Raw genomic sequence first — 56,005 nt, forward strand, 5'->3', positions numbered from 1 at the left:
CAGCGCGACGCCGTGCTGCCTGAATGGCTGCACCACTACAACTGGCACCGACCCCACATGGGGATCGGCAGCCAACCGCCTATTTCCAGAATCCCGCTGAACAACGTGGTGGGTTTACACAACTAACAGTCGACTCTACCAACGTCCTCTCCAACTGGTGTTCCTAAGGCGTTCCCCGGTCCAGCTGCCGGTATCCGATCGCTTCAGCCAGATGCGCCGTCTGGATCACCTCGCAACCCGCCAGATCGGCAATCGTGCGCGCCACCCGCAGAATGCGGTGCATGGCGCGTGCGGATAGCTGCAGTCGCTCGATAGCCTGCTCCAACAAGTCTTGATCGGCCTCGCTCAGCTTGGTGCAGGCACGCAGCGCTGCCGGCGGCAGATGCGCATTGAGCCCTCCACGCGCCTGTTGTCGGGCATGGGCGGCCTCCACCCGCTCACGCACCGGTGCGCTGGGCTCACCGAGCGGCGTGCTCTCCCGCAGCTCAACCGCGTCCATTCGCGTTACGCCGATATGCAGATCGATGCGGTCCAGCAACGGCCCTGACACACGTGCGCGGTAGCGTTTGATGCGCTCATCACTGCACAGGCAGCGGTTGCTGCGGTCACCGGCCCAGCCGCACGGGCAGGGATTCATGGCCGCCACCAGCTGGAAGCGCGCGGGGTACTGCACACTGCGCGACGCGCGGGCGATGCGGATGTGGCCGGATTCCAGCGGCTCGCGCAGGGTTTCCAGCGCGCTGCGGTTCCACTCTGGAAGCTCGTCGAGGAAAAGGACGCCATGATGAGCCAGCGAGATTTCGCCGGGGCAGGGTGGGTTGCCGCCACCGACCAGCGCCGCCGCACTGGCACTGTGGTGCGGTGCCCGGAATGGGCGCTGCCGCCATCGTCTTGGGTCCAATCCTTCGCCACTGACCGAAGCAATCGCAGCCAGCTGCAATGCTTCGGCCTCCTCGGTATCCGGCAACAGGCTGGGCAGCCGCGAGGCCAACAGCGTCTTGCCGCAGCCAGGGCTACCGATCAACAGCAGATGGTGACCACCTGCTGCGGCCACTTCCAGCGCGCGCCGTGCATGCGCTTGACCGCGCACGTCGGCCAGATCGGGCAGTGGCAACGGTGTCGTGTCTGCGCGCTCCACGGATGGCAGCAGGCGCGGATTGCCCAGCCCGGCACAGCATTCCAGCAACGTACGCGCCACGCGCACATCCGCATGCTCGGCCAGTGCGGCCTCCGCAGCATTCCCGGGCGGTACCACCAGGATGCGCCCCGATTCGGCCGCCGCGATTGCGGCGGGCAGCGCGCCCGCCACTGGCCGCAGCTCACCGGTCAGGCCAAGCTCGCCCAGGAATTCGTACTGCAGCAGCGATTGTGGATCGACCTGGCCGCTGGCCGCCAGAATGCCCAATGCGATGGCCAGGTCGTAACGCCCGCCCTCCTTGGGCAGATCGGCAGGCGCGAGATTCAACGTGATGCGTCGCTGCGGGAAGTCGAAGCGCGCGCAGAGCAGGGCGGCACGGACGCGCTCGCGCGATTCGCGCACACTGGTTTCGGCCAAGCCCACGATCTGAGTGACAGGCAGGCCGCCAGAGAGATGCACTTCCACCCGCACCAGCGGGGCATCAACCCCGGCGCGGGCGCGACTGTGGACCAGCGCCAGGCTCATGTGTGGTTTCCTGCAGAGGGACGTTTGATGGTGCGACAGGCGTTCTGCGGGGCACCATCGGAAATTGCCGGTGAAACGGCTAGGATTTCGGCCAGACAATCAACGGTGCGCTTCACCAGAAGAACGCCGTTACCCTTGGTTTCTCAAACTTCAATTGCTACAGGTGTACGAGCTCGATCCTGTCACTTATCCATCCCTCCTTTAAGCAACCAGGCCTCCAAGGTAAATTTCCTCATGAAGGTAAAGTATCGTTTTACCTTTGGCTGGACAGCCGGGCGAGCGCTAGAGCTCGAGCAGTTCGGCGCCACTGTTGATCCCCCGTCTGATTTCAATGGCGATTGCATCATTGGTGTCGTTCATTCGGTAGAAGGGGCTCCGGAATGGGCAGGTATTTCTTCGCTGATCAGGGGATGGGGCGGCTCTTCCCTTGTGACGACGGAGTTCTCTGTCGCTGAGATTGCCGCTGCTGATTACTGTGAGCTGCTGGTTACTCATGCAAATGGGTATCCTCAGCCAGAGGATGACTTTGGCTTCCTGGCGCAGAGTTATGACACTTCCAGGTACTGTGATGAGTGCGGAGCCGGGGCTGCACAAATTGCGCCTTTCCGTGTTAGGAAGTCATTGAAGTGGGGGCGTAATGCCTTCCTGAAACTGTTCTGGGTTGAAGATGCGATCTTCATGCATAGGGATGTCTGGCAAGCACACCTTGCTCCGCTCCGCATTGAAACGTGGCCGGTTGAGGATACGAAGGGGCATGTTCTTGATCACATCGTGCAGCTGCGTGCTGACACGAGCGTGGCATTGCGGATGGAGGAGAATGTGGGAGTTCGCTGTCCGAAATGCGGGCAGGTTCGCTACATGGGCCCAGAGAGAGCATTCCTCCCGGCGCCAGTGGAGGCTCCAGACCTTCCCATCTTCCGAAGCGAGCAGTTCCTTGGAGCAGGTCACCAGTCCTCCAATGCCATTCTCATCAGGCAGGATGTGGTCGCGGCGATTCTGTCCGCCAAGCTGAGGGGAGCCAAGCTATGGCCTTGTGCTACGCCAGAATAGGCTATGGGCATTGTGAAGCGCCTCGGAGTTCCCCCAGGCTCCAACACTTGAGAGGATCAAGTGCTGGGAGCGCCGATGGAGTACTTCCCGCAGGCGCGGAGCGAGCGATATGCATGCGACGGTCCTCAGGTTCTGAGTAGCGCGGCGATCTGTAATTCAATTCCCAAACAGACACCTCTGCTTATCCGGCATCGACCCATCGAAGCGCTTCAACCGCGCCTCAATCCATGATGGCCCCGCACTGTCCACCAGCACCCGTCCCTCACTCTGCTGGACGAACAGCCAACGCTCGAAGCTGATACGCAGACGCTCGATATCCGGCGCCCGCTGCAGGGCATCGGCAGGCATGCGGATCAGCACGCGCGAGGGCGCGTTCTCCACGTCCAGCACCAGGACGCCCTTGCAGCGGATCTCGAAGGACGTCACCCCGGTATAGCGCGTGTGCAGTTCAAAGCCTTCCTTGGCCTTCGCGGTCACGAAGCCGAGCGCATCACTGTGCAGCAGGCGGTAATCGGCCGGTTGCAGCTTCTGGTAGGCCCACACCTGATCGCCCGCAGGCTCGGGCCATCCCACCCACACCGCTCCCATGATCGAGGCACACACCGCCGCAGCGGCAAGGCCATGCTTCTTCATTCGTCACCCCGCACAAAAGCAGAACGTCACGCCCACAAGCGCGTCCTCAGTCCTGTGGCCGCACCCGCTCGTGGATGAAGGCGGTAAGTGCCAGATCGGCCATCACCAACCCCTCCATCACCCGGTCGCCCACGTACTGCTCTGGATCGCCGTTCTGACGCGTGCGCTCGGCCGCCAGCAGGATCTCCTGCACGATGCGTTGGCCGGTCAGCGCGCAGTCGGCGTCAGACAACTGCATCTGCCGGCTGTGCAGGTGATGTCGCTCGGGCCACGGCTGACCGTCGGCCGCGGCGCCAGCACCGATAGCGTGCAGGATGGCGATGAGGCTGTTGGGGGCCAGGGCCTGCTTGGCCGAGGGTGTTTCCAGGATGGGGCGCGGGGGAGGGGAGTGCGGCGTGGTCATGGCTGGCTCCGTGCAAGCAGGCAGAAGCCGCCACCGATAAAGGTGGCGGACGGGGCGTGGCTCGAAAACCGGTTGCTAGACAAAGCCGGCGGGTACAAGACCCCCACGCCCCGCCCGCCATAGCCGGCAGACGGATTGCCAGCCGGCACCACGCGGGGTGATGCCGGCTGGCAAGCGCAAACTTACGTCTAGCAATCCGGGTTTTCGAGTCCCGACCACCGATACACGGTGGCGAAGTAACGATTACCTGCTGTTGTGCGGAATGCCAACGGGTAGGGGCCAATGCCGCCAAAACCCGAGACGCTTTCGGCATTGTCGCATAGCGTGGAAAGCGGCGAGAGCCTTGGTGTTTCAGGCGGAACGGCACTTCTGGAACAGAGTCATCAGAACCTTCCGCCAGAGATGCAAGGCGCGGCAAATGCGACAGCACTCGCCCATCGGGCATGCGTGATCGCTCATGCAACCGAACCGCTGCGACACCGGCTGGATGGTTTAAATGACTTCCTGCCTATTGAACCTGCCGAGTGCCGCGCGCAATCTGACTACCGCTGTAGTCATTCAAGGCCGTCCTGCCCGCAGCAGCAAGGTTCTGCAGCGTTCGACTGGATTCCCCCCACTGGCGCAGGCCCAAACAAGGACCACTGTACGTGTCACGCCGCAGCCGACTTCTCCTCTCCGCGGGTCTGGTCCCGCTTCCGTGGTTCCTGTTCTGGACCAGCGTTGCCGCCGTGTTCGCGCCGGGCTACAACCCGCTTGCGCAGCACGCCAGCGAACTGCTGCAGGCGCCAACGCTTGCAAGCATCTGCGGCAGGATCGCCGCCATCGGCTCCGGTGTGGGCTTCGTGGCGTTCTCCATCGGGGTATGGCGGGAGTCCGGCCGCCGCATTGCCGTGGGCGCGATCTGCTGGATGATCTTTGGCATCTCCATGCTGACGAACGGGCTCTGGCCCATGGGCCATCCGATGCATGGCTTCTACACCATCGGTATCGCCAACATCATTGCACCGACAATGTCGCACATCGAGTTGAGCGCGTGGTCTGCCAACCGAAGGGCGTACGCCGTGACCGCCGTGGTGAGCGTCGCGGGGATCGTCTATCTCTGGTTGAACGTGGTGGGCGCGGACCCGGAGGGGTTCAGGGGACTGACACAGCGCGTGTTCTCGTCGATCAACTCGCTGTGGCCGTTCCTGGTTGCGCTGTATCTGGTGCGCAGGGGTTCAAGCACGCTGCAGACGCGGCCGGCGCTTTGATGGAAAGACATGCAGGCAGATGGACGACTGTTAAGCGTGCGGAGTTGAGAAGATGATGAGGATTTTTCGCCGCCAGCTGATCTATGTTCAAGTGCATCAGGACCATTTCGTTGCCTGCGTGGTCGCTGGTGACAAGTCCATTCGCCGTGAGTGCAACGCACTTGGCAATCGTGCCGGGCCGGTCAGGAACTTCTCGATTCTCCAGGGCCATATCGAGGCGATGATCTGGTGGAGATGTTCAAGTAGGGGCCGGCCAACTGTTCATTCGAACTCAAGCAGATTCGCCGCTCGACCGCATTCTTGCATCGTGAGCGTCGGGTCCCTGCTGAGAGCAGACACGCTGGTGATCGAAGCGAGATTCATGTCCAGTTTCCGTCCCGTTGGGACCTGAAACCCGAACAGCTGAGCACGCTCATCTCAAGCGTGGCTGCTCTCCTCAGCCACGAGTAGTACCCACTCGATAGGTGCACCTGGGATATCCCGCGTCCGTACAGTTCAGGGCTGGACGGCGCTGGATTCAGTGATGCTTGTGGGGCGCGCCATGGTGTCGAAGGCATTCACCCTCCAACTGCTTTTCACCCCATCCTGAAGTGTCGAACGCTCGCGCAGGGGATTGATCCTGGACAGATACCAGCCCCTGCCTGCTGCTGGCATGATGCTGATTCCAGCATACAACGGGAACTGGCCTGGATCGCCGAACTCGTAGCTGGTGGTCTGCACACTGCCGGGGCGTTCGACGCGCAGGGGATACCCTTCCGAATGATCTGCCTTGTTGCTGAAAACGTGTCGCACCGTCGCGCCAGAGGGCTCCACAACCACGACCTGCTTCTCCATTGGCGAATTCGGTTTGCAGGTCATCGGGTCGTTGGCAGCCAGACCACTTACGTAACAACCATTGTCTGGACCATAGTTGTAGGTCCATTCGTAGGGTGCTGGCAGTCCTGGGCCGCTGACCACTTTCTTGGTGAGGGACCAGGCGTAGTAGCGGGCTGGGAAGGTCTCCATTGTCTCCCGTATCAACGCCGTATTGGGCTGGGCGCTGCAACTGTAGTATCCATACGAGCGCCCATGCAGCGTTGGCGTGATCGTGAAGGTGGCAACCGCTCCACTGGGGTGCTGCATTGAAGCGACTGAGCTGTAAGTTGGAACGCCCGGATTGTTGCAGAATGCACGCAACGCCGGCACGTTTCCTGCTGCCTCGAACGACATGGTCAAGCCAGGTGTGAAGGACCAATAAGAGTTGTCAGGCAGGGTTACCGTCGTCAGTACGCCTGCGGGGTAGTCATAGGTCCAGGTTCTCCCGGCAGCACGGACCTGGGAAATGCGCGTGCCGTTGTAGGAGAACTCGACAGATCTTCCGTCGGTGGAGGAAATACGGCGCAGCTGGCCGCTCGGTGCGTCCCACTCATAATTGAGGGCGTTTCCAAAACGGTCGCGGGCGGTCACCGGGAAAAGGCGATGGTCGGCGCGCTGCAGTACGTAGCGCGTTGGCGTCAAGTTGCTGTTTCCGCCAGGCTGTGGGCCGTACGTCACGATTGGAAGCTCGAACCGCTTCACCATGAAGGCAAACTGGTAGGTGATACCTGCCGGGGTTAGTACCTCGAATCCTTCCTCGGCACCGCCCTTGATCGCGATGCAGCGGATGGCCGCGCCCGACTTTGTGGTCAGCGGGTACGTACCGCCGTTGCCTGGGCGAAGCCGGGCGTTCTCCTGGACTTTCAGGATCTCCTCTTCGCCTACACCTGGCAGGTAAAGGAATGTGCCATGCCAGAAATCCTCGGGCATCACCTGGCGCTCGGGTCTCGGCCGCGATGGTGACTCCCCCTGGACGATCTCAACAGCGGGCCAGGCATACTTGGAGCAACGATTGAGGTTGCGGCCGTCAAGTCCGGAGTTCCATCCGCCCTGCTCGCTGAAAACACCGTGTACGGAGGGAATGGCCAGGTCCCAGTCTGAGAAGAAGCGCGTACCGCCCTGCGATCCCACAGTCAGCTTCCGGCTCACTTCGATGTCCAGGCCGGGGCCTCCCGGCAGTACCAGGTCTGTCTGCAGGAACTCCAGTGAGCCCGTATACAGGCCCAGCTTGTCGCCGAAAGCGTCTTCGGCGGAAAGCGATTGCACCGTTGAACTCGCGCGCAGCCGCGCGGGATAGTCATCGGCCACGGAGAGCTGGTTGCCTGCACTGGCCTCCAATGCGAGCCCCAGCGATAAGATCACCGTCAGCCACCTGGCAGTTTCCCTTGTATGTTCCATCCGTTGCTCTCCTGCCACTGTGTACGGGGGTGATTTCAACACGTGACCTGGCGTCAGCGGCTGATTGAGACCGGTTTCCCGAAAACATCCCGGGCAATGGTCGTAATGGTTCCATCCGCCTTGCGTATTTTTACGGGGGCTTCGTAGTTGGGCTCTGCAAACATCTGGTACCACGTGCGGGTCTGAAGACCTCCTGGTTGTGTCACCAGGGTGAACGCTCCAGAAGAATCGGCCCCATAGGCCGTGGTGGTGATCAGCAGGCCCTGCTCGCTGTCCTGGCTGGACGCCGTCAACCGACCAAGCGCGTCGTACTCGCTCCACACGCCCGTGCTCGGGTTGGCAGCAGCTGAAGGGTAGGAGGCAAATACTTTACGGCCCTGGCTGTCATAAGCGAAGCGGGTGTACTTCTGGCTTTCGGCCACACGTGCAGCGTCGTACTGCCAAACGGTAAGCGGACGCCACAGGGCGTCATAGTAGGTCACAGTGACTGCATTGCCGGTGGCTTCAGTCTGCCGCCAATGGCCTGCTGCAATGCCATGCTCTTCGCCGCTAACGGACTCGAAGATCCGGGTTGTCGGAGTCCAGTTGACCGTATCGCCAGCCGGAGGCGTGACCCGGTTGATTCGGCCCATGCTGTCGTAGCCGTAGGTGGTGATGCTGCCGTTCTCGTCGGTAATCTGGGTGATCCAGCCCTGGTCGCTGACTGCGGCGATCTGGGTGGTACCGTCGGGGCGTGTGATCGACTGCGGTATGCCGCGCTTCCAGCTTCCGTAGCGCGTGGTATTGCCGGCACCGTCGACGCTGCTGGCCAGCGTGCCGTCACCGTTGTAGGAAAGCCTGGTCTTGAGGATGCCAAACTCGCTGCGCGTTGCTGGAAGGGCCGTGCCGGTGTCGTAGGTGGTCGACTCGGTGACGACGCCATTGATGGTGCGCGTGGCAACCTGGCCCAGTACCCATGCACTGGTGCTGTCGTAATAGGTGATCTGCTCGGTGCGCGAGTACTGCTGAGCCACTGCCGGCCCGGTGATGCATGCCAGAAGAAGCACGAGCTTCCGGCGACGTGACGATCGATTATGCATTCCCACTTCCTCGTGAGCCCATCTTCCTGCCTGCACACACCAACCTCCGCGGCGCGCGCTGGGCCGGTTGGCATGCCCCCTTTTCTGCAAAGACTGGAGTGCGTCTCGCGACCTGCGCTGCAGGCTGCTCCTCCGTTGGCCGCAGCAGCCTACAGCAGGCAATGGCTGCGCGGAAGATGGCAACGCAATCGGCAGGGCGATGCTCTGCGCTCGTGCAGCGGGCATGACCGATGTGATATACAGCGCGTTGCGATCTTCCGTGATCGACGACCGATGCCGCGATGTGGCTGCAGATCCTGCCTGGGGAACAAGGTCAGGGTCGACTCCGGTTCCGTCCACGCCGATACGCGCACAAGGGGGCCAACGGCGCAGCGCGCGGGAGGCAGGTGGAACTGCGATTCAAGGAATGCTTCGCATGTTGAAGTACGTTGTCGTTGCCGTGGTACGGGCTTTTCCTGCGCTCGCCCTGCTTCTTGGTGTTGCTGTAGCTTCCTCTGCCAAGGCCGCCCCCTTCTGCGAAGAGCCCCGCATGCTCAGGTCGGCGGCTGCGGCTACTTCATCATCGTTGCGGGCATTCTGCCCGGAGTTCCCGGAGCTTCCCCCCGAACCCGAGTATCACGCGTCGATCTTTGCCGGTCAGAGCGTTCCCACGACGATGGTGGTGGGCCAGCGTTACAACGTCAGCGTATCCATGCGCAACACCGGTACGCTGGTGTGGACGGCGGCGCAGAACGTCAATCTGGGCTCGCAGAACCCGGGCGACAACTGGACATGGGGCTTGCACCGTGTTCCCACCCCGGGCAGCGTCGGCGAAGGGCAGACCGCCACCTACAATTTCACGGTCACTGCACCGCGGAATGCGGGCCGCTACAACTTCCAGTGGCGCATGGTGCAGGACGGGGTGACCTGGTTTGGCCCAAGCTCCAGCAACGTGCAGGTCAACGTCGTCGGATCGACCATCCGCGGCAATATCGATGGCATCACCAACGGGCAGATCACCGGCTGGGCCTGCTCCAGCGGCATCAATGATCCGATCGACGTCCATGTGTACCTGGGCGGCGCTGCGGGTGCCAACGGTGCGGTCATGGTGGGTGGCTACCGCGCCGGCAGCGTGAGCGAACCTGGCGTCGCCACCGCCTGCGGAGCAGCGGGCGGCGCCTATCGTTTCTATATTCCGATCCAGGGGGACTGGACGGTCAGCCATGCCAACAAGCCCATCTACATCCATGGAATCTCGCCGGTGGGCGCGCCCAACCTGACCATTGGTGGTTCGGGCAAATTCCGAATTCCCTACAACACGCCTCCGTCGGTCGCGTTCACCGCGCCTGCGGCCGGTGCCGTGGTGGCGGAGGGCGGGTCCACGCTGATCTCGGCCAATGCGTCCGATCCCGATGACGGCGTATCGCAGGTGACATTCCTGGTCGACGGCAATGCCCGGGCAACCAGTGGTGCACCCTATCAATGGACCTACAGCGATATTCCCGAGGGACCGCACACGCTCCAGGTGCAGGCCCGCGATACCCGCGGCGCGGTGACCACCACGCCAGCCCGGACGATCTATGGTTCACGCGTGATTGGAGACACCGGCGTGGCCAACGGTGCCATCTTTGGTTGGGCATGCGCAACGCACTTCAACGGTTCGATTCCGGTTCACCTCTATCTTGGAGGTCCGTATGGAACGGGTGTGGGCTATGGCATCGCCACCGCAAACCTGGGTAGCGAGCCTGCCATCAACAATCAATGCAAGGGTGGTGGTGGCGCGTACCGTTTCAGCATTCCGATCACCGACGCAATGGTGCGCGATCACGGTGGCAAGAAGATCTATCTGCATGGCATATCGCCGGTCGGCGGCGGCAACAATGTGCTGGCAAACGGCGGTACCTTCAGCGTGCCGGTCAACAGCCCACCGACGATCTCGCTGGTATCACCTGGCAACGTGCAGGTGGAAAGTCCGGGAGAGATCCGGCTGGTTGCCAACGCCAGCGATCCCGACGATGCCGTGGCGCAGGTCGCTTTCTATCGCGATGGGAATCAGGTCGCAGTGGTTGGCGCCGCACCCTACGAGTTCACGGTTTCCGGCCTGGGTGCAGGGAGCTACAGATTCCATGCGGTGGCCACTGATCGACGCGGCGCGACCGCGACATCGAACACGCATACGGTGTCGGTCGTCCGCGGGCAGTCGCCCCGTGCGGTTACGCGGACCTATGTCTACGATGGCAACCAGCGGCTGTGCAAGACCATCGAGCCGGAAACTGGCGCTACCGTGGTGGACTACGATGCCGCGGGTAACATTGCGTGGACGGCGTCCGGGCTTGATCTGACCGACACCGCTGCCTGCAACCGCGCCGAGGCCTCGGCTTCGGGGCGCCGTGTGGATCGTGCCTACGACGCACTCAATCGTGTTGTGCGGATACGCTTCCCTGATCGCAACGGCGACCAGGACTTGAGCTATCGCAACAGTGGCGAAGTACAGAGCGTCACCACCTGGAACGACCAGGGCAGGCAGACCACCGTCAACTCCTTCCAGTACAACAAGCGCAACCTGTTGGTGGGCGAAAGCGCGGCCAGCACCGGACGCCCAACCTGGTCGATGGGGTACGGTTACGACGCGCAGGGCGCGCTGGCCAGCGTGGTCTATCCGGGCGGTCTGACAGTCAGCTACGCCAACAATGCCCAGGGGCAGCCGCTAAGTGTCTCCGCGGGCGGTGTCAGCTACGCCTCCGGTGTGCGCTACCACCCGACCGGGTCGGTGCAGTCCTTCAGCTATGGCAACGGTATTGTCCATGCGACGCAGTTGAACGCGCGGCAACTTCCGTATCAGCAGACCGACGCGGGCGCCATGTCCTATCGCTACAGCTACGACGCGATCGGCAACGTCACGGGGATTGCAGATCTGCAGCAAGGTGCCGGCTTCGATCGCACGTTGCAGTACGATGCCGGCCAAAGGCTGATTGCTGCCGGTTCAGCCAGCTTCGGCGGTGATCACTGGCATCGCTACAGCTACGACGCGCGCGACAACCTGTTGTCTGCCTCACTGGGCGGCGTCAAGGACTACCGCTACTGGTACGACGAGCGCAATCGCCTTGCAAACATCCTGAATGCAGATGGCGCGACGATCATCGGGCTGTCCTATGACGCCCAGGGCAATCTGCGCAGCAAGAATGGTCGGGTCCACGAGTTCGATCTCGGCAACCGCTTGCGCACCATCCAGGGCCTGGAAAGCTACCAGTACGATGCCGCCGGCCGTCGGACGGTGACCTCCGATGGTAGCGGTGATCGGCTGCGCTCGTTCTATGGGCAGGGTGGACAGCTGTTGTATGAGCAGCGACGTGACGGCGGGGCGGCGGAGTTCATCATGCTGGGCAGCCGCCTGTTGGCCAAGCGCCAGGGTGGCGTGGTCACTTATCAGCACGTGGATTCGCTCGGAAGCCCAGTGGCAACCAGCAATGCGGCAGGGCAGGTGACCGAGCGGACACAGTACGAGCCCTATGGCCAGTCCATCGGCAAGGCCATCGATGGCGTGGGATACACCGGCCATGTCTCCGATGCCGCGTCCGGGCTCGTATACATGCAGCAGCGCTACTACGATCCGCAGATCGGGCGGTTCCTGTCGGTGGATCCGGTCACGGTCTATAGCAGCCCCGTGGACGCGTTCAATCGGTACCGGTACGCAGATAGCAACCCCTACAAATTCACCGACCCGGATGGCCGACAGTCTCGTGATCTAGAGAACGAGTACAAGGTTTCTGGAGCACGGCCCCCTCCCTCGGACGCAACGTTTGCGGACGCGATGGACAAGATTGCCAAGTTCATCAATCCATTCATGCCGGCCGCGGATTGCTACCGGGATGGTTGTGGAGCGGGGGGATGGGCCATGGCTGTTGTCGTGGCTGTGCCTCAGGGCAAGGTTGGGCGGTTGACCTCTCTGGTGAAGAATGATGCACTGCTGGTGCGCGAAGCCGGGCGCGCGGGCCGGTCAGTACAGTCTTCGTTGGACGGACTTACTGCACAGTTGGCAAAAGGAAACATGAATCCTGGAATCGGGACAAAGCATCTTTTCAACGGGGTTTATGAAGCGCGCGCGCGTGACGGTGCCCGTGTCTATTTCAGGCAATCGGAGAACTCGGTGGAGATCCTTGCGAAGAGCTCGAAGGATAACCAAGAGCAGGTCATCAGGAGGTTGCAGGATGTCTACGGTAAGTAAGCTGGGCGAAGTTGAGGTGACTCTGCTCGGCGCAGTCGACGACGTTCTCGATGACAATGTTGACGTAGTCATCAGGCTTCCCCAGGGCGAGGTAAGAACATCAACGTTCTTCACCATGAAGAATATTGAGGCGATCGTTGCCAGATACAGGGCGAGTGGTGAATGCTTGTCGGGAAGATTCTTCTGGTCCAAAGACATGGTCATCGTTGAAGATCTTCGAATGGAGACCATTCATGAGATCGTCCATGAACTAGTCCGTAGTGGGGAGTATCGTCATGCGTTCGGTATTGCCAAGCTTGAGGATTGAGGCCCGTCCATTGAGTGACTGCTTTCGGGAGCGGGTGAGGGCTGAACATAAGTCGGCTGTTGGGCTGGCCATCAATTGATGATCTCCCCACTCCCCGAAGCAACAAACGCCTTCAACTGCCGGACGAACTCCGCGTCATACAGCTCCCACTCCGTAATCTCCCCAAGAACCCGCAACGGCTGCGCACTCCGATACGACCGCGTCGGATTCCCGGGGAACTTCTTGTTGGTCACGTTCGGGTCGTCTTCAAACGGCCCGGTCGGCTCCACCACATACACGCGCGGCCGCCCCTCACCTCGGGCCATCTCCGCAGCCAACCCGGCGCCCTTGGCAATCGTGGTGAAGTAGATGTGGTTCATCACCACGCTGTCGCGATAGTTGGACCGGAAGCCCGCGCTCAGCAACTCGCCCACCGCGAGGTCTGCGCGGGTGCCGTGGTAGAACGGCCCGGCGACCTGGTCGCAGGTGTCATGCGAAACGGGTGTCCATTCGGTGTCCTGTGCCATCGGCACTGCCCCTACCTGTCCTGCCGGATCGACAGGCCGGCGAGTCTAGGGCGCCGGCAGGGCCTTTCTGCAAGGCCCCATCCGGGAAATACTCTGTAAACGGGAGGCGCGGCGCGCCTCCTTTTTCATTCTGTGGTGCCGCGACCTTCCAGCTCACGCACGGCCGTTTCCAGCGCGTCCAGCTTCTCGCGGGTCTTCAGCAGCACTGCACGCTGCACTTCGAACTCCTCGCGGGTGACCAGGTCCAGCTTGGCCAGGCCGGCCTGCAGTGCGCTCTTGAAGGTGGCCTGCAGTTCCTCGCGCGATTCGCGCAGGCCCGGCGGCACCAGGTCGCTGAGGCGACGGGCGAGGTCATCGATTTGATTCAGGTCGATCATGGGGTGCTCCGTGGGGGTGGGCCCGTGCATCCGGCGCGGGCAGGCCGATCGGGCACAAGGATACTGCCGGCACCCACTGCCCGGACAGGCCGCAGCGGCTTCGCACGGGCCGCGTTCAGGCGCTATCCTCCACGCCGGAAGACAGGAGATAGACGATGAAGATGGTCATGGCGGTGATCAAGCCGTTCAAGCTCGACGACGTGCGCGAAGCGCTGGCCGAGCGTGGGGTTACCGGGATCACGGTGACGGAAGTGAAGGGCTTTGGTCGCCAGAAGGGCCATACCGAGCTGTACCGTGGCGCGGAGTATGTGGTCGATTTCCTGCCGAAGGTGAAGCTGGAAGTGGCGGTGACCGATGACCAGGTGGAGGCGGTGGTCGAGGCCATCGTGAAGGCGGCGGGCACCGGCAAGATCGGCGACGGCAAGGTGTTTGTGTACGACCTGGGCAGCGTGGTGCGTATTCGTACCGGAGAGTTGGACGCGGACGCGCTGTAAGCGCGCCCGGGGCCGCGGGCACCCGACGGAGATGCCGGGACGCGACGAGGTAGAGTCGACTGTTAGTCGACTTGCGCGCGCAGCGCGGGGTTTTCCTGCTTCGGAACGAAGAGCAGTCGACTAACAGTCGACTCTACCTAGTCGGGTGCACGCAGCCCCCGAGTCATCATCCCCATCGGGTGCACGCAGCCCCCGAGGCATCATCCCCGTCGGGTGCACGCAGCCGCCAAGGCATCATCCCCATCGGGCGCACGCAGCCCCCGAGGCATCATCCCCATCGGGCGCACGCAGCCCCCAAGGCATCATCCCCATCGGGCGCACGCAGCCCCCAAGGCATCAGCCCCATCGGGCGCACGCAGCCCCAACGAGGTTGTCCCATCCCATCGGGCGAACCATCCCGCCCGAAAGACGCGGCGTTTACTGCCGCTTCGCCCACGTGTAGAACCGCTTCCAGCCCTGCCGCACGGCCGCCACCCAGCCCGGGTCGGCCACCAGTGCGGCCTGCGCGGCACTCGGCGCTTGGCCGGTCACGCGCTGGCGGATCTTCAGCAGGTTCTTCATGTCGCTGCGGCGCATCTGCCGGCTCAGCGGGTTGCGACGCAGCCAGCGCGGGGCGCGCCAGGCCGAGGTGAAGTCCAGCAGTACCGGCACGCCGCCGCTCACCACCACGTTGGTGCCATGCAGGTCGTTGTGGGTGATGCCGGCGGCATGCAGGCGGTTGAGCGCGTGCTGCAGCTGCTCGAACACTTCATTGCCCACGGCCTGTGCGCTGCTGAGCGTCTGGCCGGGAATGAATTCCATGCCCAGCGCCAGGCCACCGAGGGTACCGAGCAGGGCGGGGGCGTGCTTCCAGCCGCCCAGGCGCTGCAGCATGCGCGCCTCGCGGCGGACCATCAGCCGCGCGACGGGCGACAGCGGGGTGCCGCGATAGCGGGAGTAGTCCTTGATGACCGCCTCGCGCCCGTCCAGGCAGGTGCGGTAGACATCGGGGGCCAGGAAACGCTCGCCACGCTTGAGCAGCAGCGGCGCCGCGGCGTCATCGCCGCAGGAGGAGGGGGGAGTAGCAGGGAGATACATGTCGGGGTCTCGGACGACCCGGTGGGCGGCGCTGAGCGTCAAGCGAACCGGTGGTGCGGGGGAAGTACTAATGTTTTGTTAATTTTAGTACTCACCAGTTCGCTATTCCACGATTTGTCGGAGAAATGTCGGCGCCGTGGCTGGAACAGTTCGTCACGCAGAATCGGACAATTTTGTCTCACTTGGGGGATATTTCTTCTACGTCAATGGCTTGGACGTAACGTCGGTGGCGATGCGCTGGACGAATGACATCAGTGCGTCGCGCAACTGGTCCAGGCCGGGCTGTTCGATGGGGAAGTGGCCGCAGTTGGCCAGCAGCACGCGTTGCTTCGGTGCGGCCAGGCGTTGGAAGAAGCGGTCGCTGATGGACACCGGGGTCCAGTCGTCGCAGGCCGGATGCACCATCAGCACCGGGCAGCGCAGGAACTGCTCCGGCTCCAGTGCCGGGGCGGTGTCGAACAGCGAGGCCAGCAGGCCCAGCGGCACTCGGTTGCCGCCACCCAGCGGGTCGGCACAGACCAGCGCGGTCAATGCCGGATCGCGCGACATCCGCTGCATGTGGGTGAACCAACGCACCGGTACGCGCAGGTTGCGGGTCAGGCGGCTCAACGGGCGCAGCGACCACAGCGCGGCGCGCATCCACGGCTGGCGAACCAGGGCGGCCTGCACCACGGGGTCACGCGGGTCGGCGAGGGTGGTGGCCACAAGCCCCCGCACCCACGCTGATTCGGCGGCCACCAGGTAGGCGAGATAGCCGCCGACGCTGGCACCCAGCAGTACGATCGGACGGGGCCGATGCCGGTATTCGGCCTCGATCAGGGCCAGCAGTGCCCGCTTCCAGGCGCCGTAGTCGACCTGGTGCCAGGCCGCCGCGCTCAAGCCGTAGCCGGGCATGTCGGGCGCCAGTACTTCATGCCCGGCGGCCGCCAGCCCCGCCGCCAGTGGCGCGAACATGCGGCCGTAGCCCCCGGCACCATGCACCAGAACGACGGTCACGCCTGCGTCGGGTGGCCCGTGGCGATCCACCTGCAGCACGCCGCCGCCCCAGCCGAAGCATTCGCTGCGCGGCCCGGCGGCGGGCTGGTCCGGGAAAAAGTCCCCGTAGCGGGCGCTCAGGGCAGGGTAGGGGGCGGTGTCACGTGCAGTCATCATGGCAGTCTAGGCCAGCTGTTCAGGAACGCGACCCTGAACAAGGTGCACGGGCAACTTGACCCCGGCGCACGGCCTGCCGACCATAAGCTGTTAATTCGCGACATCGGCGGCCGCCCCTCCATGGCACGTCCCCGTCCCCTGCCGCGTTCCCCACCGGTGCTGGCCGCCTGGCCGTGCATCGCCCCCGTTTCCCGATCCGGCCGCGGCTGGAGGAAAGTGCTTTGACTATCAAGATCGTACTGGCAGTGCTGTTCGTGGCCTGCGTGCTGTACATCCACTTCCGTGGCAAGGTCCGCGCGCGCTGGTCGCGCCAGCTGCTGGACCATTCCAGTTTCATGGCCCCGATCAACGTGGTCATGTACATGTTCTCGAAGGTGCCGACCACGCCGTTCCTGGACCCGGGCAAGGAGTTCCCGCAGCTGGAACCGCTGCGCCAGAACTGGCAGATGATCCGCGACGAGGCGTTGGCGCTGCGCGATGCGCAGAAGATCGCTGCTTCCAGCAGCTTCAACGATGCGGGTTTCAACTCGTTCTTCCGCCGTGGCTGGAAGCGCTTCTACCTGAAGTGGTACGGCCCGTCGCACCCGTCGGCGAAGACGCTGTGCCCGAAGACCGTGGCGCTGATCGAATCGATTCCGGACGTGCGTGCGGCGATGTTCGCGCAGCTGCCGCCGGGCAGCGAGCTGCGCCCGCACCGCGACCCGTTCGCCGGTTCGCTGCGCCTGCACCTGGGCCTGACCACGCCCAACGACGATGGCTGCTACATCGAAGTGGACGGCATCAAGAAGAGCTGGCGCGATGGCGAGTGGATGATGTTCGACGAGACCTACATCCACCATGCGCACAACGAGACGCAGGAGGATCGCGTGATCCTGTTCTGCGACATCGCCCGCCCGCTGCGTTTCGGCCTGCCGGGCCTGTTCAACCGTGCGGTGGCGGCCACGTTGCTGGCCGGTGGTGCCTCGCCGAATCTGCCGGGTGACCCGACCGGTGGCGTCAACAAGGCGTTCGGTGGCCTGTACAAGGTGCGCCTGAAGGCCAAGGCGCTGCGCGAGCGCAGCGTGGTGGCCTACCAGGTCATCAAGTGGGGCCTGGTGGTGGCGGTGATTGCCGGTATCTGGGCGCTTTGATTCCCGGCGCTTCATGAGGTTGCCGGCCAGCGGCCGGCACTACCGGAACATGAAAAAACCCGCGCTGTCGCCAGCGCGGGTTTTTCATTGGGTGGGTGCCGACCGTTGGTCGGCACGCCTTACTTCAATGCCGCCTGCACGAACGGCGGGGTCACCAGCACGCCGGTGTGCAGCGCGGCGGTGTAGTACAGGGTGTTGAAGGTCTTGGCGGCCGAGTCGGCCTGGCGGAAGTCGAAGCTGCTGTCGCCCTTGCGCGCCATGGTCACGCTCCACCAGCCGGTCGGGTAGCACGGTTGCGGGAACGGCAGGGTCTTGAACGAGCCGAAGCCGGCCTTGCCCATCTCGGCGCGCATCTCGTTGATCAGCTCCAGCTGCATCAGCGGCGACTCGGACTGCTGCACCAGGATGCCATCGTCCTTCAGGGCCTTGAAGCAGCTCTCGTAGAAGGCCTTGTTGAACAGGCCTTCACCCGGGCCGACCGGATCGGTCGAGTCCACGATCACCACGTCCACGCTGCCGGCCGGGCAGTTGGCCATGTAGGCCACGCCGTCGTCGAACAGCAGCTCGGCGCGGGCGTCGTCGTTGGAATCGCACAGTTCCGGGAAGTGCTTGCGCGCCATCACCGTGACCTGCTCGTCGATATCACACTGGGTCACGCTTTCCACGACGGTGTGCTTGAGCACTTCGCGCAGGGTGCCGCAGTCGCCGCCACCGATGATCACCACGCGCTTGGGCGCGGCGTGGGTGAACAGCACCGGGTGGCTGATCATCTCGTGGTAGAAGAAGTTGTCCTTGCTGGTCAGCATGATGGCCCCGTCGATGGTCATCAGGTTGCCCCAGTCGGTGGTCTGGAAGATCTCGATCTTCTGGAACGGCGACTGCACCTCGTCCAGCTTGCCGGTGATGCGGTAGCCGATGGCCGAGCCGGTGCGCTCGAAGTGTTCGATGTACCAGTTGTTGCTGTCAGTCATTGAAAACAGTCCTGTTCGGAGGGGTGAAGCCGGGCTGGCGGGCGGGGCCGCGTGGCACAGATGCCACATCCGGACGGATCGGCCCGTTCAGGTTGAAACCTGTCACGGGCGCGGGCGCGCATGATAACGAACCTGTGGGCATATAGGCGTTATCATGCCCCCCCTTTTATTGCCAACAAGGCCGACTGAAATGACCGATTGGTCCCTCGACCAAGCCCGCAAGACCTACTCGATCCCGCATTGGGCGGACGGTTACTTCGACGTGGATCAGGCCGGGCACATGGTGGTGAGACCGACCGGGGCGGATGGCCCGGTGGTGTCGCTGCCCAAGGTGGTCGATGCTGCGCGCGCGGCCGGTGCCAAGCTGCCGCTGCTGGTGCGCTTCCCGGACATCCTCGGCCAGCGCCTGGGCAAGCTGCAGGCGGCCTTCGCCCAGGCCCAGCAGGACTGGGAGTACAGCGGCGGCTACACCGCCGTGTACCCGATCAAGGTCAACCAGACCCGCGGCGTGGCCGGCACCCTGGCCAGCCACCACGGCGAGGGCTTCGGCCTGGAAGCGGGCAGCAAGCCCGAGCTGATGGCCGTGCTGGCGCTGTCGCGCCCGGGCGGCCTGATCGTCTGCAACGGCTACAAGGACCGCGAGTACATCCGCCTGGCCCTGATCGGCCGCAAGCTGGGCCTGCAGACCTTCATCGTCATCGAGAAGCCGTCCGAGCTGAAGCTGGTGCTGGAAGAGTCCAAGGCGCTGGACGTGAAGCCGGGCCTGGGCGTACGCATGCGCCTGGCCTCGCTGGGCGCCGGCAAGTGGCAGAACAGCGGTGGCGACAAGGCCAAGTTCGGCCTGTCCCCGCGCCAGCTGCTGGACCTCTGGAAGTCGCTGCGTGACACCGAGTACGCCGACTGCCTGAACCTGCTGCACTTCCACATGGGTTCGCAGATCTCCAACGTGCGCGACATCGCCAACGGCATGCGCGAAGCCACCCGCTACTTCGTGGAGCTGTCGCGCCTGGGCGCGAAGATCACCCACGTCGACGTGGGCGGCGGCCTGGGCGTGGACTACGAAGGCACCCGTTCGCGCAGCTTCTGCTCGATCAACTACGGCCTGCATTCCTATGCCAGCAACATCGTGCAGCCGCTGGCCAATGCCTGCGAAGAGTTCGGCCTGACCCCGCCTCGCATCGTGACCGAGTGCGGCCGCGCGATGACCGCGCACCACGCGGTGCTGATCGCCAACGTCTCGGAAGTGGAAGAGGCGCAGGAAGGTCGCGTGCCGGACCAGCACGACGACGAGCCGGCGGCGATCCGCCACCTGCGCGAGATCCACGATGAACTGGACGTGCGCCCGGCGGTGGAACTGTTCCAGGAAGCGCAGCATTTCCACGCCGAAGGCCTGGCCAGCTACGCGCTGGGCCAGATCGACCTGCCGCAGCGTGCGCGCATCGACGACCTGTTCTACGCCATCGCCCACGGTGTGCGTGCGCGCCTGAGCTACGACGAGAAGAGCCACCGCCCGGTGCTGGACGAACTGAACGAACGCCTGGTCGACAAGTACTTCGTCAACTTCAGCGTGTTCGAATCGATCCCGGACGTGTGGGCGATCGACCAGGTGTTCCCGATCGTGCCGATCGAGCGCCTGGACGAAACCCCGGACCGCCGCGGCATCATCGCCGACATGACCTGCGACTCGGACGGCATGGTGGAAACCTATGTCGAGAACGAGAGCCTGGACAGCTCGCTGCCGCTGCACCAGATGAAGCCGGGTGAGAGCTACCGCATCGGTTTCTTCATGGTCGGCGCCTACCAGGAAATCCTGGGCGACATCCACAACCTGTTCGGCGATACCGACGCGGTGGAAGTGCTGGCCGATGCCGATGGCTACGCCATCACCCAGCAGCGCCGTGGCGACACCACCGATGTGATGCTGGATTACGTGGGTTACCGCCTGGACGAGCTGCGTGCCACCTATGCGCAGCGCGTGGCCGAGGCCCAGCTGTCGCCGGAACGTGCGCAGGAGCTGTCCGAAGCGCTGGAAGCCGGCCTGACTGGCTACACCTACCTGTCCGACGAACCGCTGGTCTGATGATTACGGGAACGCCGGGCATGGCCCGGCGCTACCGGTCACCATGAGCGCGCGCGCGATCTTCCACCTGTTCCTGCATGCCGCCGTGCCAGCCCTGCTGGCATGGCTGTTCTGGCGCAAGCGCTTTGCCTCGGCCTGGTTGCTGATGCTGCTGGGTTGGATCATCGATCTGGACCACCTGCTGGCCGACCCGATCTACGCCCCGAACCGCTGCAGCATCGGCTTCCACCCGCTGCATACTACCCCGGCCATCGCGGTCTACGCGGGGCTGTGCGTGCCGAAGAAAACGCGGTTGTTCGGCATCGGTTTGATGATTCACATCGTGCTGGACGCGATTGACTGCTGGTGGATGCATCACCGCTGATGCGGAACTGAAATGACCGGCGAAGGCGGGTAGAGTCGACTGTTAGTCGACTGCTCTTGGCTGCGGTGCCGGGAAATCCCGCGCTGCGCGCGAAAGTCGACTAACAGTCGACTCTACCGGCCTGGCGTTCCAGCGTTGACGAGTCAGCCCGCTGGCAACCACACCGTCGCCCGCAACCCTGGCTGCGCATTCTCCAACGCCAACCGCCCGCCGTAGCTGGCGGCGATATCGCCCACGATCGCCAGGCCCAGCCCGCTGCTGCCTTCGCGCTCATCCAGCCGCACGCCACGCTGCACCACCTGCGCCAGCGCCTCTGCCGCAAGACCGGGGCCGTCGTCACGCACGTCGATGCGCAGCTGCCCTTCGTGGATGTCAGCGCCGACGCTGACCTGCTGCCGTGCCCATCGCCCCGCGTTGTCCAGCAGGTTGCCCAGCATCTCTTCCAGATCCGCACTGGCACCGGCGAACTGCAGCGCCGGATCGATGCCTTCCGCCGTGAACGCAATGCCGCGCTCGCCATGCACGCGTGCCATCAACCGGCACAGCGCCTGTGCGACAGTCGCCACGTCGGTGCGTTGGCGATTGTCGGCGGCCAGTCCGGCAGCCAGGTAACGGTCGACGCTGGCCTGCATGCGCGCACTTTGTTCGCGCACAGTGCCACGCCAATGCGCACCTTCGCCGTCGGCCTCGGTAGCCAGCACGCTCAGCGGAGTCTTCAGCGCATGCGCCAGATCCTGTGCACTGGTGCGTGCCCGCGCCACCATGCGCTGCTGGTGCTCCAGCAGTGCGTTGAGTTCTTCACCCAGGGGCGCGACCTCCGCGCCCAAACCGCGCGTCTCGATGCGCTGCGCATCACCGCGCCGCACCCGTTCCAGCTGTGCACCGAGGCGATGCAGCGGGCGCAGGCCGAAGTGCACCTGGCTGGCCAGCACCGCCAGCCACGCCGCAACCAGCACACCCAGCGCAATGGCGGTGCGCTGACGGAACGCGGCGACATCGGCATCCAGCGCGCTGCGGTCGGTGGCGACCACGGCCACGAACGGTTCGCTGGCGCGTGGCAGGCGCACCTGCTGCACGCGTGCGCGCAGCGATTGCTGCAGGGGGCCGGTCAGGTTGCGCGTGGCCGGGCCAATGGCCGTGGCGGGAAGCGTTTCATCCCACAGCGAACGCGACTGCAGCAGCACGCGGCCGTCGGCACCGGCGATCTGCCAGTACGCACCGGAGAACACCCGCTGGAAGCGCGCGTCATTCGGTTCCTGGCGCAGCTGCAGCTGGTTGTCGGGGGTGACTTCCATCTGCGCGACCAGGGTCAGCATGTCCTGCTGCAGTTCGTGGTCCAGCCGATCACGCGCGCTGCGCTTGAACAGTTCGCCCAGCAGCGCACTGGCCAGCAACGAGACCAGCAGCAGGCCGACGCCACCAGCCAGCAGCAGGCGCCGCCGCAGCGAGGGCTGCCGCGTCACGGTACCGCCAGCCGCCAACCCTGGCCGCGCACGGTCTGGATCAGTTCGGTACCGAGCTTGCGGCGCACGCGCCCCAGCAGCACATCCAGCGCGTTGGAGTCGGGATCCAGCCCGCCCTCGAACACCTGTTCGCCGAGGCGATCACGGCCGATCACCTGGCCGCTGTGGTGGATGAAGTAACTGAGCAGGCGGAATTCCTGCGGGCTCAGCGCCAGCGGCTGTCCGTCCAGTTCGAAGCGACCGGCGTTGACGTCCAGCTGCAGCGGCCCGCAGTGCAGGCGCGGGCTGGCGTGGCCATGGCTGCGGCGGATCAACGCGCGCAGGCGCAGCACCAGTTCGTCGGCCTGGAACGGTTTGGTCAGGTAGTCGTCGGCACCGGCGTCGAAGCCGGCCAGCTTGTCGTGCCAGCGCCCGCGCGCGGTCAGCACCAGAACCGGGAAGGTGCGGCCGTTGCCGCGCCAGCGCTCGATCACACTCAGTCCGTCCAGGCCGGGCAGGCCGAGGTCAACGATGGCCGCCTGCAGCTCCTCGATCTGGCCGGTTTCCTCGGCCTCGCGTCCGTCGGCAACCTGGTGCACCACGTAACCGGCCTGCTCAAGCAGGGGCACCAGGCGCTGCGCCAGCGCGGCATCGTCTTCGGCCAACAGGATGCGCATCAGTCGTCCAGCTCCGTCTTCAGCAGCTTTCCGCTGCGCGCATCATAGTCCAGCTCGACCACCACGCCGTCACCGCGCAGGATCTCCACTTCGTAGACGCCGTCGTCCAGCTCCACTTCCAGCAGCTGCCCCGGGTAACGCTTGAGTGCATCGCGCACCACGCTTTCCAGTGGCACGTAGCGGCCCTGCTGCACGGCACGACGCGCGACCTGCTGCGCCGGATCCTGCACGGGCGCAGCGGCGGACGGGGCGTTGGCCAGGGCCAGCAGCAGGGGCAGGGTGGCAAGCATCGCGGGCGTGTGAGGGAAGCGGACCAGGCGTGAGTGTGCAGCGGCCGACTAACAGCGGGCTAACAGCGCCGGCTAAGGGGCTGTTAACCACCCCGTGCATCGTGGCGTTGCCGGGATGGTCCGGCCATGAACACGAACAGGAGAATCCCCATGTTGAAGTCGCTTGCCCTCGCCACCGTCGCCGCCCTGGCCATCGTGCCGGCCGCTCAGGCCGCACCGCTGGGCATGGCCCAGGTTGAACAGACCCTGCGCAAGGCCGGTTACACCCAGATCCACGAGATCGAGCGTGATGACAGCCTGTGGGAAGCGGACGTGAGCCGCGCCGATGGCCGCTTCAGCGAGGTCTACGTGGACCCGAAGACCGGCGAGATCTTCGACGAGCACAACGGCCGCGCGCTGCTGACCACCGAACAGGTGCTGGCACGGGCACAGGCACATGGCCTGCGCGAGATCCATTCGTTGGAACGCGATGGTGCCACCTGGTCGCTGGAAGCGCGCAATGCCCGCAACCAGAAGGTGGAAGTGCGCCTGAGCGGTTATGACGGCCGCATCCTGCACAGCGAGCGCGATGGCTGGCTGGATTGATTCCAGATCCGGTAGATGCCGACCTTGGTCGGCATACGGGGAAGAAGCGTGTCGACCAAGGTCGACACCTACCGGGCATAGGCACCGGTAGTGGCCGACCTTGGTCGGCCCAGGCGCGGGTGCCAGCCCTTACCAGCCGAACGGCGGCGGGTAGTCCCAGTAGCCCGGCCCGCGGCCGTAGTAGCCACCATACGGGCCGAAGAAGCCCGGGCCCTTGCCCTCGCTCACGTGGATGTTGACGTTGACCCCGTGGGTCTTGCCCTCATCGGTGGTGTAGTTCTTGCTCAGGTTCAGCGTGGCGGCGTTGTAGTGGCTGTTGCCGCCATTCTTGGAATAGCCGATGCCGGTGGTGAAGCTGCCGGACACCTTGACCTTGTCGTCGGTCACGTCGGCGATCTTGGCGTCGTCGTGCACGCGCGGGCCGCTCTTGTCGCCGTAGTACGTGCCCGGCGGATCCTGTTTCAGGCTCGCATCGTTGAGGTAGCGCATCGGCGCCTGCGGCAGCGTCAGGTCCAGGCCGGCGGCCTGCGGCGCGGTGGCGCCGGCGGCAGACTGGGCCAGTACGGTTCCCGGCAGGGCTAGGCACAGCAGCAGGGTCAGGGGGCGGATCATGACGGCGCTCCAGCGGACAGGTGGCCACGCAACACGCGGCGGTACAGGCCGACGCTAGCAGGGACTGCTTGAATGATGCCTGTCGGCACCCGCTTGCGGTAGAGCCAGGCCATGCCTGGCTGCAGGTCACAACCGCCCGAACCCGAACAGCCCCGCCAGTGGATGCGTGCGCCGCTCGATCCGGGCCCGCAGCAGTTGCGCGCCGATCATCGAATAGGTGATGCCGTTGCCGCCGTAGGCCATGGCGAAGTGCACCCGTGGGCCCCATTGTTCGTGCGGGCCGAAGAACGGCAGGCCATCAGCGGTCTCGGCGAAGGTGCCGCCCCAGGAGAACGCCGGCACCGGGTCCAGCCGTGGGAACCAGCGCAGCAGCTGCTTCATCAGCTTGTCGGCCTTGCTCTGAACGCGCCGGTCGCGGCGGGCGGGGATGTCGATGGCGTCGTCCAGCCCGCCCACCAGCAGGCGACGGTCGCCGGTGGCGCGCAGGTACAGGTACGGGCGCGCGCTTTCCCACACCATCGTGGTGCGCAGCTGGCCCAGCACCTCGGCATCGATCGGGTCGGTGATGAAGGCGTAGCTGCTGCGGTTGCGGGCCACGCGCTGGTCGAGCCAGCGCTGGTTGGCATAGCCCATCGCCAGCACCACGTGGCGGGCGTGGATCGTGGCGCCGCCCTCGGTGAGGGCGCTCACACCGCGTGCGGTGGGTGTGAGCGTGTGCAGTACCGTGCGGTCATGCACCTGGCCGCCGCGACGGCGCATACGTTGCAGCAACCCATAGGCCAGGCGGTAGGGATCGACCCGCGCCGCCTGCCGGGTCAGCAGCGCACCGCCGGCGCCCACATCGAAGCGTTCGTGCAGTGCCTCCGGGCCCAGCCAGCGGGCATCCAGGCCGATGCCGCGACGGGCATCGCCCTCGGCCATCAGGCGCGGCACGTCGCGATGGCGGCTGGCCAGGTACAGGCTGTCCATCCGCTGGAAATCCACGTCCTTCAGGCCGCGCGCCACGCTACCCAGCGCCGGAATGGCCTCGGCACAGGCAAGGTAGGCCCGTGCGGCGGCGTCATGGCCATAGCGCTGCGCCAGGTCCAGCAGGTGCGTGTCGATCTCGTACTGCAGCAGCGCGGTGCTGGCAGCCGTGCTGCCCCAGCCGATGTCGCGCTGCTCGATGACCGCCACTTCCTGGCCGTGGGCGGACAGTTCGTCGGCGATCAGCGCACCGGTGATGCCACCACCCACCACCAGCACATCGCAGCGCAGGTCCTTTTCCAGCGGTGGGAAGGCGTGGATCAGGCCGTTGCGCACCGCCCACCACGGGTAGCCACTCTTCAGGTCCATGGGCGTGCGCGGCTCAGGCTGTCGGGCGACCGGTGTGCGGGGTGTGGATCAGTTCGGACAGATCGAAGCCCTGCAGGCGGGCAGTCGCCAGATAATGGTCCTGCACGGTGGCGTCCAGGCGCGGCTCGCGCGCCAGTAGCCACAGGTACTTGCGGTCCGGGCTGCCGACCAGTGCGACGCTGTAGTCCGGGGCGACCTGGATCACCCAGTAGTCGCCCTTGGCGAACGGCAGCCAGCGCAGGCCCTTGGGCAGGAAGCTGACCTCCAGCCGCGCGCTGTCGTTGTCCACGGCGCAGGCTTCGCCGCTGGCTTCCTCGACCTCGCCGTCCATGCGGCAGCGGTTGGTGACGCCGACGTTGCCGTTGTCGAGCAGGGTGTAATGCGCCGACACGTCGGTGCAGCCCTCCGGCTCGTGGCGCATCGGCAGGCGTGCGATCTCGTACCAGGTGCCCAGGTAGCGGGGCAGCTTGAGGCCGGCGACGGTCTTCAGCGGCGGGTGGTCGGTCATCGGCAGTCGTGGCAGGGGTGGGCCTCCACGATGCCGATGGCCTTGCCATGGGCGGGTGAAGCCGGGGCGATGGCCGTGTCCAGAACGTTCCGTCGCCGCTGCGGCGTGCCCGTTGTCACCGATGCGGCGGTATGCTGCCGCCAGCGCCGTGTTTTCCTGATCCAACCGAAGTGGAGGTGCCGATGTACCAGGTGATCCTGTTGAAGAGTGAATCCGCGTTCGCACGCGAGCAGTGGCCGCAGGTTGATGACCTGGTCGACTACGAGGGCGTCAGCTACAGCCTGCGTGCCGGCCCGCGCCAGCCACTGCCGACCGACCACGACTGGCACCCGGTGGCGGTGTATGCGCCCGATGAGATCACCGAGGAAGAGTTCCAGGACTGGTACGCGCTGCAGCAGCCGACGGTGGAAGAGCTGCGGCTGAAGTACTGATTCCGCCGGCGTGGCGTGCGGGCGCGCGGAAACGTGGGCTGGGTGAATCGACGGGGCGAATCGACGGGATAAACCGACGGGATGAACGGCGGGGCAAATTGATGGGGCAAACCGACGCGGCAAACCGATGGGGCAAATCGACGGGGCAAACCGACTGGGTAGAGTCGACTGTTAGTCGACTGCTCTTCGCTGGAAGCTGTGCAAAGCCCGCGCTGCGCGCGATAGTCGACTGACAGTCGACTCTACCCAGTCGATTCGCCCGGCCACGATCACCCCGCCGCAATCGCCAGGCCGTCATCACCCAGCGGCATCACCCCGCCGCCATCAACCCGTCGAAGCCCCCATCCACGCTGGTGTAGTCCTCCGCGCCACCATCCGGCCTTTACCGTCTGTGCCGTATAGTCGCGCGCAGGCGCGGTGGTCCGCGCGAAACGGTGTGGCTGGCGTGTCTTCTTTCCTGCGATCGATCCGTGCACGGGGGCCCTGGCTGGCCCTGCTGCTGTGCACTGCCTTCCTGCTGTCCGCACCGGTGCTGGCACAGGATGAGGACCCCACGCCGAAGCAGCAGCTGGCGGATATCGATGCGAAGCTGAAGGAAGTCGACCGCAAGCGTGGCGATGCCGCGGCCATCGAAACATTGGCCATGCTGTCCGAGGATGCTTCGAAGGCCCGGCGTGACGCCGAGGCGTTGGAAAAGGCGCTGCAGCCGCAAAAGGATCGCCTCGACGAACAGTTGGCGCAGCTGGGCACGCCTGCGGAAGGCACGACCGAGCCGCCGGAACTGGCAGCGCAACGACGCACCATCACCAAACAGCGCGACGGCCTGGCCGCGTCGGTAGCGCAGGCCAAGGCCAGTGCCGTGCGTGCCCAGCAGCTGGCGACCGACATCGACCAGCAGCGCACCGCGCAACGCACCGAGGAGCTGGGCCAGAAGGTCGCCTCGCCGTTGTCGCCTGCATTGTGGAGCAAGGTGGCCGAGCGTTTGCCGATCGATATCGCGCGCGTTGCGCCGCTGGCCGAGCAGGGGCGTGACACGCTGATCACCGGTATCCGCACCAATGGCTGGGGCACGCCCTTGCTGGGCCTGGTGGCCGCGCTGGTGATGATGTTCCCGCTGCGGTTGTGGCTGCGCCGCCTGGGGCGGCGGTTCGCCGCGTCCGACCGAGCGCCCGATGGTCGCCTGCGCCGATCTGGCCTGGCCATGTGGCTGCTGCTGGTGGGGACGCTGCTGCCCGGTTATGCGGTAGTGGTGCTGATGGCAGCATTGGATGCCGTTGATGCGATCGCGCCGCGCCTGCAGGTGGTGGCCGATGGTCTGGAAACCGCGACCTTCCGCGCTGCCTTCATCGCTGCGCTCAGCGCCTGCCTGCTGGTGCCCAAGCGCCCGTCATGGCGATTGTTGAACCTGGACGACACCGCTGCGCTCAAGCTGCGCAAGTACGCCTGGGGCGCGGCGGCACTGGCCTGGCTGAGCACGGTGCTTGTGGCGATCGATCAGGCCACGCGCACCAGCGATGTGACCACCGTGGCGCTGGATGGCCTGATTGCACTGACCTACCTCGGCCTGATCATGGCCATGCTGGTGACGCTGGCGCGCCTGCACCGGCGGCAGACCGCCGAGGCCGAAGCCAAGCTGGAAGCGCAGGCCGACGGGCAGGGCCCGAGTACGCCGGTGCGCCGCAGCAGCTGGCTGGTGCTGGCGCGCGTGGCAGGCAACATCGCGGTGGTGGCAGCGATCATCGCCACGCTGCTGGGCTATCTGAATTTCGCCAAGTTCGTGAACCAGCAGCTGATCGGCGGCAGCATCGTGGTGCTGGCGGCGACGCTGCTGTTCAAGTTCGTCGATGACCTGAGCACCTGGATGCTCAACGCCGACAGCAAGGTTGGCCAGACCATCCTGCTCAGCACCGGCCTGAGCGTGTCGCGGCTGGAGCAGGCCGGCGTGCTGCTGTCGGCAGCGCTGCGTACGGTGGTCGTGCTGCTTGCACTGCTGGCGCTGGTGGCGCCGTTTGGCAACATCGGTGCGGTGGTGGAGCGCTTCGCTTCGTTGCTCACGACCGGCATTCCGCTGGGCGGAACCACGCTGAAGCCGATGCGGATCGTGCTGGCGGTGGCCGTGCTGCTGGCCGGCCTGGCGGTGACCCAGCTGGTGCAGCGCTGGTTGACCGACACCTACCTGCCGAAGACCGAGCTGGACCTGGGGGCGCGCAATTCGGTCAGTACCGTCGCCCGCTACCTGGGCATCATCATCGCGGTGATCTGGGCGCTGACAGCGATGGGACTGGAACTGACCAAGCTCGCGCTGCTGGTCAGTGCATTGTCGGTCGGTATCGGCTTCGGCCTGCAGGTGATCACCCAGAACTTTGTTTCCGGCCTGATCCTGCTGGCCGAGCGCCCGGTGAAGATCGGCGACTGGGTGAAGCTGGGCGACCAGGAAGGTGACATCCGCCGCATCAGCCTGCGCTCGACCGAGATCCAGGTGAGCGACAAGTCGACGCTGATCGTGCCCAACTCCGAGCTGGTCACCAAGACCGTGCGCAACATGACGATGGGCAACAACCAGGGCCGCATCCAGATTCAGTTCGCGGTACCGCCCAGCACTGATGTCGGCAGCCTGCGCGATGCGTTGCTGCAGGCCTACGCGGCGCATACCAACGTGTTGAAACAACCGGCGCCCACGGTCTACATCGACAGCATTGCCGGTGGCCAGATCACCATCAACAGCTTCGCGTACGTGGCCAGCCCGCGGCAGGTCTACGCCACCCGCAGCGATCTGTACTTCAGCCTGCTGCAGATCCTGGCCGAGCGGAACATCCCGCTGTCGACCCCGACCGATATCCACATCACCCGCGATTCGCAGGAGTAGGGGTTGTTTTGCAGGGCTGCGCCCTGCACCCGCCGAAGCAACGGCCGAAGCAACAGCCGAAGCAACAGCAACAGCAACAGCAACAGCGTGCATTCCGTGGGATGGCGGGGTGGGTCCGGTTGCGGGAGACGCCGTAAACCCATCCATGGGGGCTTGGCCGCGGCATCCATGCCGCGGACACTCCCGCAACCGGACCCACCCCGCCTTCGACAGTTTTCCGCGATCTGTTGGAAATGCTATTGGGGTCAGATCCGTTTTCCGGAGGAAAACGGATCTGACCCTATTTTGATTTTCGATATCTGACAGATTGTGTCGACCAAGGTCGACACCCACCAACAGCACACGGAATCTGTCAAAGGTGGGGCGGTGTGGGGTGGCAGGACCGTTGGCGCCATGGATGGCGCCATCGAGCCCCCAAGGACGGGTTTACGGCGTGTCCTGCCACCCCACACCGCCCCGCCATCCCACGGAATGCGCGCTGTTGCTGTTGCCGTTGCTCCGGTTTGTAGCGGGTGCAGGGCGCAGCCCTGCAAATAGCCCTACCCCCGCGGTCGGCTGCGCGAGGGCACCAGTGCGAACGTATCCACCGCCAGCTTCTCGGCATGGTTCAACCACGCGCGGATCTCCAGATCATCCACTTCGTGGTCCAGCCCGAACGACACGTTGATCTTGCCATTGGCATCGGGCTGCACCCACTGCTGGGCCAGCACCACCTTGCGCTGCGATGACACCGCCTCGATCCAGAAACCGCGATCCGGACGCGTGCTCGCCACCAGCTGCAGCATGTACTGGCCGGCACGGGTACGGCGGCCCTTCTGCGTGATCATGTGCGCCTGGCGCACGCTCGGGCGCGGGCCCTGGAACGCATCCAGTGGCGCATCCACGGCGATGCCGCCACGCAGGTCGTTGTCGCGGTACAGCTTGATGCCGTTGTCACGGTTGACCAGCAGGGCGCACCAGTCGCCGTCGGCCGAGCCGTCCTCGAACGCGGTGCAGCGATCGACATAGGCCAGGGTGTTGTCCGGGTCGGCATCATCGAACTGGCGCGACGTGTTCTCCAGGTACACCGATTTCAGGCCCCAGTCCTTGTCGTACTCCAGCAGCACCGGTGGCTGCACGTGCTGCAGGCCGACCACCACCTGGTCGTCGCCGTCAATCTTCAATTCACGGGTCGGTTCGCCCAGCCACAGCGAGCGGGCGAACGCCAGATACTGTGGATAGTCGCGGCCACCGTCGCGGTGCGCGGCCACGCTGGCGCTCGGTGCGCGCTTGTCATCCAGCAGCGAGCGGCCAAAGCCCATGGTCTGCAGGTTCGGGTCGAGCAGGCTGAGCAGGGTGGCGCCGGAATCCAGCGTTGAACCGTCTTCCACCGCCAGCTGGCGAGGCGCCACGCCGTCGCCGAGGAACAGCAGCAGGTTTTCGCGCTGCTGCTTGGCCAGCACATGGCTGAGGTCGTTGGGCATCGCCAGATGATCGGAAGCGATCACGATCAACGTGTCCTTGCCATACGGGCTGGCCTGGATGCGTTCAACCAGCTGCGAGATCAGGCGGTCGGTGCACTTGAGTGCATTGAGCAGGCCGATGTTGCCGTACTGGCTCTGGTAGCGCTCGCCCTTGCACGACACCGGCAGATGGCCGGCCGGGTGATGGGTATCCATCGTCAGCGTGGTCAGCATGAACGGCGAGCCGGCACGCGAGAGCTGCTCGAAGCGCTGGTAGGCGGTGTCCAGCAGCACGTCATCGTGCACGCCCCAGGCCGAGTAATGGATGCGGCCGATCTTCTTCTGCTGCTTGAACCAGGCCAGGTCATGCACTTCATCGAAACCGTGGCTGGCCAGGAACTGGCTCTTGCCGGCGAACTGGCCGTTGGCACCGCCCAGATAGTGGTTGGTGTAGCCCTGCTGCTTCAGGTAGTCGCCGAGGCACACCGCCTTGGGCAGGAAGCTGCCCATGCGGTCCATGCTGTTCTCGTCGCCCTGCGAGGTGGTCAGCGGCACGCCGCACATTGACGACACCAGGCCGGCGATGGTCCAGCCGCTGCCTTCGGCCGAGGCCAGGCCACGCACGTCCAGCGACTGGGACGCCAGGCGGTTGAGGTTGGGCATCAGGCCGGGAAACACGGCCTCGTCCAGGTAGGTGCGTTCCAGGCTTTCGCCATAGATCCAGACGATGTTGCGCGGACGCTGCAGTGGCTGCGTCGGCACCTGGTACTCGGGTGCGATGCGGGCGAAATCGACCGGCCGCAGCTGCTGATACATGCGCTGGCCGTCGCGGGCCAACGGGCTGAACATGATCGTGGCCACCCATACTGCGGTGAAGCCGGCAAACCAGGCACCGCCATGGCCGGGCCGGCGCCAGCGTTTCACCCGTGTGGCGAACAGCGGGAGGAGCGAGACCAGCGCCAGCACGATGAAGCCAGCGATATAGCCCTTGAAGTCGGAGATGCCGGCGCCTTCCATGTCGGCGCCCAGGTGATAAAGGGTGGCGGCATTGAGCCCATCGCCGGACAGCTTGTCGATCAGCCACCATGCACTGAGCGTGAGCAGCAGCAGCGAGAACGCACTGGCCTTCCACCACACCCACTTGTCGGACGCGAGGAACAACCAGCACAGCAGCAACAACGACAGCAGCAGTATCCAGAGCATAGGCAGCTTCGGCAGTGACGGGGTGGTGGTGATGGACGTCGTACCGACGCGTGTCCATCCGACCGGTGCTGCCGCAAGCACATGCATGTGACAGGCCGATGACCCGATAGTGCATGCACGAACCTGACTGAAATGTTTGTTGAAATGACGCGCGCGGGATCGCGATCAGAAGGTAAAACGAGCGTGAAAGGCTCCGTTGGATTGCATTAAAAACCGCGTGAATACGGGTGTTTTCCTTGATGCGCTAGCGATGCCCGCGCTCTTCGCGTGCCCGTGCACGACGATCGAACAGCAATGCACTGGTCACGATGCCAAGGCCGAGCACCACGCCGATGAACAACAGAATCAGCGCAATGAGCGGGTAGCCGAACAGGTGCCAGCCGGTGTCGATCTTCATCATCATTGCCGCGGCCATGATCAGTGCCGCGCTGATGATGCCGGCCGCCACGCGGTTGGCGATCTTCTGCAGATTCTCCATCAGCCGCGATTCCTCCAGCCCGGTCACCTTCATCTGCAGGCGGTTTTCGGCCAGCAGCGCCATGATGTCCGAGAGCTTGCGCGGCCCATCGCGCAGCAGCTGCTGCAGCTCCATCGCCTCGCTGGCGATGTTGGCCGCGGACAGTGACTTCTTCAGGCGTGCGCGCATCACGTGCTGCAGCTGGCGCTCGACGATGCGACGTGTTTCCAGCTCCGGTGCCAGCAACCGGCATACGGTTTCCAGGTTGAGCAGTGCCTTGCCCAGCAGGCTCAGTTCCGGCGGCGTGCGCAGCCCGCAGGCGGTGGCGATGCGCACCATGTCCAGCACTACGCGGCCTTCGGAAAAAGTGCCGCTGGCGGCGTAACGCGCGATCAACTGGCCGGTCTCGCGCAGATAGCGTTCCTCGTCGAACGCCTCCAGCCGCGTGCTGATGCTGATGAGATCATCGGCCACTTCCTCGCCACGGCCATCGACGGCGGCGAACAGGATCTTCAACAGGCGCTCGCGCAGGCGCGGCGGCATGTGCGCGACCATGCCCAGATCGAAGATCGCCAGCCGGCCATCGGGCATCACCCTCAGGTTGCCCGGATGCGGGTCGGCATGGATCTCGCCATGCACGAAGATCTGGTCCAGGTAGCCGCGGATCAGCGCCGCCGCCAGCGGATCCATCGACTGTTCGGTGCGGCGCACATCGGGAATCGCGTCCACGCGCACGCCGGTGGCCAGTTCCATGGTCAGCACGCGCTGGCTGCTGTAATCCCACAGCGGCTGCGGAATCCACAGGCGGCGGAACGGCTTGAGGTGGCGGCCGAAGCGGGCCAGGTTCTCGGCCTCGGCGTGGTAGTCCAGCTCCTGCATCAGGGTCTTGGCGAACTCGTTGAGCCAGTCGCGCAGGCGCACACGGCGGCCGACCTGGGTCAGGTGGTCGGCGGCCAGCGCGAAGCTGCGCAGCGCCTCCAGGTCCGAGCGCAGCTGTGCAGCGACTTCAGGCTTCTGCACCTTCACCGCCACCTGGCGTCCGTCGTGCAGCACCGCGCGATGTACCTGCGCGATCGACGCACAGCCCAGCGGCTCGGGATCGAATGAGGCGAACAGCTTGTTCACCGGTGCGCCCAGCTCCTGCTCGACGATCGCATGGATGCGCTCGACGGGAATCTCGGCCACCTTTTCCTGCATGCGCTCCAGGGCGGTGGCAAACTCCACCGGCACCATGTCCGGGCGCGTGGACAGCATCTGGCCCAGCTTGACGAAGGTCGGCCCCAGCGCTTCCAGGTCGCTGACGAACTGTTCCGGGTTGCCGTCTGCGGGAACGTCGGCCGGATTGCCTGCGGCATCCAGGTTCATGCCCGAGAACACGCCTGAATGGCGATAGCGCATCAGCAGGCGCAGGATCTGGCTGCGCCGGCTCATGCCTTTGACCAGCGGAGGATTGCCATTGGCGGTGGGCGGGTTGCTCAAGCGGGACTCCTTGCGGACGACGGCCGGTAGCGCCGGGCCATGCCCGGCGAAACGGGATCACGCTCCAGTCTGGCCGGGGCGGGGTCGTCACGTGGTGAACCCGATCTCTTCCGCAGTCAACGCCGAATCGGTCAGAATCCGCTCATTCCCTTTCTTGGACGCCCCATGGCCGGTGCCAGCCTGTTCGCCCTGCTCGACGATATCGCCTCCCTGCTCGACGATGTCTCGGTCCTGACCAAGGTCGCGGCGAAGAAGACCGCCGGCGTGCTGGGCGACGACCTGGCGCTGAACGCGCAGCAGGTTACCGGGGTCAACGCCAACCGCGAACTGCCGGTGGTATGGGCAGTGGCCAAGGGCTCGCTGGTCAACAAGGTGATCCTGGTGCCCGCAGCATTGGCGATCAGCGCGCTGGAGGCCTGGCTGCACAGCCGTGGCTGGAACGTGCCGCTGATCGTGCCGCTGATGATGATCGGCGGCGCGTTCCTGTGCTTTGAGGGCGTTGAGAAACTGGCACATCGCTTCCTGCATTCGTCCGATGACGATGCCGAGCGCCAGGCCGAGCGGCGCAAGGCGCTGGCCGACGCGCAGGTGGACATGGTGGCGTGGGAGAAGGACAAGGTGAAGGGCGCGATCCGCACCGACTTCATCCTCTCGGCCGAGATCATCGTGCTGACCCTGGGCGTGGTCGCCACCGCACCGTTCACCAACCAGGTGGTCACGCTGGCCGTGGTTGCACTGGCGATGACGGTCTTCGTCTATGGGCTGGTGGCGGGCATCGTCAAGCTCGACGACGTCGGCCTGTACCTGTCGCGCAAGGGCGGCGCCATCGCTGCCTTCGGCCGTGGCCTGGTGGCCTCGGCACCGTGGCTGATGAAGTTCCTGTCGGTGGCCGGCACCATCGCCATGTTCCTTGTGGGCGGCGGCATCCTGGTGCACAACGTGCCGGCGCTGCACCACGCGGTGCAGGCGATGGGGGGCGAAGGCCCGTGGGGCTGGCTGGTCAGCGCGGTGGGCAACATGGTGGTCGGCATCATCGCCGGCGCCATCGTGCTGGCGGCGGTGACCGGGTTCCAGAAGCTGCGCGGGAAGTAAGCCTGTAGACCCTCGGGGTCAGATCCCTTTTCCGTTGGAAAAGGGATCTGACCCCATTCCACGATCACCCCGCCTGCACCCGGTTCTTGCCCTGCCGCTTGGCGGCATACAGCGCGTCATCAGCGCGGCGCAGCAGGGTCTCGGTATCGTCGCCGGGCTGCCATTGCGCCAGCCCAGCGCTGAAATGCACCGGCACGCGCTGGTCCTGCACGGTCAGCACGCGATGTGCCAGCGAACGCTGCAGGCGCTGCACGGTGGCCATGCTGTCGGCGCCCTGGGTTTCCGGCAGCACCAGTACGAATTCATCGCCGCCCAGCCGCGCGATGCCGTCGGTGGCGCGCAGCAGCAGCTTGCACACGGACACCAGGTGCTGCAGCAGCGCATCGCCGCCGGCATGCCCGTGCGCGTCGTTGGTCTGGTGGAAATCATCCAGGTCGATCACCGCCACGCCCAGTGGTGAGTTGTTGCGCGCGGCGCGCGCCAGCTCGCGCTGCAGCAGTTCGTCCAGGCCGCGGCGGTTCAGTGCCTGGGTCAACGGATCGATGCGTGCCAGGTCACCGGCGGCGCGCAGCTCCTGCTCAAGCTCGGCAATACGTTGCTCTGCACGTTCCACTTCCTGCCGCGCATTGGCCAGGTGATCGCGGGCCTGTGCAGCCTGCTGCTGGACCTTGCCGGTGTCGCGCATCACGTCCTGCAGCAGCTGGTTGAGGTCGGCGATGCTGCGCGCTTCGCGCAGCTGCAGCGCGTAACTGCCGATGCGGTCGTGGTATTCACCGGTGCTGGTGGCCATGCCATCCATGCGCTCGATGAACTCGCCCATCAGCCCGCGCATCGCGGCCTTCGAATCGTCGATGCCCTGGCGCAGCAGGCCCTGCTTGTAGATCACTTCGCGCAGCTCGGCGCGGGTTCGCTCGACGGCCTCGGCCTCCAGCGGCCCGTCCAGCAGCTGGCGTACCGCGGCGATCTGGCCCTGCAGCCAGCTGCGGTCGTCCAGCAGCTCGCTCACGTTCTCCAGCAGCAGCGCGAACAGTTCCAGCAGCAGTGCCTGCTGCTCCTGCCAGCTCTCGGCGCGCACGCCGACCTGGTGGCCGAGCTCGCGCACGCCCTGTTCGATCGGTTCCAGTGCCGTGCCCGGCTGCCACTGGCGCAGGCGCATGGCCAGCGCCTGTGCCTGCTCGCGCAGGTCCGGGTCGTGCTGCAGCAGGGCTACCACCGCCCCACCCAGCAGCAGCCGCAGCTGCTCGGACAGGCGCAGGCTTTCCGGCTGGCCGTCCGGCGAATGCTGCTCGATGGTGCGGATGTACTTGTCGATCAGCTGCCGCATCGCGCGGCCGTAGCGCGGCCAATCGGCGCTGGCCTGCGCCGATTGCAGGCGGTCACCCATGTCACCCAGTTCGCCGGGCAGCGTGGCCATGCCGTTGGCGAACGCCGCCAACAGCGGTTCCGGCGCGTCTGCGCCTGCGAACAGCTGCTGCAGGGCCACGCCACCGCCGCCCTGCAGCACCACGCGGTCACCCAGCCCATCGTCCACCACCGCACGCACGCGTGCCGGCGGCCCAAGGGCAGTACCGGGGGCAGGGCGGTGGTCGGGCTGGTCCGTCATGGAGCGAATCCTGGGGCTGGCAGGGGCAGGTTCCAGCATATCGGCGCGGCTGCCGATGGCTTGAACGGCTACGATGGGCGACAGGATGCCGCAGTGGAGGTGGTGATGCGCGTGATGTTGCTGGGGGCGACCGGCCTGGTCGGCGGGCTGACCCTGTCCCGGCTGCTGGACGACCCGCGCTGCAGCGCTGTGGTTGCCCCGACCCGCCGCCCGCTGGCGTTGACCCACGGGAAGCTGGAGAACCCGGTGCTGGCCTTCGACGCGTTGCCCACTTCGCCCGAATGGGCGCGCGTGGACGCGATCATCTGCGCGCTCGGCAGCACCATTGCCCAGGCCGGCAGCCGCGAGGCTTTCCACCGCATCGACCATGACTACCCGCTGGCGTTCGGACAACTCGCACAGGCACAGGGCGCCCGAACCTATGTGCTCAATTCCGCGGCCGGCGCCAACCCGCAGTCGTCGATCTTCTACAGCCGGGTGAAGGGCGAGCTGGAACGCGATCTTCGTGCGCTGGGCTTCAGTTCGTTGACCCTGGTCCGCCCAGGGCTGATCGGGGGCGAGCGCAACGAGGTCCGCCGCGGCGAGCGCTTGGCACTGAAGGTACTCGGCGTGCTGGGGCCCGTGTTGCCACGGGCATGGCGGATCAACCCAGCGAGCGAAATCGCCAAGGCACTGGTCGAGGCCGCGTTGGCCCCGCAACCGGGTGAGCACGTGGTTGCATCGAGCGCGCTGGTCGGCTGATGTCACGTGCGCTGCGCCTGACCCAGTTGCTGCGGCTGCTGCGCCGTCATCGACGGCCGGTGGCCGGGCAGGCGCTGGCCGAAGCGCTGGGCATCAGCCTGCGCACGCTGTACCGCGATATCGAGACCCTGCGCGAGCAGGGCGCCGATCTGCGCGGTGAGGCCGGCGTCGGCTACCAGCTGGCGCCGAGCGATACCCTGCCGCCGATGACCCTGCCACCGGCCGAGATCGACGCGCTGGTGCTGGGCCTGCGCTGGGTCGCGGCCCGCACCGAGCCTGCGCTGGCCGAGGCTGCGCGTGACGCCCTGGCGCGTATCGCGCACGTGTTGCCAGCAGCGCGTCGGGAAGCCTTGCGTGACAGCGGCCTGCGCGTTGGCCCTTCGCGCGCTGCGGCCAAGGTTCCCGCGGTTCGTCTGCAGGCAGTGCGTGAAGCGGTAAGTGCACAGCAACGGCTGCAGTTCGGCTATCAGGACGCGCACGGCCAGCGCACCGAGCGCATTGTGTGGCCGTTCGCGCTGGCCTACTTCGATGAAGTACCGATGCTGGCGGCGTGGTGCGAGGGCCGCGAGGACTTCCGCCATTTCAGGCTGGACCGCATCCGCCAGGTGCGCGTGCTGGAGGATCACTACCTCGTGCCACGCGCCACCCTGCTGCGGCGCTGGCAGAAGGCGCAGGGCATTGCACCCGACTGGCTGGATCGCTCATAGCCACAGCAACAGCGGGGAGCAAGGGGTGTAGAGTCGACTGTTAGTCGACTATCGCGCGCAGCGCGGGGGTTCAAGCAGGCTGAAGGAAGAGTAGTCGACTAACAGTCGACTCTACCGACGGTCGACTATCGCGCGCAGCGCGGGGGTTCAAGCAGGCTGAAGGAAGAGCAGTCGACTAACAGTCGACTCTACCGACGGTCGACCATCGCGCGCAGCGCGGGGGTTCAAGCAGGCCGAAGGAAGAGCAGTCGACTAACAGTCGACTCTACCGACAGAAACTGTCAGCAGGCCCATACCACCATGATCGCTCCCAACAACGGAGCTTCCCCATGTTCAAGCCCAGCACCCTGCTGCAGTACGTGCGCGACGTCGCCACCAGCGCCACCTTCTACAGCGGCATCCTCGACAAGCCGCCGGTCGAGCAGTCGCCCGGCTTTGCCCTGTTCCTGCTCGGCGATGGTGCCGCGCTGGGCCTGTGGCAGCGCGATGACGTGCAGCCACCGGTGTCCGCGCAGGCCGGTGCCGCGGAACTGGCGATGGTGGTCGCCAACCCCGTCGCCGTGCAGCAGACGCACGATGCGTGGCGCGCTCTCGGTGTGGAGATTCTGCAGGCGCCGGTGACGCTGGAGTTCGGCCACACCTTCGTCGGAGCGGATCCTGACGGGCACCGCCTGCGCGTCTACAGCCGCGCCGAGGGCATGGTCGCTCGCGATTGATCGCAGGCATTTGGCAGATCCACGCCATGCGTGGATGCGGGCACAAAAAAACGCCGGGCAGTGCCCGGCGTTTCTCCAGCTCATGTGCCAACCAAGGTTGGCACCCACCGATCAGCTGGCCAGCGCCAGGTCGTCCATCATCGCGCGCAGGAAGCGTGCGGCTTCGCCGCCGGTGGCTGCGCGGTGGTCGAAGGTGACCGACAGCGGGATCACCTTGTGCGCTTCCACGCCGCCCATCACCGGAGTCATCTGGTGGCGGGCACGGCCGGCACCGACGATGGCCACGCACGGCGGCACCACGACCGGGGTCGCGTAGCGACCGGCGAACATGCCGAAGTTGGACAGCGAGATGGTGTAGCCGCTCAGTTCCGAGGCGGCGATCGAACGCGATTCGACCTGCTCGCGCAGGCGGTTGACGCCTTCACGGATGCCGCGTGCGTCGAGCATGTCGGCGTTGCGCAGGGCCGGCACGAACAGGCCGTCGTCGGTGTCCACGGCGATGCCGATGTCGACCTGCGCGTGCAGGGTGCGGGTCAGCGCTTCACCGTCGAACCACGCGTTCATCGCCGGCACCTTCTGCGCGGCCACCACGATCGAACGCACCAGGCGCGCGGTGACGTCGTTGCCCGGCAGCCAGGCGTGGATGTCGGCGTCGTCGTTCAGCGTGGTCGGCACGACCTTGCTGTGCGCGTCGGCCATCACGCGGGCCATGTTGCGGCGCACGCCCTTCAGCGGTTCCGGCTGGCCCTTGGCGACCACGCCTGGCGGCTGGGTGCGCATCGGCTTGCCAGCGGCAGACAGCGGGGTGCGGGCTTCGCTCTGCACCGGGGCAGACACCTGCGCCGGGGCCGGTGCGGCATACGCGGCGGCAGCGACCGGCGCCGGAGCAGCGCCGAGCTTGGCGCTGCCGTTGGCGGCGGCCTGCTTGACGTCGGCCATGGTCACGGCGCCATCGGTGCCGGTGGCCGGCACGCGGCTCAGGTCCACGCCCAGCTTGCGCGCCATCGCACGCACGGCCGGCACGGCCTTGACGCCACCGACGGCCAGCGCCTGTTCGGCGTGCACGGCATTGGAGCTCTGCATCGCGCCGACCACGGTACCGGCGTCATCGCGTTCGGCAGCGGCGGGCTTGGCTTCTTCCGCAGCGACCGGCGCAGCCGGCAGCGGCGGCGGGGTCGGTGCGGCTGCCGGCGCGGCCGGCGCTGCGTGGCCATGGCTGTGGCCGGTGTCCTGGCCATCAGCGCGCTGCGGCAGGTTCGGGTCCAGTTCGAAGCTGGCCAGCACCGAGCCGGTCGGGATGATGTCGCCGGCGCCGCCGGACAGCTTCAGCACCTTGCCGGAGAACGGCGAGGGCACTTCCACCACGGCCTTGGCGGTCTCCATCGAGACCAGCGGCTCGTCCAGCTTGATCACATCGCCTTCCTTGACGAACCACTCGACGATGGTCGCGTCCGGCAGGCCTTCGCCCAGGTCGGGCAGGTTGAAGTTCTTGGTCTGGCTCATTTGCAGTTCTCTTCCAGCAGTTCCAGTTCGCGGGCCGGCAGCCAGCCCGTCGCGCCATTGGCGCGCTCGGACCACCACCACCCACCGTGTTCGTGATGAAGCTTCACCATCTCGCCGCTTTCCACATCCAGCTCGCGGGCGTCGTAGTCGCACAGTGCTTCGGCGCGACCCTCGTCCAGCAGCTGCAACCAGGCGATGGGCGCCCATCCAGCGCGCCCATCGTTGGTGCGTACCCAGGCAAACGCCGGCCATTCCTCGTCACGGACACCTACTTCGACGATCTGGCCGGTGTGGAACCGGAGCGGGTTGGGATACTGGCTGCGGTAAGCCCCCAGAAGGCGGGCCCGCATGTCAGCCGGCCGCCACCGCGCGCTTGGCTGCAGCCACGATCCGCTCAACGCTCGGCAGGTACTTCATTTCCAGGCGGAACAGCGGAATGTGGGTGTCGTAGCCAGTAACGCGTTCGACCGGGGCCAGCAGGTCGTAGATCGATTCCTCGGCCAGGCGCGCGGCGATCTCGGCGCCGAAGCCCGCGGTCTTCGGGGCCTCCTGCACGATCACGCAGCGACCGGTCTTGGCCACCGATTCGGCGATGGTGGCGAAGTCCAGCGGACGCAGCGTGGCCACGTCGATGACTTCGGCGCTGATGCCTTCGCCGGCGAGCTTGTCGGCCGCTTCCAGCGCTTCCTTCACCTGCGCGCCCCAGGTCACCAGGGTCACGTCGGTGCCGTCGCGCAGCACGAAGCAGACGTCCAGCGGCAAGGCCTCGCCGTCGTTGACGACCACTTCCTTGTACTGGCGATAGATGCGCTTGGGCTCCATGTAGATCACCGGATCCGGCTCGCGGATCGCGGCCAGCAGCAGGCCGTACGCACGCTGCGGCGAGGACGGCAGCACCACGCGCAGGCCCGGCACGTTGGTGAAGATCGCCTCGTTGGCTTCGCTGTGGTGTTCCGGCGCGCGGATGCCACCGCCCCACGGCACGCGCAGCACCATCGGGCAGTGCAGGCGGCCACGGGTGCGGTAACGCAGGCGTGCGGCGTGGCAGACGATATGGTCGACCATCGGGTACATGAAGCCATCGAACTGGGCTTCGGCCACCGGCTTCATGCCCTGCGCGGCCAGGCCAATGGTCAGGCCGGCGATGGTGGTCTCATCCAGCGGGGTATCGAGGATGCGCTCGGAGCCGAAGCGCTGCTGCAGGCCGGCGGTGGCGCGGAACACGCCGCCGTTGACGCCCACGTCCTCGCCCAGCACCAGCACCGACGGGTCGTGCTCCAGCTCCCAGGCCAGGGCCTGGGTGATGGCTTCGATGAGGGTGATCGGCGTGGTGGTCATGCTCTCTTCTCCGCGCGCGACAGCAGCGCTGTCGGCGGCGTTGGTGTGCGCGCCGGGCGCGCCGTTCTTGATCTCATCCATGGCGCTTCTCCAGGGCGATCGCCTGGGCACGCTGGGCCAGCAGGTCCGGCGGCGGATCGGCATACAGGAAGTCGAACATCGCCTCGACCGGCTGCACCGGGGTGTTGAGGTACAGGTTCACTTCCTCGTCCACGCGCGTGCCGCACTCGGCGATCCAGGCGGTTTCTTCTTCTTCGCTCCACACGCCGGCGGCGGTCAGGTACTTGCGCAGGCGCAGCATCGGCTCGCGCTGCCAGGCATCCTTCACTTCGGCGTCGTCGCGGTAGCGACGCGCGTCATCGGCGGTGGTGTGGTCGGACAGGCGGTAGGTCATCAGTTCCAGCACGGTGCCACCGTCGCCGGCCAGCGCACGCTCGCGCGCCTGCTCCATGGCCGCCAGCACCGCGATCAGGTCGTTGCCGTCCACCTGCAGGCAGTGCAGGCCGCCGGCCAGGCCCTTCTGCGCCAGCGTCTCGGCACCGGTCTGGGCCGAACGCGGAACCGAGATGGCCCAGCCGTTGTTGACGATGCACAGGATCAGCGGCAGCTTGTAGGCGCCGGCCGAGTTCAGTGCTGCGTAGAAGTCGGTCTTGGAGCTGCCGCCGTCGCCGCACACCGCCACGGCGATCTGCGGTTCCTTGTTGAGCTTGAACTTCAGCGCGGCGCCTGCGGCATGCAGGCACTGGGTGGAGATCGGCACGCAGAACGGGAAGTCCTTGGCCGCATTGCCGCCGTAGTCGTTGCCGCGCTCGTCGCCGCCCCAGTACATCAGCACGTCGTGCGGACGCACGCCACGCATGAACATCGCGCCGTACTCGCGGTAGGACGGTGCGAACACATCGTCCTTCTGCATCGCAGCGCCGATGCCCACGTGTGCGGCTTCATGGCCCAGGCAGGCGGCATAGGTGCCGAGCTTGCCGGTGCGCTGCAGCGCGATGGATTTGCTGTCGAACGTGCGTACGTACAGCATCTGCTTGAACAGCGGTACCAGGACCTTGGGGTCGCGCAGCGACGCGGGCAGGTCATCGCGGACGAGCTTGCCGTCCGCGTCCAGGTACTGCAGGTATTCGATCTTGAATTCAGCGGCAACCGTCATTGCGTACTGCACCTTCGACAGAGAAGTTACAAATGATATGAATCGCCATGTTAAGGAACGCGTACGGAATAGCCTTCCTGCGCCGCAACACGGCGATTCCCCGTTTTACCCCTGCCGGCGGGTGGGGGGCCAATAACAACAACGTATTCAGTCGTTGCTGCAAAGCATCAGAATACGCTTCTGGCTGACCGCCAGTACAACGGCATGTGGGGTTCCACGCGCAGGCCCGTCATCGGCCGATGCTCCACGGCCAACCGGACGCCCCGGTATGGACGTGGCGGCTGCCAGCATGGCGGCAACGCGCTACCCTTGCCGCCCCCGATCTGGCCGCACCCATGTCCGTCGACAACAACCAACGCGATCTCGAAGCCGGCATCCACACCGACCTGCAGGGGCGCCTGACGTACGGCGGCTACCTGCGGCTGGACCAGCTTCTCAGCGCGCAGCAGCCGCTGTCCAACCCGCCGCACCACGACGAGATGCTCTTCATCATCCAGCACCAGACCTCGGAGCTGTGGCTGAAGCTGCTGGGTCACGAGCTGCGTGCCGCAATCGGCTTCCTGCAGCGCGATGAAGTCTGGCAGTGCCGCAAGGTGCTGGCGCGCAGCAAGCAGGTGCTGCGCCAGCTGACCGAACAGTGGTCGGTGCTGGAAACGCTGACCCCGTCCGAGTACATGGGCTTCCGCGACGTGCTGGGCCCTTCGTCGGGCTTCCAGTCGCTGCAGTACCGCTACATCGAGTTCCTGCTGGGCAACAAGAACGCGCAGATGCTGCAGGTGTTCGAGCATGATGCGGCCGGGCAGGCGCAGCTGCGCACCGTGCTGGAGGCGCCGAGCCTGTACGAGGAGTTCCTGAAGTACCTGGCCCGCTTCGGCCACGCCGTACCGGCCGTGTATGAAAACCACGACTGGACCCAGCCGCATGTAGCCGACGACGCACTGCAGCCGGTCTTCGAGCGCATCTACCAGGACACCGACCGCTACTGGCGCGAGTACGCGCTGTGCGAAGACCTGGTGGACCTGGAGACCGCGTTCCAGCTCTGGCGCTTCCGCCACATGCGCACGGTGATGCGGGTGATCGGCTTCAAGCGCGGCACCGGCGGCTCGTCCGGGGTGGGCTTCCTGGCCAAGGCGCTGGAACTGACCTTCTTCCCCGAGCTGTTCCAGGTGCGCACCAGCCTGCAGGCCGGGCCCCCGGCAGAACAGGGCTGATCCGTATTCAGCTTGGATCCCGGCCGTGGGCTGGATCGTTTCAGATGCAAGTTCAGCGAGCAGGCCGGCACCTGCCTCAAACGGCGTGTATTTGACGTGAACGCCAGAAGTCGGTGATCCTCGCGCGTTGCTCCAACTGCACAGCGGACGTGCTCGTCATCCACCGAACCAGGAAACCCGCATGAGCGTAAACGCCACTGCGAACACCCCAGAGCCGGCCCTGCCGGACTTCAAGACCACGCTGGGCCATCCGCGCCCGCTGTGGATGCTGTTCATGACCGAGTTCTGGGAGCGCTTTGCGTTCTACGGCATCCGCTGGGCCTTGGTGCTGTACATCGTCGCCCAGTTCTACAACGGCAACGCCGCCGGTGAAGGCGACGCCAGCCGCATCTACGGTGCCTACCTGGCGCTGGTGTACGCCGCGGCGATCTTCGGTGGCTACGTGGCCGACCGGGTGCTGGGGTACCAGCGTTCGATCCTGACCGGCGCGGTCATCATGGCCGCCGGCCTGTTCATGATCTCGCTGCCGCAGGAGCACATCTTCAAGCTCGGCCTGGCCACGATCATCGTCGGCAACGGCATGTTCAAGCCGAACATCTCGACCATGGTCGGCAAGCTGTACGGCCTGAAGGACGAGCGCCGTGATTCCGGCTTCACCATCTTCTACATGGGCATCAACATCGGCGCGATGATCGCCCCGGTGCTGACCGAGTACCTGGCCCGCAAGGTCTTCGGTACCTCGGAAATGCCGTCGTACAAGGTCGTGTTCATCGCCTCGGGCGTGGGCATGCTGATCTCGCTGGTGTGGTTCTACATCGGTCGTGCCGGCCTGAAGGGCATCGGCGCACCGCCGGCCGGCGCTGAAGGTTTCGGCCGCATCATCATGGTGCTGATCGGTGCCGTGGTGGCCATTCCGATCGCCTACTTCCTGCTGGCCACCGGCGCCACCGCGCTGGCCTGGATCCTGGGCGCGATGTTCACCGCGCTGGCCGTAGTGCTGCTGATCGAGGGCATCCGCGAGGGCAAGGTGCAGCGCGACCGCGTGATCGCCATGCTGATCATCTTCGCCTTCAACGTGATGTTCTGGATGTTCTTCGAACAGGCCGGCAGCTCGTTCACCTTCCTGGCCGAGAACATCGTCAACCGCCAGTTCGGTGAATGGACCTTCCCGACCGCCTGGTTCCAGTCGGTCAACTCGGTGGCCATCATCACCCTGGCCCCGATCATCGCCTGGATCTGGGTGGCCATGGGCCGTTCCAATCCGTCCATCCCGCGCAAGTTCGGCCTGGGCCTGCTGTTCAACGGCGCTGCCTTCGCGCTGCTGATGTTCGCCCTGTCGCAGATGGTCGTGGACGGCAAGATCCCGTTCTGGACCCTGTTCATGGTCTACGTCATCCAGTCGGTGGGTGAGCTGTGCCTGTCGCCGATCGGCCTGTCGATGGTGACCAAGCTGGCCCCGGTGCGCCTGGTCGGCTTCGGCATGGGTGGCTGGTTCCTGTCCACCGGCATCGGCAACAACCTGTCGGGCATCTTCGCCGGCGTGGTCAGTGGTGAAGGCGGCATGACGGTCGAGTCGGCCCTGAAGGGGTATACCTTCGGGTTCTGGGCCCTGATCGGCTCCGGCGTGGTGCTGTTCCTGATCGCCCCGCTGATCAACAAGCTGATGCACGGCGTCAAGTAACGATGAGAGGGTAGATGGCATGCGCATGAAGCTCGGTGGAGCAGTGGTGGTGGTCTGTGCGGCGCTGATCGGCGCCTGTTCCCAACCGCAACCGCCTGCCGCCGCCGAGCCCACGCAGCCCCTGGATACCCGGCCCACCGAGCCACCGGTCGCTGACCCCAGCGAACCGGTGGCCTCGGGCAACACCCCGGTGGCGGCGGACATCGCCGCCATCGCCGGGCTCGGCGCTCAGTTCGACCCGGCCCGCGACCCCGCCGACGACCTGGCCACCGCCAAGGTGGAAGCCCAGCGCGGCAAGAAGCGCATCCTGCTGGAAGTCGGCAATGCCGCCTGCGACCGCTGCCATGCGCTGGACGAGATCGTGGAAGGCAACGGCGACCTGCGCCGCTTCCGCGATGCCCACTACGTGTGGGTGAAGGTCAACGCCAGCGACGAGCAGCCCAACACCGCCTTTTTCGCCCAGTTCCCGGTGATGGAGCACGACTATCCGCGCCTGCTGGTGCTCGATGCCGATGGAAGCCTGCTGGTCTCGCAGGCCACCGGCGAGCTGCGCAGGGGTGAGGCGTTCCAGCCTGCGCGGGTGAGCGCCTTCCTGAAGCAATGGGCACCTGACCGGTAGTGCCGGCCGCTGGCTGGCGGCTTGCCTCTGATCTGGTGGGTGCTGACCGTTGGTCGGCACTGAGGTCGGGTCGCATCCACGCATGGCGTGGATCTACTGTGGTTGCGGTCACATTCCCGGAATCGGCATCTCAATATCGCAACGCGCTCGCCGTTACCGGCAAGGATCTCAGTCGACATCCCGTCGATGCACCCTACCGGAACGCCCATGCACAGCGACCACGCCGAACGATTGCCCGAACCCGCCAGCAACCTGGCCGAGGGTGGGGCAGGCGAGGGCGTGACCCTGCCGCCGCAGGAGGCCCTGCTGGATGACGCCGGCACCGGCGAGGACGCTGTTGAACTGGCACCGCCACGCCACCGCCTGCCGCAGATCGCCTTGCCCGACAACGTGGTGCTGAAGGGCGCGGTACAGAAGCTGGTCGAGCAGAAGTCCCGGCTCGATGCATTGGCCGCCGACGGCCAGCTGGCCGGGCTGCTGCCGCCGGAATGGCAGGGCCACGGCGTGCGTGCGATCGAGCTGTCCACCTTCATCCAGGGCGTGCTGCCGTTCCTGCAGCCGGGCGAGCGCGGTGAGACCGCTCCGGCGCGCCTGCCGGTGCGCCATGTGCTGGGTGACGACAGCCGCTGGGGCCTGGACGACGTCGCCGAACCGAAATCGCTGGCCTGGTACCTGGCCAGTGACGAACGCGCCACCGCTGGCAGCAAGGACGTGGCCGAGGCGTATCTGGTTGGGGCACTGGGCCTGGCGTGGATGCAGGAAGGGCGCAGCCGCCCGGGCTTCCTGCGTGCGATGGGGCAGGACAGCCTGGCGGCACGGGTGACCATGCTGGGCTATCCGCCCGCCAACGAGCTGGCGCTGTACAGCGTTACCGCACACGGCCAGCAACAGATCTGGTGCGTGCATGGTCGCCGTCGCATGCGCCCGCTGGTGGCACCGTGGCTGAGCGTGCCGCTGCTGACCGCCTACGGCGTGCCGGCACCGGTGGCGTGGCCGTCCAGCTTCCCGCCGGTGGAGGCCGTGGCCGAACTGCTGGCCACCGTCCGCCTGGGACGCGCGCTGCCGGAAGTGGACCTGGCCAAGGCAGTGGCGAAGATCGCCGAGGACGCCGCGTCGGAAGCCTGGCAGCCGGTCAGCCTGCTGCAGCTCAACACCTGGTCACCGCGCTGGCACTTCTTCCTCGGCACCTTCGTCGGCCTGCCGTCACTGTTGCTGGTGGCTGCGGCACTGGCGCTACCGGGGGCGGTCGAAGCGGCCACAGTTGCCGCCTCGCTCGGCTTCGCCGGTGGCGCCATCGCGGCGCTGGCCGTGCCGTGGATCCACGCACGGCGCAAGCATCTGAGCTGACCCAGCGCGCCTCGGGGTCGGATCCCTTTCCGCAGGAGAGGGCTCTGACCCCGCCGAAGCTGCACCGTTGTGTCGCCATCCACGCGTGGCGTGGATCTACCGGGGGCCGGGTGTTGCCGCCTGCAGTTGCTGCCGGGCCCGCTCCATCGCGGTCTGCAATCTTTGCTTGAGGACCTCACGAGAGGGCAGGGTGGTCAGGTATTCCGCGACGTGGATGCCTGAGCGGTCCAGCTCCAGCAATTCGATCTGGCCGGCCTTCTTCCCTGTGCAGAGGATGATGCCCAACGGTGCCTGCTCGCCGTCCTCACGTTCGTAGCGGTCCAGCCATCGCAGATAGAGTTCCATCTGCCCTTTGTAGGCGGGCTTGAACTCGCCGATCTTCAGTTCGATGGCGATCAGCCTGCGCAGACGCCGGTTGTAGAACAGCAGGTCCAAGTGGAAGTCATCGCCGTCGATCTGGATGCGCTTCTGGCGGGCGACGAAACTGAAGCCTGTGCCAAGTTCGAGCAGGAAGCCCTGCATCTCGCGAAGGATCGCGCTTTCAAGGTCCTGCTCGTCCCAGCTGTCCTTCAGGCCAAGAAAATCCAGTACGTAGGGATCACGCAGTACCAGTCCCGGTGACAGCTGCTGATTCCCGCGCAGGGCTGCCAGTTCATCGGCGATGGTCTGCTCTGGTTGGCTGGAAAGCGCCGTGCGCTCGTACAGCATCGAATCGATGCGCCGGCGCAACGTGCGTACACTCCAGCCCTCGGTGGCGGCCATCTGTGCATAGAAGTCGCGCTTGAGCGGATCCGCCAGCGGGATCAACGCGATGAAGTGGGTCCAGCTCAATTGTCGTATCAGCGATACGACAATCTGTTCATCTGCAAATGCCGTGGAGAACTGCACCATCCTGCGCAGGCTTTTCTCACCGAAGGAGGTACCGAATTCGGTCGTCAGCGCCTTGGCTATCCGGGTGAAGGCAAGCTCCCCGTAGCGGGCCCGTCGCCCCCTCAACTGATCAGCGTGGATGCGATGCCCGATCCGCCAGTACAACAGAGTGAGCTCGGCGTTGATGGTCCTGTGCATCCTGTTGCGCGCCGCGCAGATCAGCTCTCTGAGATCGTCCAGCAATTTCTCGCCATGCGGCAGCGTTGAATCATCCATGAGGGAGCCCGTCCGATGTGGATCCATGGCCGGGCTGATACCCGTTGAACGCTTACCGTCAGCCCGCACACACGGACAGTCCAATAGGAGAATTCACTGGATCAGCCCGTTTCGATACACCCGCCTCGCGGAAACGGGCCGCACCGGGCCAATGAGGAAATGCCGGCGGGCGAGGGCGACACTTCAGGACGGGATCTGCGGGAAGTGAATGCGTCCGATGGCCTCGCTTGCGGCCAGCCCACAGCCCGCCAAAGAGCGGGTCCCGTCAGGTCAAAGGGGACGGACGACAATCGCCCAGCCGCTGTTCTGCTAACAGCCAGGGTCGGCACCCGCGACTTGGGCCCCAAACGACTTGATTCCTTCCGTCCCCCTTTTTCTCAGACCCCTTCGCCCATCCGCTCCAGGCCATCACCGGCCAGGCGCAGGATCAGCTTTTCCAGCAGCTGCTCCTCCTCCTCGCTCAGCACCGACATCAGCTTGCGGGTGATCTCGATCACCATCGGCGCGATGGTCTCGTACACCTCGAAGCCGGCTGCCGACAGCGCCAGCACCGAGCGGCGGCGGTCGTCACCATGCGTTTCGCGCTTGATGAAGCCGCGCTCCAGCAGGCGGGCCACGGCGCGGCTGACCGCCACCTTGTCCATCGCCGTGCGGTCGGAGACCTCGCTGGCCGAGGAGCCCGGGTACAGCGCCAGGATGGTGATGACCCGCCATTCGGGAATCGCCAGACCGTAACGATCACCGTACAGCTTGGCGATGTTGCCGCTGACCCGGTTGGACAGCACGCTCAGCCGGTACGGCAGGAACTGTTCCAGGTCGAGCAGGACGTGCGAGGCACGCAGGCGGGTCGAGGCAGGATCGGCGGGGCTCATGTTGCGGTGCACCTTGCTGGTGGTTTCAAGTGTAACTATAAGGGGTAGGTCCAGACCCTGCATTCTCGCCGGGTCCCTACCTGCCCGCACCTGGTTTGTACCGATGCGGTACCGATTCGGAGCCACGCCATGAATACCGCAGTCCCGACCGCCTCGCACCCCAACCCCGGCATGCAGGTCACCACCTTCGAGAACCCGATGGGCATCGACGGCTTCGAGTTCGTCGAATTCGCCGCCCCGGCCGGCCGTGGCCAGGAGCTGCACGAGTACTTCCGGAAGATGGGCTTCAGCGCGGTGCTCAAGCACAAGCAGCGTCCGATTACCGTCTATCGCCAGGGCGACGTCAACTTCCTGGTCAATGAAGACCCCGATTCGTTCGCCGCCGACTTCGCCGAAAAGCACGGTCCATGCGCCTGCGGCTTCGCCATCCGCTTCAAGAAGCCGGGCCAGGAGGTCTACCAGACCGCGCTGGGCAACGGCGCCGAAGCCATCGCCTTCAAGCCGGACAGCAAGGCGGTCAGTGCCCCGGTCATCAAGGGCATCGGCGACTGCATGCTGTACCTGGTCGACCGCTACGGTGCGGCCGGCAGCATCTTCGATGGCGACTACGAGCCGATCGCCGGCGCCGACCTGCATCCGTTCGGCTTCGGCCTGACCTTCATCGACCACCTGACCCACAACCTGTACTTCGGCAACATGCAGCAGTGGTCGGATTACTACGAGCGCCTGTTCAACTTCCGCGAGATCCGCTACTTCGACATCAAGGGCCTGAAGACCGGCCTGGTGTCCAAGGCGATGACCGCGCCGGACGGCATCGTGCGCATCCCGCTGAACGAATCGTCGGACCCGAAGAGCCAGATCAACGAGTACCTGGACGCCTACAAGGGCGAGGGCATCCAGCACATCGCCTGCTTCACCGAGAACATCTACGAGACCGTTGAAGCCATGCGTGCGCAGGGCGTGGATTTCCTCGACACGCCGGAGACCTACTTCGACGTGATCGACCAGCGCGTGCCGAACCACGGTGAAGACGTGCCGCGCCTGGCGAAGAACAAGATCCTCATCGATGCCGATCCGGAAACCCACCAGCGCAAGCTGCTGCAGATCTTCACCCAGAACTGCATCGGCCCGATCTTCTTCGAGATCATCCAGCGCAAGGGCAACGAAGGCTTCGGCGAAGGCAACTTCACCGCGCTGTTCGAGAGCATCGAGCGCGACCAGATCCGCCGCGGCGTGCTGTAAGGTCATCGGTAGCGCCGGGCCCGTCCCGGCGCCTGCCCATCTGTAGAGCCGAGCCATGCTCGGCTGCTTTCCGTTCCGGTTTTGCCGTACCCAGGAGCCCCCATGTCCAGCGCCATCACCGCCCGCGGCTACCAGTCCGGCTTCGGCAACGAATTCGCCACCGAGGCCGTTGCCGGCGCGCTGCCGGTCGGGCAGAACTCACCGCAGAAGGTGGCCCACGGCCTGTACGCCGAACAGCTGACCGGCACCGCCTTCACCGCACCGCGCGGCAGCAACCGCCGCAGCTGGCTGTACCGGATCCGCCCGGCGGTGACCCATGGCGAGTTCACCCCGTTCGCACAGTCGCAGCTGCAGTGTGATTTCGGCGCACAGCCGGCCTCGCCGAACCAGCTGCGCTGGAGCCCGCTGCCGCTGCCGGAGCTGCCGACCGATTTTGTCGAAGGCCTGTACACGATGGGTGGCAACGGCTCGCCTGATGCGCATGCCGGCGTGGGCATCCACCTATACGCTGCCAACCGCGACATGGTCGGCCGCTACTTCTACGACGCCGACGGCGAGCTGCTGATCGTGCCGCAGCTGGGCGCGCTGCGCCTGCTGACCGAGCTGGGCGTGATCGAGATCGAGCCGCAGCAGATCGCGGTGATCCCGCGCGGCGTGCGCTTCCGCGTTGAACTGCCCGATGGCCCCAGCCGCGGCTACATCTGCGAGAACTACGGTGCGCTGCTGAAGCTGCCCGACCTCGGCCCGATCGGTTCCAACGGCCTGGCCAATCCGCGCGACTTCGAGACCCCGCACGCGGCGTTCGAGGATGTGGATGGCGATTTCGAGCTGATCGCCAAGTTCGAGGGCCGCCTGTGGCGTGCGCCGATCGACCATTCGCCGCTGGACGTGGTGGCCTGGCACGGCAACTACGCGCCGTACCGCTACGATCTGCGCCGCTTCAACACCATCGGTTCGATCAGCTACGACCACCCGGATCCGTCGATCTTCCTGGTGCTGCATTCGCCCAGCGACACCCCGGGCACCAGCAACATGGACTTTGCGATCTTCCCGCCGCGCTGGCTGGTGGCGCAGAACACGTTCCGCCCGCCGTGGTTCCACCGCAACATCGCCAGCGAGTTCATGGGCCTGGTGCATGGCGCGTACGATGCCAAGGCCGAAGGCTTCGTGCCCGGAGGTGCATCGCTGCACAACTGCATGAGCGGCCACGGCCCGGACGCGCCGACCTTCGACAAGGCCTCCAGTGCCGATCTGTCCAAGGCCGATGTGATCAAGGACACGATGGCCTTCATGTTCGAGACCCGCGCAGTGATCCGCCCGACCGCACAGGCGCTGGCCGCCGGCCACCGCCAGGGCGATTACCAGCAGTGCTGGAACGGCCTGCGCAACAATTTCCGGTCAACCCGCTAGCTTGGTGGATGCCGACCTTGGTCGGCACGGATCCTGACCGCATCCACGCATGGCGTGGATCTACCGAACGCAGCCCTCGGTAGGTGCCGACCTTGGTCGGCACGGATCCTGGCCGCATCCACGCATGGCGTGGATCTACCGAACGCAGCCCTCGGTGGGTGCCGACCGTTGGTCGGCACGGATCCTGACCGTATCCACGCATGGCGTGGATCTACCGAACGCCGCCCGTGGTAGGTGCCGACCTTGGTCAGCACGGATCCTAACCGCATCCACGCATGGCGTGGATCTACCGAAAGGCGGTCGGGATATGAAGCAGTAGATCCACGCCATGCGTGGATGATTGCCTCCGTATCCTACGCTTACGCCACCTCGGCGAACGCGTCGCAATGCTCCAATGGCAATGCCTCCAGCAGGCGCTGCCGCACGCGCTGGCAATAGCCATCCGAAGTCAGCGCGGGCAGCAACTGCATTGCCGACTGCAGCCGCTGCAGTACCTCATCCCCCGCACGCGCCTGCTGCAGGTCGCGGAACAGCGCCGCTGCCTGTGGATGCCGCTGCATTTCCAGGATGCCCAGCACGTAGATGCGCGCCGCTACCAGCGAGCGGCGACGTTCGACCGGCGTGGCGGTGGTGGTCGCTGGCACTTTCACCGGTGCCGTATTGACCGGTTCTGCAACCGCGTGAAGGGGCGCCGCCACCGTTGCCGTGCCGGTCGCAAGATAGCCCGCCTGCACCAGTTGGATCACCATCGCCGGGGCCTCCTGGCCGAGCAGGCCGGTCAGGTCGGCAACAGTGCGCTGGCCGTCGCACAGGATCAGCAGCCGTCGCTGGCGCATGTCCAGCGGCGCGCGGTGGGCCTGCAGCGCGGTTCGGGCGAGATCGGTCTTGCGCGGTTGCATGGAAGGGACAGCCAAGTCGGTGCACGCCGAGCCTGAACGAGGGCGATGAAACGGCGATGACAATGCAGCGCCTGCACGCTCATTGCGCTAGCGTGCAGCCACCTTCGTGCCAGGGAACCGCACCGATGAAGCACCTTCCGATTGCCGGTCTGTTGTTGCTGTCACTTGCCGCCTGCAACCGCACCGCCGAGGCGCCCGCCGCGGTTGATGCGACTCCCTTACCTGCCGCTCCTGCTCCTGCCGTGCCTGCACCGGCCGTAGAACAGGGCCCGGCGCGCCTGGACGGCTTCGCTGGCGCAAAGCTGGGTGCCGGCATCGCCGAGGTCCGCACCGGCTTCGGCACGCCGCTGCAGGGGCTGGGCACTGACGCGGCCGGCAAGCCACTGCCGGCCGACGACAGCAGCGACGAGTGCTATTACCTGCACCCGCAGGGGGCCGAGGACCCGCGTCTGATGATCGAGGGCCGCAAGCTGGTGCGCTACGAAGTGACCAGCACCGGCATTGTCGCCCCGGGCGGCGGCAAGGTCGGCATGACCCTGGGTGAACTGCAGCTGCTGTATCCCGAGCGCGCCGACGTCGGTCCCGACAAGTACGACGACAAGGCCCAGCACCTGCGCGTGCGCCCGGCACAGGACGGCGCGGCCATCATCGACTTCTCGCTGTCCCGCGATGGCAAGGTTGACGGATGGCGGGTCGGCCAGACCCCGCAGGTGGACTACGTGGAAGGCTGCCTGTGACCACCGCAAGCGTGGCTCACCCGCAACGGGTGGGCCACGCGTAGAATCGCGCCACGACCGCTGGGGGAGTGCTCGATGATCGCCATTGCCATTGCCTGGTTCCTGCTTGGCCTGCTGCTGCTGGCGCTGGGCGGGGACTCCATCGTCAAGGCTGTGTCCGGCCTGGCCCAGCGCTTCGGGGCCAGCCCGTTCACCGCCGGCCTGCTGCTGCTCGGGGTGACCACCTCGTTGCCGGAACTGGCAGTCAACGCGCGCGCGCTGGCTGTCGGCCAGCCGGAGCTGGCATTGGGCAATGCGGTGGGCAGCAGCATCGTCAACCTGGGCTTGACCCTGGCGGCGGCAGCCATCGCCGCACCGCTGCTGCTGCGCGCGCGCCTGCAGACGGTGCTGTGGTGGTCGCTGCTGGCGGCTGGCGTACTGCTGATCCTGTTCGGCCTGGATGGCCGTCTGGTGCGTTGGGAAGGTGGCGTGCTGGTGGCCGGCTTCATCGTGGTGCAGGTGGTGCTGCTGCGCCGTGGCCGCAGCGAAGGCGCGGAGGTGCAGGCAGCCATTGCCGAATCCGCGCTGAGCCGCACGAGCCTGCCGTTGAACGTGCTGCGCGTGCTGATTGCCGCGTTGACGCTGTACTGGGGCGCGCGCCTGGTGGTGGGCGCCGCCGCGGACTTCGGCGTAGCCCTGGGCTGGACGCCCCTGCTGGTCGGCCTGCTGCCGGTGGCGATCGGCACTGCACTGCCGGAGGTGGCCACCGCCATCGCCGCCGCGCGTCGCGGGCATGGCGACATGGTGCTGGGCCACGTGCTGGGTTCCAGCGTGGTGAATCTGCTGCTGGTGATTGGTGCGATGGCAGTGCTGCAGCCGCTGGCGTTGCCGGCCTCGTTCGTGCGCCTGGAGCTGCCTGCGCTGCTGGCGTTCGCGCTGGTGCTGTACCCGATGCTGCGTGGCGACCTGAAGGTCAGCCGCGGTGAAGGCGCGATCCTGCTGGTCGCGTTCGTCGGCTGGTTCGTGCTGGAAATGCTGCTGGTGGGCGCCCCGGCCATGTAGATCCACGCCATGCGTGGATGCGGTTGGTGCCGTGCCGACCAAGGTCGGCACCTACCACCGATGACGTGCCGACCAACGGTCGGCACCCACCCGTACAGGGTTACCGGCCCTGTGCGTGCTCTTCTTCCTCGCGCACCGGTTCCGGCGGAGGCATCTGTTCTTCAGCAGCCGGCTCGTTGCCGGGCAGGCTGGGGCGGGTTTCCATCAGCAGCGACAGCGCGGCCTTGGCCATCATGTGCGCGCTGATCGGTGCGGTGATGAACAGGAACACGGTGATCAGCAGCTCGCGCGGCTGCGGGTCCTGGCCCAGGAAGATGTGGTAGCAGACCGAGCACACCAGCACGCAGCCCACGCCCAGCGTGCTGGCCTTGGTCGGTGCGTGCAGGCGCTTGAAGAAGGTGGACAGCTTCACCAGGCCCAGTGCGCCGACCAGGATGAAGAAGCAGCCGAACAGCAGCAGGATCGACAGGCCGATCTGGATCGCGGTGATCATTCGACGATGTCCCGGCGCAGCACGAACTTGCTCAGCACCACGGTGCTGCCGAAGCCGAGCATGGCGATGATCAGCGCCGCCTCGAAGTAGATCGGCGAGTTGAGGTACATGCCGAACAGCATCAGCTCGGC

Annotated in this window: 51 protein-coding genes and 1 pseudogene (1 of these 52 cut by a window edge); 24 read left to right on the plus strand and 28 right to left on the minus strand. The window is 65.7% G+C overall.

What is annotated here, in order from left to right; all coding sequences use genetic code 11:
* A partial coding sequence (locus tag AC5P88_RS18350) for an integrase core domain-containing protein (protein WP_495225737.1) occupies nucleotides 1-126 on the plus strand: 126 nt, incomplete at its 5' end.
* 37 nt (nucleotides 127-163) lie between these two features.
* Here the strand turns inward: AC5P88_RS18350 and AC5P88_RS18355 are convergent.
* Nucleotides 164-1,663 carry a YifB family Mg chelatase-like AAA ATPase gene (locus tag AC5P88_RS18355; protein WP_495225708.1) on the minus strand — a complete coding sequence of 500 codons (1,500 nt, stop codon included), beginning with the start codon at nucleotides 1,661-1,663 and terminating at the stop codon, nucleotides 164-166.
* 234 nt (nucleotides 1,664-1,897) lie between these two features.
* On the opposite strand from AC5P88_RS18355, the gene AC5P88_RS18360 reads away from it, so the two are divergent.
* A complete protein-coding gene (locus AC5P88_RS18360; RefSeq protein ID WP_495225709.1) occupies nucleotides 1,898-2,713 on the plus strand; it encodes a hypothetical protein in 816 nt (271 codons plus the stop codon).
* Between the two features lie 156 nt (nucleotides 2,714-2,869).
* Here AC5P88_RS18360 and AC5P88_RS18365 read toward each other — a convergent pair whose 3' ends face one another.
* Together AC5P88_RS18365 and AC5P88_RS18370 are read right to left on the minus strand one after the other, a co-directional pair.
* Nucleotides 2,870-3,346: a cold-shock protein gene (locus AC5P88_RS18365; RefSeq protein ID WP_106550817.1), complete on the minus strand. Its 477-nt coding sequence runs from the start codon at nucleotides 3,344-3,346 to the stop codon at nucleotides 2,870-2,872.
* Between the two features lie 46 nt (nucleotides 3,347-3,392).
* A complete protein-coding gene (locus tag AC5P88_RS18370; RefSeq protein WP_495225710.1) occupies nucleotides 3,393-3,749 on the minus strand; it encodes a hypothetical protein in 357 nt (118 codons plus the stop codon).
* A gap of 647 nt (nucleotides 3,750-4,396) precedes the next feature.
* Here AC5P88_RS18370 and AC5P88_RS18375 point away from each other — a divergent pair.
* Nucleotides 4,397-4,999: a DUF998 domain-containing protein gene (locus AC5P88_RS18375; RefSeq protein WP_495225711.1), complete on the plus strand. Its 603-nt coding sequence runs from the start codon at nucleotides 4,397-4,399 to the stop codon at nucleotides 4,997-4,999.
* 495 nt (nucleotides 5,000-5,494) lie between these two features.
* Here the strand turns inward: AC5P88_RS18375 and AC5P88_RS18380 are convergent, their stop codons facing one another.
* Nucleotides 5,495-7,252 (minus strand): hypothetical protein, encoded by a 1,758-nt coding sequence (locus AC5P88_RS18380; RefSeq protein ID WP_051188036.1) that lies wholly within the window; start codon nucleotides 7,250-7,252, stop codon nucleotides 5,495-5,497.
* A gap of 53 nt (nucleotides 7,253-7,305) precedes the next feature.
* The gene (locus tag AC5P88_RS18385) at nucleotides 7,306-8,331 is read right to left on the minus strand and encodes a hypothetical protein (RefSeq protein ID WP_495225712.1); all 1,026 of its coding nucleotides are present in this window, start codon (nucleotides 8,329-8,331) and stop codon (nucleotides 7,306-7,308) included.
* Between the two features lie 415 nt (nucleotides 8,332-8,746).
* Between AC5P88_RS18385 and AC5P88_RS18390 the strand changes: the two genes are divergently transcribed.
* Both AC5P88_RS18390 and AC5P88_RS18395 read left to right on the plus strand, forming a co-directional pair.
* Nucleotides 8,747-12,535 (plus strand): RHS repeat domain-containing protein, encoded by a 3,789-nt coding sequence (locus AC5P88_RS18390; protein WP_495225713.1) that lies wholly within the window; start codon nucleotides 8,747-8,749, stop codon nucleotides 12,533-12,535.
* On the plus strand, nucleotides 12,519-12,842 hold the full coding sequence (locus tag AC5P88_RS18395) for a hypothetical protein (protein ID WP_111174001.1): 324 nt from the start codon (nucleotides 12,519-12,521) through the stop codon (nucleotides 12,840-12,842). Before AC5P88_RS18390 ends, AC5P88_RS18395 begins: the two co-directional genes overlap by 17 nt.
* Before the next feature lie 71 nt (nucleotides 12,843-12,913).
* Here the strand turns inward: AC5P88_RS18395 and arr are convergent, their stop codons facing one another.
* Nucleotides 12,914-13,348 carry an NAD(+)--rifampin ADP-ribosyltransferase gene (gene arr / locus AC5P88_RS18400; protein WP_111111476.1) on the minus strand — a complete coding sequence of 145 codons (435 nt, stop codon included), beginning with the start codon at nucleotides 13,346-13,348 and terminating at the stop codon, nucleotides 12,914-12,916.
* Between the two features lie 125 nt (nucleotides 13,349-13,473).
* Nucleotides 13,474-13,725 carry a ubiquinone biosynthesis accessory factor UbiK gene (ubiK, locus tag AC5P88_RS18405; protein WP_495225714.1) on the minus strand — a complete coding sequence of 84 codons (252 nt, stop codon included), beginning with the start codon at nucleotides 13,723-13,725 and terminating at the stop codon, nucleotides 13,474-13,476.
* A 155-nt stretch (nucleotides 13,726-13,880) separates the two neighbouring features.
* On the opposite strand from ubiK, the gene AC5P88_RS18410 reads away from it, so the two are divergent.
* On the plus strand, nucleotides 13,881-14,219 hold the full coding sequence (locus AC5P88_RS18410) for a P-II family nitrogen regulator (protein ID WP_005411374.1): 339 nt from the start codon (nucleotides 13,881-13,883) through the stop codon (nucleotides 14,217-14,219).
* 417 nt (nucleotides 14,220-14,636) lie between these two features.
* Here the strand turns inward: AC5P88_RS18410 and AC5P88_RS18415 are convergent, their stop codons facing one another.
* Entirely contained in the window at nucleotides 14,637-15,296 is a 660-nt protein-coding gene (locus tag AC5P88_RS18415; RefSeq protein WP_495225715.1) for an RIO1 family regulatory kinase/ATPase domain-containing protein, read from the minus strand.
* A gap of 198 nt (nucleotides 15,297-15,494) precedes the next feature.
* Nucleotides 15,495-16,445, minus strand: a complete 951-nt coding sequence (locus tag AC5P88_RS18420) for an alpha/beta fold hydrolase (protein WP_495225716.1) — start codon at nucleotides 16,443-16,445, stop codon at nucleotides 15,495-15,497.
* 224 nt (nucleotides 16,446-16,669) lie between these two features.
* Here AC5P88_RS18420 and AC5P88_RS18425 point away from each other — a divergent pair, with 224 nt between their 5' ends.
* The gene (locus AC5P88_RS18425; protein WP_111111473.1) at nucleotides 16,670-17,578 is read left to right on the plus strand and encodes an aspartyl/asparaginyl beta-hydroxylase domain-containing protein; all 909 of its coding nucleotides are present in this window, start codon (nucleotides 16,670-16,672) and stop codon (nucleotides 17,576-17,578) included.
* Nucleotides 17,579-17,697: 119 nt separating this feature from the next.
* Here AC5P88_RS18425 and speE read toward each other — a convergent pair whose 3' ends face one another.
* Entirely contained in the window at nucleotides 17,698-18,549 is an 852-nt protein-coding gene (speE, locus tag AC5P88_RS18430; protein ID WP_495225717.1) for a polyamine aminopropyltransferase, read from the minus strand.
* A gap of 190 nt (nucleotides 18,550-18,739) precedes the next feature.
* Here speE and speA point away from each other — a divergent pair, with 190 nt between their 5' ends.
* On the plus strand, nucleotides 18,740-20,629 hold the full coding sequence (gene speA, locus AC5P88_RS18435) for an arginine decarboxylase (protein WP_106550827.1): 1,890 nt from the start codon (nucleotides 18,740-18,742) through the stop codon (nucleotides 20,627-20,629).
* Between the two features lie 43 nt (nucleotides 20,630-20,672).
* Entirely contained in the window at nucleotides 20,673-20,993 is a 321-nt protein-coding gene (locus AC5P88_RS18440; protein WP_495225718.1) for a DUF6122 family protein, read from the plus strand.
* 143 nt (nucleotides 20,994-21,136) lie between these two features.
* Here AC5P88_RS18440 and AC5P88_RS18445 read toward each other — a convergent pair whose 3' ends face one another.
* The 3 genes from AC5P88_RS18445 to AC5P88_RS18455 are packed head-to-tail and all read right to left on the minus strand — an operon-like array spanning nucleotide 21,137 to nucleotide 23,402.
* A complete protein-coding gene (locus AC5P88_RS18445) occupies nucleotides 21,137-22,456 on the minus strand; it encodes a sensor histidine kinase (protein ID WP_495225719.1) in 1,320 nt (439 codons plus the stop codon).
* Nucleotides 22,453-23,112, minus strand: a complete 660-nt coding sequence (locus AC5P88_RS18450) for a response regulator transcription factor (protein ID WP_495225720.1) — start codon at nucleotides 23,110-23,112, stop codon at nucleotides 22,453-22,455. Before AC5P88_RS18450 ends, AC5P88_RS18445 begins: the two co-directional genes overlap by 4 nt.
* Nucleotides 23,112-23,402 carry a PepSY domain-containing protein gene (locus AC5P88_RS18455; protein WP_099484169.1) on the minus strand — a complete coding sequence of 97 codons (291 nt, stop codon included), beginning with the start codon at nucleotides 23,400-23,402 and terminating at the stop codon, nucleotides 23,112-23,114. The genes AC5P88_RS18450 and AC5P88_RS18455 overlap by 1 nt, the downstream gene beginning before the upstream one ends.
* A gap of 150 nt (nucleotides 23,403-23,552) precedes the next feature.
* On the opposite strand from AC5P88_RS18455, the gene AC5P88_RS18460 reads away from it, so the two are divergent.
* A complete protein-coding gene (locus AC5P88_RS18460; RefSeq protein WP_043034271.1) occupies nucleotides 23,553-23,987 on the plus strand; it encodes a PepSY domain-containing protein in 435 nt (144 codons plus the stop codon).
* A 129-nt stretch (nucleotides 23,988-24,116) separates the two neighbouring features.
* Here the strand turns inward: AC5P88_RS18460 and AC5P88_RS18465 are convergent, their stop codons facing one another.
* The 3 genes from AC5P88_RS18465 to AC5P88_RS18475 form a co-directional block, all read right to left on the minus strand.
* Nucleotides 24,117-24,599 carry a hypothetical protein gene (locus tag AC5P88_RS18465; RefSeq protein ID WP_043034272.1) on the minus strand — a complete coding sequence of 161 codons (483 nt, stop codon included), beginning with the start codon at nucleotides 24,597-24,599 and terminating at the stop codon, nucleotides 24,117-24,119.
* A gap of 126 nt (nucleotides 24,600-24,725) precedes the next feature.
* A complete protein-coding gene (locus AC5P88_RS18470; RefSeq protein WP_495225721.1) occupies nucleotides 24,726-25,934 on the minus strand; it encodes an NAD(P)/FAD-dependent oxidoreductase in 1,209 nt (402 codons plus the stop codon).
* A 13-nt stretch (nucleotides 25,935-25,947) separates the two neighbouring features.
* The gene (locus tag AC5P88_RS18475; RefSeq protein ID WP_049460278.1) at nucleotides 25,948-26,442 is read right to left on the minus strand and encodes a lipocalin family protein; all 495 of its coding nucleotides are present in this window, start codon (nucleotides 26,440-26,442) and stop codon (nucleotides 25,948-25,950) included.
* Between the two features lie 182 nt (nucleotides 26,443-26,624).
* Here AC5P88_RS18475 and AC5P88_RS18480 point away from each other — a divergent pair, with 182 nt between their 5' ends.
* Nucleotides 26,625-26,873, plus strand: coding sequence for a hypothetical protein (locus AC5P88_RS18480; RefSeq protein WP_006474562.1), 249 nt, complete (start codon nucleotides 26,625-26,627; stop codon nucleotides 26,871-26,873).
* A gap of 436 nt (nucleotides 26,874-27,309) precedes the next feature.
* Nucleotides 27,310-29,739: a DUF3772 domain-containing protein gene (locus AC5P88_RS18485; RefSeq protein WP_495225722.1), complete on the plus strand. Its 2,430-nt coding sequence runs from the start codon at nucleotides 27,310-27,312 to the stop codon at nucleotides 29,737-29,739.
* 539 nt (nucleotides 29,740-30,278) lie between these two features.
* Here AC5P88_RS18485 and AC5P88_RS18490 read toward each other — a convergent pair.
* Both AC5P88_RS18490 and AC5P88_RS18495 read right to left on the minus strand, forming a co-directional pair.
* Nucleotides 30,279-32,384 (minus strand): phosphoglycerol transferase I, encoded by a 2,106-nt coding sequence (locus tag AC5P88_RS18490; protein ID WP_495225723.1) that lies wholly within the window; start codon nucleotides 32,382-32,384, stop codon nucleotides 30,279-30,281.
* Nucleotides 32,385-32,628: 244 nt separating this feature from the next.
* Nucleotides 32,629-34,278: pseudogene (locus AC5P88_RS18495) on the minus strand (ABC1 kinase family protein); the annotation flags it as partial.
* A gap of 207 nt (nucleotides 34,279-34,485) precedes the next feature.
* Between AC5P88_RS18495 and AC5P88_RS18500 the strand changes: the two are divergent.
* A complete protein-coding gene (locus AC5P88_RS18500) occupies nucleotides 34,486-35,412 on the plus strand; it encodes a DUF808 domain-containing protein (RefSeq protein WP_106551354.1) in 927 nt (308 codons plus the stop codon).
* Between the two features lie 64 nt (nucleotides 35,413-35,476).
* Here the strand turns inward: AC5P88_RS18500 and AC5P88_RS18505 are convergent, their stop codons facing one another.
* Entirely contained in the window at nucleotides 35,477-37,015 is a 1,539-nt protein-coding gene (locus tag AC5P88_RS18505; RefSeq protein ID WP_495225724.1) for a GGDEF domain-containing protein, read from the minus strand.
* A gap of 105 nt (nucleotides 37,016-37,120) precedes the next feature.
* Here AC5P88_RS18505 and AC5P88_RS18510 point away from each other — a divergent pair, with 105 nt between their 5' ends.
* From AC5P88_RS18510 to AC5P88_RS18520, 3 genes are all read left to right on the plus strand, one after another.
* Nucleotides 37,121-37,756 (plus strand): Rossmann-fold NAD(P)-binding domain-containing protein, encoded by a 636-nt coding sequence (locus AC5P88_RS18510; RefSeq protein WP_174842257.1) that lies wholly within the window; start codon nucleotides 37,121-37,123, stop codon nucleotides 37,754-37,756.
* Nucleotides 37,756-38,463, plus strand: a complete 708-nt coding sequence (locus AC5P88_RS18515; protein WP_495225725.1) for a helix-turn-helix transcriptional regulator — start codon at nucleotides 37,756-37,758, stop codon at nucleotides 38,461-38,463. Before AC5P88_RS18510 ends, AC5P88_RS18515 begins: the two co-directional genes overlap by 1 nt.
* A 329-nt stretch (nucleotides 38,464-38,792) precedes the next feature.
* The gene (locus AC5P88_RS18520) at nucleotides 38,793-39,179 is read left to right on the plus strand and encodes a VOC family protein (protein WP_495225726.1); all 387 of its coding nucleotides are present in this window, start codon (nucleotides 38,793-38,795) and stop codon (nucleotides 39,177-39,179) included.
* A 111-nt stretch (nucleotides 39,180-39,290) separates the two neighbouring features.
* Here AC5P88_RS18520 and AC5P88_RS18525 read toward each other — a convergent pair whose 3' ends face one another.
* Genes AC5P88_RS18525 through pdhA form a run of 4 tightly spaced genes read right to left on the minus strand, consistent with a single transcriptional unit; the run spans nucleotide 39,291 to nucleotide 43,176 of the window.
* A complete protein-coding gene (locus AC5P88_RS18525; RefSeq protein ID WP_286074396.1) occupies nucleotides 39,291-40,682 on the minus strand; it encodes a dihydrolipoamide acetyltransferase family protein in 1,392 nt (463 codons plus the stop codon).
* Entirely contained in the window at nucleotides 40,679-41,032 is a 354-nt protein-coding gene (locus AC5P88_RS18530) for an SH3 domain-containing protein (RefSeq protein WP_005411349.1), read from the minus strand. The genes AC5P88_RS18525 and AC5P88_RS18530 overlap by 4 nt, the downstream gene beginning before the upstream one ends.
* A gap of 1 nt (nucleotide 41,033) precedes the next feature.
* On the minus strand, nucleotides 41,034-42,101 hold the full coding sequence (locus AC5P88_RS18535; protein WP_019338598.1) for an alpha-ketoacid dehydrogenase subunit beta: 1,068 nt from the start codon (nucleotides 42,099-42,101) through the stop codon (nucleotides 41,034-41,036).
* Nucleotides 42,094-43,176, minus strand: coding sequence for a pyruvate dehydrogenase (acetyl-transferring) E1 component subunit alpha (gene pdhA / locus AC5P88_RS18540; RefSeq protein WP_049428059.1), 1,083 nt, complete (start codon nucleotides 43,174-43,176; stop codon nucleotides 42,094-42,096). The genes AC5P88_RS18535 and pdhA overlap by 8 nt, the downstream gene beginning before the upstream one ends.
* A gap of 335 nt (nucleotides 43,177-43,511) precedes the next feature.
* Here pdhA and AC5P88_RS18545 point away from each other — a divergent pair, with 335 nt between their 5' ends.
* The 4 genes from AC5P88_RS18545 to AC5P88_RS18560 all read left to right on the plus strand — a co-directional run bounded on the left by AC5P88_RS18545 (nucleotide 43,512) and on the right by AC5P88_RS18560 (nucleotide 48,034).
* Entirely contained in the window at nucleotides 43,512-44,387 is an 876-nt protein-coding gene (locus tag AC5P88_RS18545) for a tryptophan 2,3-dioxygenase (protein ID WP_495225727.1), read from the plus strand.
* Between the two features lie 181 nt (nucleotides 44,388-44,568).
* The gene (locus tag AC5P88_RS18550) at nucleotides 44,569-46,068 is read left to right on the plus strand and encodes a peptide MFS transporter (RefSeq protein ID WP_286074394.1); all 1,500 of its coding nucleotides are present in this window, start codon (nucleotides 44,569-44,571) and stop codon (nucleotides 46,066-46,068) included.
* A 19-nt stretch (nucleotides 46,069-46,087) separates the two neighbouring features.
* The gene (locus tag AC5P88_RS18555) at nucleotides 46,088-46,687 is read left to right on the plus strand and encodes a thioredoxin family protein (RefSeq protein WP_111113266.1); all 600 of its coding nucleotides are present in this window, start codon (nucleotides 46,088-46,090) and stop codon (nucleotides 46,685-46,687) included.
* A gap of 207 nt (nucleotides 46,688-46,894) precedes the next feature.
* Nucleotides 46,895-48,034: a hypothetical protein gene (locus AC5P88_RS18560; protein ID WP_495225728.1), complete on the plus strand. Its 1,140-nt coding sequence runs from the start codon at nucleotides 46,895-46,897 to the stop codon at nucleotides 48,032-48,034.
* Between the two features lie 96 nt (nucleotides 48,035-48,130).
* Here the strand turns inward: AC5P88_RS18560 and AC5P88_RS18565 are convergent, their stop codons facing one another.
* The gene (locus tag AC5P88_RS18565) at nucleotides 48,131-49,180 is read right to left on the minus strand and encodes a PDDEXK nuclease domain-containing protein (RefSeq protein WP_495225729.1); all 1,050 of its coding nucleotides are present in this window, start codon (nucleotides 49,178-49,180) and stop codon (nucleotides 48,131-48,133) included.
* A 377-nt stretch (nucleotides 49,181-49,557) separates the two neighbouring features.
* Nucleotides 49,558-50,052, minus strand: a complete 495-nt coding sequence (locus AC5P88_RS18570; RefSeq protein ID WP_010482680.1) for a MarR family winged helix-turn-helix transcriptional regulator — start codon at nucleotides 50,050-50,052, stop codon at nucleotides 49,558-49,560.
* Nucleotides 50,053-50,181: 129 nt separating this feature from the next.
* Between AC5P88_RS18570 and hppD the strand changes: the two genes are divergently transcribed.
* Both hppD and hmgA read left to right on the plus strand, forming a co-directional pair.
* Complete coding sequence (gene hppD, locus AC5P88_RS18575) at nucleotides 50,182-51,294, plus strand: 4-hydroxyphenylpyruvate dioxygenase (protein ID WP_180836308.1); 1,113 nt, start codon at nucleotides 50,182-50,184, stop codon at nucleotides 51,292-51,294.
* Between the two features lie 102 nt (nucleotides 51,295-51,396).
* A complete protein-coding gene (gene hmgA, locus AC5P88_RS18580; protein WP_495225730.1) occupies nucleotides 51,397-52,704 on the plus strand; it encodes a homogentisate 1,2-dioxygenase in 1,308 nt (435 codons plus the stop codon).
* 359 nt (nucleotides 52,705-53,063) lie between these two features.
* Here the strand turns inward: hmgA and AC5P88_RS18585 are convergent, their stop codons facing one another.
* Entirely contained in the window at nucleotides 53,064-53,603 is a 540-nt protein-coding gene (locus AC5P88_RS18585; protein ID WP_495225731.1) for a hypothetical protein, read from the minus strand.
* A gap of 125 nt (nucleotides 53,604-53,728) precedes the next feature.
* On the opposite strand from AC5P88_RS18585, the gene AC5P88_RS18590 reads away from it, so the two are divergent.
* Nucleotides 53,729-54,340, plus strand: a complete 612-nt coding sequence (locus AC5P88_RS18590; protein ID WP_495225732.1) for a hypothetical protein — start codon at nucleotides 53,729-53,731, stop codon at nucleotides 54,338-54,340.
* A gap of 75 nt (nucleotides 54,341-54,415) precedes the next feature.
* A complete protein-coding gene (locus AC5P88_RS18595) occupies nucleotides 54,416-55,381 on the plus strand; it encodes a sodium:calcium antiporter (protein WP_495225733.1) in 966 nt (321 codons plus the stop codon).
* A gap of 100 nt (nucleotides 55,382-55,481) precedes the next feature.
* On the opposite strand, the gene AC5P88_RS18600 is transcribed toward AC5P88_RS18595, so the two are convergent.
* Complete coding sequence (locus tag AC5P88_RS18600; protein WP_106551319.1) at nucleotides 55,482-55,874, minus strand: Na+/H+ antiporter subunit G; 393 nt, start codon at nucleotides 55,872-55,874, stop codon at nucleotides 55,482-55,484.
* Nucleotides 55,871-56,005: the 3' portion of a K+/H+ antiporter subunit F gene (locus tag AC5P88_RS18605; RefSeq protein WP_005411334.1), read on the minus strand. The gene runs 150 nt beyond the window's last position; the window shows 135 of its 285 coding nt (coding positions 151-285); the start codon falls outside the window, past its right edge — the gene reads right to left on this strand; the stop codon is at nucleotides 55,871-55,873. The genes AC5P88_RS18600 and AC5P88_RS18605 overlap by 4 nt, the downstream gene beginning before the upstream one ends.

Source organism: Stenotrophomonas sp. YJH_SMC_8 (genome assembly GCF_059371315.1).

Bases quoted from the DNA above. Each gene is read 5' to 3' on its own strand.
- AC5P88_RS18355 (WP_495225708.1), bottom strand. From the start codon at position 1,663: ATGAGCCTGGCGCTGGTCCACAGTCGCGCCCGCGCCGGGGTTGATGCC.
- AC5P88_RS18360 (WP_495225709.1), top strand. From the start codon at position 1,898: ATGAAGGTAAAGTATCGTTTTACCTTTGGCTGGACAGCCGGGCGAGCG.
- AC5P88_RS18365 (WP_106550817.1), bottom strand. From the start codon at position 3,346: ATGAAGAAGCATGGCCTTGCCGCTGCGGCGGTGTGTGCCTCGATCATG.
- AC5P88_RS18370 (WP_495225710.1), bottom strand. From the start codon at position 3,749: ATGACCACGCCGCACTCCCCTCCCCCGCGCCCCATCCTGGAAACACCC.
- AC5P88_RS18380 (WP_051188036.1), bottom strand. From the start codon at position 7,252: ATGGAACATACAAGGGAAACTGCCAGGTGGCTGACGGTGATCTTATCG.
- AC5P88_RS18385 (WP_495225712.1), bottom strand. From the start codon at position 8,331: ATGCATAATCGATCGTCACGTCGCCGGAAGCTCGTGCTTCTTCTGGCA.
- AC5P88_RS18390 (WP_495225713.1), top strand. From the start codon at position 8,747: ATGTTGAAGTACGTTGTCGTTGCCGTGGTACGGGCTTTTCCTGCGCTC.
- AC5P88_RS18395 (WP_111174001.1), top strand. From the start codon at position 12,519: ATGTCTACGGTAAGTAAGCTGGGCGAAGTTGAGGTGACTCTGCTCGGC.
- arr (WP_111111476.1), bottom strand. From the start codon at position 13,348: ATGGCACAGGACACCGAATGGACACCCGTTTCGCATGACACCTGCGAC.
- ubiK (WP_495225714.1), bottom strand. From the start codon at position 13,725: ATGATCGACCTGAATCAAATCGATGACCTCGCCCGTCGCCTCAGCGAC.
- AC5P88_RS18410 (WP_005411374.1), top strand. From the start codon at position 13,881: ATGAAGATGGTCATGGCGGTGATCAAGCCGTTCAAGCTCGACGACGTG.
- AC5P88_RS18415 (WP_495225715.1), bottom strand. From the start codon at position 15,296: ATGTATCTCCCTGCTACTCCCCCCTCCTCCTGCGGCGATGACGCCGCG.
- AC5P88_RS18420 (WP_495225716.1), bottom strand. From the start codon at position 16,445: ATGACTGCACGTGACACCGCCCCCTACCCTGCCCTGAGCGCCCGCTAC.
- speE (WP_495225717.1), bottom strand. From the start codon at position 18,549: ATGACTGACAGCAACAACTGGTACATCGAACACTTCGAGCGCACCGGC.
- speA (WP_106550827.1), top strand. From the start codon at position 18,740: ATGACCGATTGGTCCCTCGACCAAGCCCGCAAGACCTACTCGATCCCG.
- AC5P88_RS18440 (WP_495225718.1), top strand. From the start codon at position 20,673: ATGAGCGCGCGCGCGATCTTCCACCTGTTCCTGCATGCCGCCGTGCCA.
- AC5P88_RS18450 (WP_495225720.1), bottom strand. From the start codon at position 23,112: ATGCGCATCCTGTTGGCCGAAGACGATGCCGCGCTGGCGCAGCGCCTG.
- AC5P88_RS18455 (WP_099484169.1), bottom strand. From the start codon at position 23,402: ATGCTTGCCACCCTGCCCCTGCTGCTGGCCCTGGCCAACGCCCCGTCC.
- AC5P88_RS18460 (WP_043034271.1), top strand. From the start codon at position 23,553: ATGTTGAAGTCGCTTGCCCTCGCCACCGTCGCCGCCCTGGCCATCGTG.
- AC5P88_RS18465 (WP_043034272.1), bottom strand. From the start codon at position 24,599: ATGATCCGCCCCCTGACCCTGCTGCTGTGCCTAGCCCTGCCGGGAACC.
- AC5P88_RS18470 (WP_495225721.1), bottom strand. From the start codon at position 25,934: ATGGACCTGAAGAGTGGCTACCCGTGGTGGGCGGTGCGCAACGGCCTG.
- AC5P88_RS18475 (WP_049460278.1), bottom strand. From the start codon at position 26,442: ATGACCGACCACCCGCCGCTGAAGACCGTCGCCGGCCTCAAGCTGCCC.
- AC5P88_RS18480 (WP_006474562.1), top strand. From the start codon at position 26,625: ATGTACCAGGTGATCCTGTTGAAGAGTGAATCCGCGTTCGCACGCGAG.
- AC5P88_RS18490 (WP_495225723.1), bottom strand. From the start codon at position 32,384: ATGCTCTGGATACTGCTGCTGTCGTTGTTGCTGCTGTGCTGGTTGTTC.
- AC5P88_RS18500 (WP_106551354.1), top strand. From the start codon at position 34,486: ATGGCCGGTGCCAGCCTGTTCGCCCTGCTCGACGATATCGCCTCCCTG.
- AC5P88_RS18505 (WP_495225724.1), bottom strand. From the start codon at position 37,015: ATGACGGACCAGCCCGACCACCGCCCTGCCCCCGGTACTGCCCTTGGG.
- AC5P88_RS18510 (WP_174842257.1), top strand. From the start codon at position 37,121: ATGCGCGTGATGTTGCTGGGGGCGACCGGCCTGGTCGGCGGGCTGACC.
- AC5P88_RS18515 (WP_495225725.1), top strand. From the start codon at position 37,756: ATGTCACGTGCGCTGCGCCTGACCCAGTTGCTGCGGCTGCTGCGCCGT.
- AC5P88_RS18520 (WP_495225726.1), top strand. From the start codon at position 38,793: ATGTTCAAGCCCAGCACCCTGCTGCAGTACGTGCGCGACGTCGCCACC.
- AC5P88_RS18525 (WP_286074396.1), bottom strand. From the start codon at position 40,682: ATGAGCCAGACCAAGAACTTCAACCTGCCCGACCTGGGCGAAGGCCTG.
- AC5P88_RS18530 (WP_005411349.1), bottom strand. From the start codon at position 41,032: ATGCGGGCCCGCCTTCTGGGGGCTTACCGCAGCCAGTATCCCAACCCG.
- AC5P88_RS18535 (WP_019338598.1), bottom strand. From the start codon at position 42,101: ATGGATGAGATCAAGAACGGCGCGCCCGGCGCGCACACCAACGCCGCC.
- pdhA (WP_049428059.1), bottom strand. From the start codon at position 43,176: ATGACGGTTGCCGCTGAATTCAAGATCGAATACCTGCAGTACCTGGAC.
- AC5P88_RS18545 (WP_495225727.1), top strand. From the start codon at position 43,512: ATGTCCGTCGACAACAACCAACGCGATCTCGAAGCCGGCATCCACACC.
- AC5P88_RS18550 (WP_286074394.1), top strand. From the start codon at position 44,569: ATGAGCGTAAACGCCACTGCGAACACCCCAGAGCCGGCCCTGCCGGAC.
- AC5P88_RS18555 (WP_111113266.1), top strand. From the start codon at position 46,088: ATGCGCATGAAGCTCGGTGGAGCAGTGGTGGTGGTCTGTGCGGCGCTG.
- AC5P88_RS18560 (WP_495225728.1), top strand. From the start codon at position 46,895: ATGCACAGCGACCACGCCGAACGATTGCCCGAACCCGCCAGCAACCTG.
- AC5P88_RS18565 (WP_495225729.1), bottom strand. From the start codon at position 49,180: ATGGATGATTCAACGCTGCCGCATGGCGAGAAATTGCTGGACGATCTC.
- AC5P88_RS18570 (WP_010482680.1), bottom strand. From the start codon at position 50,052: ATGAGCCCCGCCGATCCTGCCTCGACCCGCCTGCGTGCCTCGCACGTC.
- hppD (WP_180836308.1), top strand. From the start codon at position 50,182: ATGAATACCGCAGTCCCGACCGCCTCGCACCCCAACCCCGGCATGCAG.
- hmgA (WP_495225730.1), top strand. From the start codon at position 51,397: ATGTCCAGCGCCATCACCGCCCGCGGCTACCAGTCCGGCTTCGGCAAC.
- AC5P88_RS18585 (WP_495225731.1), bottom strand. From the start codon at position 53,603: ATGCAACCGCGCAAGACCGATCTCGCCCGAACCGCGCTGCAGGCCCAC.
- AC5P88_RS18590 (WP_495225732.1), top strand. From the start codon at position 53,729: ATGAAGCACCTTCCGATTGCCGGTCTGTTGTTGCTGTCACTTGCCGCC.
- AC5P88_RS18595 (WP_495225733.1), top strand. From the start codon at position 54,416: ATGATCGCCATTGCCATTGCCTGGTTCCTGCTTGGCCTGCTGCTGCTG.
- AC5P88_RS18600 (WP_106551319.1), bottom strand. From the start codon at position 55,874: ATGATCACCGCGATCCAGATCGGCCTGTCGATCCTGCTGCTGTTCGGC.